The sequence below is a fragment of the Paenibacillus sp. KS-LC4 genome (assembly GCF_036894955.1).
GTDB lineage: Bacteria > Bacillota > Bacilli > Paenibacillales > Paenibacillaceae > Pristimantibacillus.
The window spans coordinates 5,538,358-5,592,500 of sequence record NZ_CP145905.1; the positions used below are offsets into that span (position 1 = coordinate 5,538,358).

Sequence of the window (54,143 nt, forward strand, 5' to 3'; positions counted from 1 at the left end):
GTAAGCTCTTTACTCCCAAACGGAAATATTGTTGCAAATATTGAGCAACTTGTCCGTAGCTGCCAACCAAAACCGGGCTGTAGCAGCCTCCATTTCTGAATCCGCCCATCCAAAACACATCATCATACTGTTCATCTTTTATTGCCAACTCTGCCAAATCCCGCTGCCATTGCGATTCTGACTTCATTTTGAGCACAAGCTGTATATCCCCCTGACGGGTCACCGGATATCTGGCATGCGCAACACACCAGGCTTCTTTAGAAGTAGGTCTCGCAATTAACTCGATCCGGATCGCCAATTCAAGCTTGCCCTTGTTCGCAATTGCCCCGTATTTGTTTTGATAATGATCAATTGGCCCTGGATGCGTGACGGCGATGTCTCCTACCGCGAGAGCCGCTTGCATGCCTTGCTCGGATGATCCAGCAATAAAAATTTTTGGCAGCAATTCCTTAGCCAAAAGTTTAGGGGAAAAATCCACCTTGCTTAAGGAATAATAGTCGCCTTGAAACGAAACGGGATCTGGTGATTCCAGAAGTGCCTTTAATACGACTACATATTCCTGCAATCTGTCGTAGCGCCTTCTGTGATCCGAATTATCGCCAACTTCGTGCAGTTCTTTGGTCACAGCCCCTGTAATCATGTTAATATCTATCCGCCGATTATACAGATAGGACAGGCTATGAATCATCTTGGCCGCTGTATGCGGTGGATACATATAAGGTTGCAGCGCAACCAACGGAACGTGCCGTCTGGTATTTTGCAGCACAACTGAACTAACCGCCCAGGGATCCAGAACAGCATGATTGAAAAACACTAAAGAACCCTCGATTCCGCATTCATCCGCTCGTCTTGAGATTTCAACCAATGCTCGGGTGTAGGAAGGCGAATCCACATAATGGCTAAATCCCGGCATTTGTGTATAAATGCGGATGCTAGTCATTGATCATTCCCCCAAAATTGGATTTACAATTTGATCAGAGAATACTTGGTTTACCAATAAATCCTCCGAATCGCCTCTCCTGCGAATAATGCGGCATTGTCCGCGATGGTTCAGCAGTTCTGCCGGACTAGGATGTCCTAGAAACTGAATCGGACTGTAGCTGAGACCGTAAGCACCCGAATTTAAGACGTATACGATATCCCCTGCCTGCAATACGGGAACATTTATGCCTTTCCCGATACAATCTTCAGGCGTACACAACGGACCTACAATGGAGGCTTTTTCAAGTGTAGCTTCTTCCTGGCTCGCCTCGCCGCTCACCTTGCTTATAAAGCCGAGCGGAAAATTATTACGAATATTTCTTCCTCGAAACGTTGAGGCCGCATGATGATGCATCCCCCCGTCAACAATGATGAATCGTTCTCCCTTGGACAGCTTGCTGTATAGTACGCGGGTTACATAAATAGCCGATTGCGCCAGCAAATATCGTCCACTCTCAATAATAAATACGGTATCTTTAAAATTAGTTTTTCTAGCATCCTGAACAATCGCATTAATGCGAGCCGCCAGCTCAGCAGCATTCAAAGGTACTTCATGAGGAAAATACGGAATACCAAAGCCCCCGCCAAGATTCACCATTCTACATATGTAGCCGTACTGCTCATATATTTTCACAGCCAAACCGACGGTATATCGAACTGACTCGACAATCGCATCATGATTTAAATTTTGGGTCCCCCCATAAACATGGATGCCAGCGAAAATAATTGACTGACTCGCCTGAATGACACACATCGCCTCTTCAAGCATAGATTCGTCTATCCCGAATTGCCTAGGAGCGCCGCCCATCTTAATGGCGGTGTTCGCCATACTTTTGTCCGGATTAATACGAATTGCGACGGAGACTTCCTTATTGGCATACTCCACAATCGTTTTAATGGCCCGCAGCTCGTCTGCCGACTCTGCGATAATGCAGCCAATTCCTACCTGAACTGCATATTCGAGTTCGCTCTTCTTTTTTCCTGGACCAGAGAAGATCATTTGGCCAGTTGTAAAACCCGCCTTATTTGCAAGCACAATTTCACCGACAGAAGCCACTTCAACTCCTGTTCCCCAGCTTTGGAACAAACTGGCCAGGTACACATTATTGTTTGACTTCAATGAGAGATAGAACGATATAGACGGATCAAACATCTCCCTAATCGTGCGGTAATGAGATTCGAGAAAATCACCATCATACAAATAAAACGGTGTCTCGTGCATGTCAGCCAAACGGAAAACCTCATCATGGTTAATATTCATCATACTGACTCTCGCTCAAGCTCTTGGCTTTTGGATAACTCACTCTGCAGCTTGTCTATCGCTTGCATCGTGTTATCGAAGTTCAATTCGTCATTTTCGTTAACCATTAGAAGTATGAATATTTTATATAGATATTTGCGAGTACCCGGCGATTTACAAAAATTATATACGACAATGTCACCGTTATTTTGTTCGGCGATATCTTGTATACGATGCAAAAATTGGTCAAACGACAGATTAAGTGCAGAATTAAATACAAGAATTTTGCTCTGGACGCGATTTCCAATACTCATCCGACTCTGAACAAAGGGAAATATATAGGAAACTTGAGTCAATCTCGCATTAATTTCAATCACGGGATAAATAACACCGTTCTGTCCAATAATGGAATCGACCCCCGCAACGCCAGCATATCCGCACTGCTGCAAAATCCGTCCGACTTGCAGCACCGCTTCGCTATAAGTCGAAGCTTCCTCCTCCGTAAGGAAGGGAGTGAAATTAGTTCCCTTATAGACTCCGTAACTATCAATGACCTGTTCTGTAATCGCTAGCAACTGTACTTCACGCTCGTTAATAAGCAATTGTGCAGTTAAGCTGATTTTATGCGGATGCCATCCTTCCAAAAGAATTTCGAAGTTTTTATGCCTATTGCCGATATATTTCGCCAATTGTTGAAAACTTGTGGAATTATCGACTATCTTGAGCCCTTTACCAGATGAGCCATGGGGAACTTTAAGCACGCATTTCGAATAGCCAATGCTTATAAGTCGGTCGTAGCTGTCGATTAATTCAGCTGTGCTGCTGCAAAAATCTCCTTCTGTGACATTAATTCCGTGCTGTTCCATCAATCTTCTCGTTTCAAACTTGTTATTTATTTTTTTGCATAGCTCATAATCCGGCCCAATTACTTTCAAGCCGGGACATTGATATTGCAGCTGCCGAATCTCATCCGTCATAACAAACGGCACCAGCGTATAGCTGGCTAGATTAGGTACTTGTGATACTGATTCGCAAGATATAATGGAAGGAAGACTGCCGAGAATAGCTCTGCAATATTCCAAAAACGACGAATCTGGTTTTCTACGAAAAAATACAGTATCGCGCGAATCAGCTAAAAAAATGAGCTGATGCTCTTGCTGTGTTACTATAGCTCGCGCCTGTATATCCTGGACATTGGGAAAATAATCGCTTGTGTTCCAACGCTGCTCATCTTCGATGTTCATGTACCAAAGCATACGTTCCCCCTGAGAGTAGTAGAACTTCAAAGGGTGCACCACAATCATCTCCCTCCTTTTTTCTCAGCGATGATGGCGTCGATTTGGGTGATGGTTGAAAAGTAATCGACAACCAAATCATCATTCTCGAAGATGATGTCAAACTCGTTCTCCAATGCCACAATTAAATTGACGGTAGTAATTGAATCCAATCCTAGCATGCTGAGATCCGTATCATATCCAGGCTCTTCATTAAGCTCCAACACTTGTTTGACACATGACAAAATTGTCGAATAGCGTTCTTCCTGCTGCATTGACATTGACATAGCTCTTCCTCCTATACATGTAGCAGTCTACAAATAATGCTGCTTCAACTTGAGAATTGTGTCTTGTTCCAACCAAGCTAGCCTGTTAAGTTTACGCTTAAAATCATCCCAGTCCATTCTGCCGACAAGCACGAAGCGTCGGATGATCGTTACGATTTGCTTGGCTAGGAGGTGACACTCCACAATTCGGTCGATTTCATCTTCGCGATACTTGGTGTATGAAAGAAACTGGCCAAATACATACCGGGAAGCTCCTATTAATCCGAAGCATTGGTCTACAGCCTCCCATTGTCGCTTGCTATAAGCCGTTCCGTCGTTCAGTACGGATTCATATAAAATTCCATTGTCCTCAAACCGCTTTAACCATTCTACGAACAAACGCAGCGTCTCCGTATCCTCAGCGCAATGCTCTGCATTGAAGTCAAGCTCTAGCACAGTCCTCATCGAATGAGGCAAACTGTCAAATGCGTCTTGAATATGCTTCGCCTCGAGATATCCATAGAGGCCATCCCAGTCCTGAACATAGAACGAAGAGAATCGCTCGTCATACTGCGTACACATCAGGGAATGAGTGGAGTGGATGTTTTGGAAGGCTTTCTGGCGGTAAGGGAGATAGAACTCGTCGCCCCAAAGGAAGACGGGTTCACCCTTTCCCCGCTGCAGCCGATTGCTTAAGTACATGGCAGCTTCGGTAAAGCAGTTGAACTGTCGGCGCCGGGGAATAACCCCTAGTCGAATCAAATCCTTATCGGACAATGATGGTTCGATATATTTCCATCTACTCTTGCCTTCGATGATAATCTGCTTGAAAACCTCTTCCGTGCTTTGATATGAGTTATAGAATAAAGGTACAATTCTGACCTGATGACAGTGTAGATAAGCAAGAATTTGAGATTTTCTGCAGTCGTAAAACTTCTCATCGGAACGTGTAATGTGCAAGTTTCGTTGTTCCATTATTAGGTTCTCCTCATTAGGAAAACCGTTCTCTGCGTTCATTGTATTGCATCCAATCAGAAAATCTTGGATGGAAATAATCCTCGCAGTTATAGATATAGGTCCATGCGCTCATTGTAGCTTGTTCCGTACGAACATCCACCTCAACACGGTTATACAGATTTGTGCTAACATCCGGCCCGAAGTACTCCTCGAGTTTATCAATTCTAGCGAGCGTTTCTTCAGAAACGTCATATAACTCTCCAAAAACCATCCCATCTTCCAGCAGCATACCTGGAAAACCTTTTCCACTGTCCACGAGAGTTCCTTTGACTACTGTATGAAGTGAGAGAAGCAACGCTCCATTCATATAATGGTGATTGTTCCCCCCTTTGCGTAATGTTCCGTACACAAACAATCTTGGCATCCTGCTCCCCCTCTAGTACTTCATCTTCATGCCTGAAATGTCGACAAAATTATCATCAAAATCAGCTTCGTCCAGCGATTGTATAAGATTGAATAATTGGTTAGAAGCCTCTAGCGGGTGTAAAGGTGCTTCTTCACCTCCCATATCCGTTCTCATCCACCCCGGATGAATAGCAAGCACTTTGAAGTTACGTGGCTTAAGCTCTCTTGCAAGCAATCTGCTGAACATATTGAGCGCTGCTTTTGACATGCAATATCCGTAATACTTTAACGGAATGTCCGATAGGCTTCCGGCTTCCGAGCTAATATTAATAATTATTTTATAGGCGCTGTCTTCCATAAGAGGCACTATTCCCTGTACGACTGACACTGGGCCAAGCAGATTCGTTTTGATCGTTGTTTCCAAATCATGGATGTCAACGTCCTGTATTTTCTTGCAGCGCATTCCTTCCCGGGCCGCATTATTAATTAAGATATCAATGAATGGCAGCGTCTCCTTAATTAAGCGGCAAGCCTCTTTTACCGACAACGGATCGCTCGCATCCATTTGTACAATGATTAACGAATCATTAAAGTCTGCTTTGAGCTTGCGTAATTCATCGGATTGCGATAAACCGCGTACACTTGCGACAACACAATGTCCCTTCTGCAAAAAAAATATTGTTAGGCTAAGCCCAAAGCCACGATTGGCGCCTGTGACAAATACATTCATGACAGCCTCGGCCTCCTGATCATCCGTAAGTTAATAGAACCTGTAGAATATTTTCAGAATTACGGTCGATCATTTCATAAGCGGAAGGGGCATCCTCGAACGGAATCCGATGCGTTATCAGGTTATGCAGTTTCAGCTCTGAGAGCAATTGCTTCCCTATCTCACTTTTTCTTTTATCGTCGTACATATGTCGAATTGAAGGGTCCGTGCCGAGCGTCTGTGAAGCACGAATCGCAATTCTGTTCTGATGGAACTCTTCACCTAGATTGAGGATGCTGTTCCCACCCTGATACCAGCCTACGGCAGTAACCGTAGTATCTGGCGCCGCCATTCGGATTGCTTCGTTTAAAGCGGCAGGGTTTCCTGAAACCTCAATTACAGCATCGGCCCCTCGGTTATTCGTAAGCCTTCTGATTTCCCCCGCAGCGTTGGATATCGAGCGAGGATTAATACATACGTCAATTCCATTCTCCTTGGCGATACGCAACCTGTGATCGTGCAAATCGATCCCGATAACAAGCGAGGCACCCGAGCGCTTCACAAGCTGTGAGATGAGTTGGCCCACAACGCCCAAACCGGATACTACAACTGTATCGCCGACCTTAATTCTAGTATCAAGAATCGCATTATATGCCGTAACCAAGTTGGTGTAAAATACGCAATGTTCAGGCGGTATGTTATCCGGCACTTTAAATATCTTTTTGTAATTTTTGTTGACAATCGACTGATGAGGGCCATGTGAAAAAACAAGATCGCCGACTTTAAAACCTTCCACTTTTGAGCCTAAATCAATAATAGTACCAACATTGGAATACCCCATAAACCAAGCTTCGTCATCGCAGCTTCGAATGGGGTATCGAAGGCGATTACGCTCTTCGATATCGTAAAATAATCGGGTTTCAGGGTCTAAATCTCTCGTAAAGTACGGTGCCGTCCCACGGTACGCCCCCATTTCGGTCCCGTGGCTGATTCCGGAATATAAGCTTTGAATACGACACTGATAATCTTTCAGAGCAATGCTCTCAATTGACTCTACTTTTAACGATCGTGGTCCATAATAGGTTAGTACTTTCATAATTAAATGCTCCTTCCCAATTACAACGAATGAAATAAACGAATTAGTTCGGTATCCGTTTTTCTTACCCAAAAAACCTCAATTCCGTCGTTCAACATACTGTTTTGAATTTCATCCGTTTCATTCACGTTAAACAATCCCAATAATTGAGACCTATACTCCATAATAGCCATAGCCTTTAGCTGAGCCAGTTCCTTCACGTGAATATTGATCCGAATCCAATCGCGCTCCGAAAATGGTTGATCCTCTTTCCAATAAGGAACCTCAGCATAAAATAGAACACAATACCCAGCAGCCGCTAACTGCTTCCCCACCTTAATCAGTATGCGATGATCGACATGATTCGAGATTGCCGGAAACACCCATCTATAAGCATAATTCTGGTCGGTGGTTTGAACATATTTTAAAAATTCAGCACACACATTGGCTTCATCCTCAACATGCGGCGCCCCAAAAAGCTCGTCCTCTGTTGCGTAAAAGCAAGAGCCTTCACTTTCGCGGTATATCGCATCCGGAATATCCATTGTCTTAACGCAGCTTATTCCAATCCTCTCCATAGCACGTGCGTCTTCCGCCCTGCGTATAGAAAGTAGCTCCAAACAATGTCCTATGGATACCGACTCGCATGTCAGTCCCAAATCCTCAACAACATAATCAATTGCGACCTGACTAGGAACATAGCTATCCGCAGGTCCCCCACCATAAACGGTATTCACTGTGCATGCATACTTTCTATCTAGCAGCTTCATAATAGTTGCTGCACAAGACAGTACCACATCATCATAATGAGGAGAAACAAATATGAACTTATCGGCGTTCAACCAGCTCATAACCGATTCCCTCACACAAAACTTCGTATATCAACGATTGATTAACAGCCGTGATCAGAGAATCGTTTTTCATCCATGGAACACCAGCACCTTTCAGCAGCACCATTCCCAGTTGATCTCGGCCCATACTCAGGTATCCTCGTTTGTTGTCATTCAACTGGTAGTGCAGGATCGCATCAGCGTTAACCGCTGGTTCAATGTCCTGCAGCACGCCAATTTTTTGCAGCAATTCGTAATGCAGCTCTACGTCTCGCTGAGAGAGCAACTCCATTCGGTTCGCAATTTTGGCCGCATAGATCATCCCTGCAGCAATTGCTTCCCCATGCAGCAGTCTCCCCTTTTCTGCCAGTTCCAGTGCATGACCGATCGTATGACCATACTCAAAAATGAGCCCGCGTTTCTTTTCGAAGACATCCTCGCACAAGAGTGTCATTTTCGCTTCGATGCAATATTCAATAAAACGTTCGATTTCTTCAGGAGTATACTTGTTGTCTGGTCGCAAGAGCTGAACAATTTCATTCATACCGCCAACCAACAAATTTTTTATTAATTCACACATTCCAGCCCTGATGTGACGCTGTGGGGCCCGAGACAAAACAGCCGTATCTGCCAAAACTAAACGAGGCGTATAATAAAACCCTACTAGATTTTTTCCACCTTTCAGGTTAACGGCTTGTTTGATGGAAAGCACCGAATCTGAGGCCGCAAGAAAGGTCGTCGGATAATGAATTAATGCAATACCGCGAAATAAGAGGCCTGCCAACACACCTGCTATATTGCCAGTAAGCCCGCCCCCTACCGCAACAATCGCGCTTCTGCGGTCAGCTCCCAGGCCAATGATTTCCTCTGCCGCCTGATTAACGGCATCTAACGACTTATGCTGCTCTCCATCTGCCACTCGGATAGTATGCGTCGGCGCAATCACCCCAAATGCATCAACCGCTCTAGCAATGATATCGTTAGGTACACCTTTATCCGCTATAATGAAGAAATTCCCGTACTCGCTCTTATCGATATATTGACTAAGAGAGAGCAATATGTTTTCGCCGAATATATAGTCAAACTGCCTTTCTCCAAATCTAATTTTTTTATTTATCATTTCATTCACCTGTTATCTTAGTAAGTATCTTTAGTTGTTCTGCATACGGTAAAATATCCGATGCGCCGTCAATCATATTCCATGCCGCTTGAAACGTTTGCTCTGCGGACACTTTTACATGCTGTAAGTGGGAATGCTTGTCCGTTAGACGATCGATCACATTGGCGAATCGTCCCGCAATTATCTGCTGAACATGCTCGTCCATACTTAAAGAAATTGATTGATTATCTCCTTCGAACAGTAGAATGCCTTGCTCAACGGATTCCCGATAAAAATCCTGCTCCAGCTTTTCATCCCCGAACACAAACTGGAATAAGGGTCCACCGTTTACCTCAATCGGGAGCAAGGACTGTCCGATCAGCTCACGTAAAATACCAATCAGGCTTTGGCTGTAGACATTTAATTTCTCGTAACCTGATTTTAGCTCCATCTGCTCCAGTGTCGCGAGGGAGGAAACAATCGGCAACATTTGGTAGTAAGCAGTGTATGTGTACTCCTTCGTTTGCTCCATGATGCCATCAGGCCCGACTATGCACGATAGCCGCTGACCGTTAGACAAGCCTTTAGAAAAAATATAAAGATCAGCCTTTTGATCCGTAACAAGCTCTAGCGAAGCGCCTTGGCGATGTCTGTATCCTTGCTTCACATCATCGCAACATATGAGTACTTGATGCATCCTGCAAATCTCGATCAGCTTTGTTATCGTTGCAGCAGATAAGTAGGTATAATCAGGCGAGAAAATAACCAGGGCAACCTGTCCCTTATATTTCGTCAGCACTTCATCAAGCAGTTGGGGAACAAAATAGAACTCCACGACACCTTCATCGTTGGCTGTCAGCCATTCTCCACTCGACCGCCACATGGGATCCCAACCGTGATAACCTGCGCTCACAATGATTTTTTTACCCGTCGCTGCTCGTGCTGCGCATACTGCCGCCCTGCAAGCCGCAGTACCCGTTGTAAAAAATGATACCTTTGAATCTGGTAAAGCAAGATCGGTCTTTATTCTTTTCGCCAACTCGATAATCGGCAACGAAGGTCCCGTCACGATTTCGCCATTCTGCTCTAGAAACGTATGAATGGCCGAGGTAACAGCTTGATCGTTATGACCAAGAACGATGGAGCCTTTGCCATTGACCAAATCAATATAATCTTTCCCGTTATAATCATATAAAAATGAACCCTTGCCCTTGGCAAACAGAAGTCTGGACTCCTGTTTATGATCTACCGGTGAGTCGATATACGTACCGATCACTCCCAGAAGCACCTCGGCGTTCATCTCAACTTTACTATCAGCATTCATGAGACAGAACCTCCAGTTCAATATTTTAAGTTGTCACCCTTTTAAAGGGAAATCGCTATATAGAACTTCCATCAAAATATTGTATCGAAGCTTATGCTGCGCCATGTTGGCAATAATCCGTTCCTCTTGTTCCTGCCCTCTGCCATAAGGAATATATTGAACATCATCCAAAATAACCTTTAATAACTCCTGCTGAATGCGATGGGCATGGGCATGCAGTAAGTACTGTTTAGCCCTCTTAAATTTTTTGCCTTCCTTCACTAATCGTTCAGCCAGTACCTCGACCGATTCGGTCCGATCTATATAAACATGCGGACAGTAATGAAGCATTTTATCGACCAAAATCTTCTTGACGCTGTCTTTCAGCCCTTTATGAATTTCATAAACCTGTATAGACACATCCTTGCGTCTAAATAAGTTTTTACATAGCAGATCCAATACATTTGGCTTATCGATCACGAGCTGCAAATGGTCCGTCGTCGCTTTCGGCCAAACAGCCGAAAGCAGCAATGAAATAAATGTTGCTTTCTCGTATTGCGAAAACCACTCTGAATAGCACTCTAAGCTTGAGAGATGTGGCTCAATATTTGAGAGTTCGCTCATGCACACTTGGAATCCCCCACGATACAGCCGAAGCAGATCATCTCGCAAAGTCGGAGAAATACAAATATTCGTTAAGATAGAAGACAACGCGAACAGATGCACATTAACGAATTGTTTGGAATCATCATATTGCACTCGGTACTCCGCCAGCTTATTGAATATATCGCCCCATTCGGAATCGTTAAAACGGCTCTCAAGACCGTCAACCATTTCATTCGACGTGTGTGAAAAATCATAGGAGCTATCTAGCATGAATCTCATAATCTCAAAAATCCGTTTAAAATCAGCCTGGGACATTTTCCCTTTATCCTGCTTCTCAATAGAGATATAGCAGGTCCAGGTGCCGACGACTTTCTCATATCGGGCCGCAAATTTATACTTTTCGAACCATGTGTTAAACTTCTCTATGAATTTGGTGAATGCGATCAAGCGGCCCACTTCCTCATCCTCTACGGAAGGTGGCTCGCTGAATTCCACGAGGACAAGATTGGAATAGAACGTAAAACCTGCTTTATGTGTACACATCGATAGCTCTATTTCAAAAAAGTCCTTTTGAGATCTTAAAAGGCGGTTTTCCTGTTCAGAGAACGTATTCGCAAAACCGACCATTTCCTTCAAAAATGCTGGTTGTAGTTTTCCAGTTGATGCAGGTGCGAGTGATAGTGACCATTGATGCAGCACGTTATGCAACTGATGCGGGTTTTTAATCGAAATTTGCCTCATGTCGTCAACATCCATCGCATCCTGCAGCCTCGTTTTCCAGTGAATTTCCTCCAAAAAGAAATCTTGATGCTCATGCTGCCGATTTTGTTGATCCTTCAGCCAGGCGTAGAACGTTTGAAGCACCTTGCTTTGGTTATCAAACTCTTTAATAAACGACAACCATAACATGAGCAGCTTCAGGTATCCCTGGTAAAGCGCAGCAGTATGACTTTCACAAAGCTGCAGCAACAATTGCTTCGCCGTGTGATCGAAAAGCTCAACAGCAATTTGAAATAACGAACTATTCAGATCGGCAAGGGAATCATATTTATTGATTTCACTGCACAGCTCTTGAAAGACTTTTGTAAACGCCTCAAATTTATAAAGATTGTCCAGATTATAATAGGATAAGAACAACTCCGCATTCAGTACGGAATATTCGTTGTACAACTCCAGTAATAGCCTGTTAGTGAACGACTCGTTCATAAATCTGCACAGCTGTCCAGCATTCAAGTAAATATCCTTGCACAATCTATTGAGCACAGGCAGGTCGGTCGCTTCTATTTCCGCAACAATACGATAAAATTGATTGAGCAGCCAGCTTATCTCCTCACCGTTATAGATGGGGAGGGACTGTACGTGCTGATAATAGTCATACAGACGATCTAGACGCTGCGCACCTGCATACGGCTGGCACGATGAAATATCGGTTTGAAGGCGATTTATCAGTAACGGAAGGCTGCTGCTGTTGCGATAGTCTGTAAGCAGCCCTTTCATGCGAAGCAGCTTCCAGTATATATAAGCCTCTGCACCTTTCTTGCTTTCCGCACCGAATTTTAACGGATAGGTTTCAAGGAATGGATCCTTTTGCAAGCCTGACGAATGCATCTGTGCTTTCAAATAATCATTCGCTTCTTGAGGAGCGAGATGCTTCAGAAGATAACCTGCGTTCAGCATTCTTCCGTAAATGGTTGGCGAATACCACTCTGTAGTCCCGTACATAAAGAACCGATGGGAAGGATAGATGCTATTTTGCACCAACCGCTCACGCGTCTGTTCGTCAATATAAGAGCGATCTAGTATATCCTTAAAACCGTCATGAACAGCATTAATGTTCCCAGATTCGAAATCCTGATTATCTTCCATTGATTGAATAACGAGGCATTGATCAGGAAGTGTGATCAGTTCCCGTTCCGTAAACACTAGCTTCTCAACAATACGACCGTTGTAAAACCAGCATTGCCTGGTAAACGGATCAACAATCACGTATTCGAATGATTCGGGAATCGCAGAGGGCGCAAGCCTAAACACCGGGATTCCTATTTGACTAAACATGATTCCAGCATGCTCGGTTCGAGAGCCGATCTCAACAAAAACTGCAGTGAACTCCTGCTTATTTTCATTTGTGGAATAGGTAATATATATATTCCAAGCATCATTTAGCGTAACAGCTTTAATATATTTTCCGGGAGACGGAAGCTTACCATGGACGATAACCTCATTGGCAGTCAAAAGAACCGCTGCTGCACCATGCTTCAATTGATCTCGTGATTCGTTAGTTAAGGAGTAGACGCTTTGCAGCATTCTATAGTTGGCTGCGGGTCGTGCCTGCACCAAATATAATCGGGAGATATTGATCTCCTGAAATGTGCTGCCTTGCCACAGATTGAGCTCTTGATCCGGCAAAATATAATGAACACTATTAAAGGTTTGCACGTGCTGGGTTGAAAACAATTGGAAACCGCATGCGAGCTGACCAGAAATTCGATTCCCATTTCGTTCTGTCAAGCTAGTCATGGATACGATTCCACATTCGGTGTCTGCTACCCACTCGCAATCTAGCGGCACTCCATCTATCTCAGAATGGATTTTTTCCATGATACTCAACACCTTCTGCACATCGGAACGGCTTAAATAAGGCGTTGCGAGATGTTCAGGTTGTTCGCAGCTGTCGGACTGAATCAACGGCTGAATGAATATAGGAATCGGAGAAGCGGCTACTTCCATCGTTCTTTCAAACAATGCGCTTTGACTGAGAGCCCGCTCCGTACGTCCACTTAACATGACCTGCGAGAGCACCTCGAAAAAGTGGTTTGGGTCATCGCAGACCAAGCTTAAATATGCGCCTGCATTCGTATAATCCAGCTTGTCTTCGTCCCCTGAGCTTCTGACTATCCAAGGCATCGGTCCGCAAACCTCCGTTACTTCGTCAAGCATAGAAGGACGAATCCAGCGAATATAGGCCGCCAAATTCATTTCAGCGGTATTGTTATCTCCTTCATAAACTTCCTGCCATCTTTGTGCTAGTACTACATCAATTGGATAAGTCGCAGGAATTAGGTCGGAGATTGACGAGTTTTCCTTGAATTTTAACAATCTATCGCACTTCTCACCAAATCGGCTCATGCTGTGCCTCCCACTAAAATTTACGGCAACCATTTAGTCGCTCAATAGTAACAGTTTGATGCGATTCATCCATTGAAGTTGAATCATAAGATCTGAACTGATTTCGTCCGAAACAGGAGGGACTAAAATTTTTTTCTGTTTAAGTAAGGTCCGAATATGGAGCATATACGCCATCGGTAGTGCATGAATAACCGATTCGGTCGTTATCCCGGCGAATTTAGAAGCAACAATATCCAGAAGTTTACGTATCCAATTCACATCTAGCCTATTAGATAAAATGAAAGAAGCGATTTCCAGCTCAATGCTTGACATTCCGCCCCAAGTGGAATCAATATGAAAGCGATACACTTTCGAACGTTCGCCTGGTTGCTGAGCTTTCATATATTTCCAATGCCAGTGCGGATGAGAATAAGGCAGTGAGGAATAGACTGGATTGGAGTGACCCGCTCTCTCCTCTAGGCTTCGTTGGAACCAACTTCGATCAACTGGAAGTCTACTCTTTAATCCTTGCTCAGCCGTATCAATATCCGCCCATAGCGTATCTGCTACGCCTCCAATGTCCGTTCGCGACGAAACGGAAAAATGGTTATGCAGCATTTCCCAATACCCACAGACCTGGGCGGCGATATCCAATTTCGCACTTATCGATCCCTCAGATACGTAGTCCCTTATATCCAACAGCCCGTCCACAAAGCCGGTCAATAAATACCCGTCCTTGTAAGATGTTCTTCTTGGCATCCAGTTACTAAAGTGACGTAACTGCTCAAACTGAAATTCCCCGAAGAGATCTTTTCCGATAAATTTGCCGAACATCATGATTCGCCTATCCCTTTTGCATCGGATGGTAAACGGCGTTTTTTTGGGGTTAATTCGGAGCGGCGAGGAGTCCTTCAGTGATGGATGGCTCCAATACTTTAAATTTGTATGTGGCTCGACTTGCATATCTTCGAACGACAGCTCAGAAAATTCAGAGACTTCGTTGATTTTCGGAATAATGGCCTCAGGATCTTCCAGAAGCTCCCATATCCTCGAGGACTTATTTACAAGCGGAAGTCTCTCACTTAACTTTTCCAAACATAGACCATTTACTCTAAACAACCTTCCTGGGGATGCCACCCAGATGCTAACAGATTCTCCGTACCGACCCTTTAAGCTCTTCGCCAACCCGATGACGGTCTCACCTGTATGCGGTTGATCATCAATGATAACGATCTTTACTTCATCTGCTACTAGATTCGGCAACAATGCCAGCTCCGCATCCGAGAAATGGATGGATTGACGTTTCCGCATTGCGCGAACCGTATAGTAAGGCACATCCTTGCTCCATCTTTGCTGGCAGGCCAGTGACCAGAAAGGTGCGTAGTACCCCCCACCCGTTCTTATTCCAATCAAAAGGGGTGGATATTGCAAATCCCACATTGCGAGCAGCCAGTTCCTCGCATCGTAATAACATACCTCCACATCGCACAAATCATATCCGGAACATTCGGGCGTTCTAATCTCACCTAGCAGATCGAACAGATCATTCTCTTCGCTTTCAGGCTGCAAGCTCCATCGGTCCGAGAAGCTTTTCCACTCCTCCAACAAATGCAGCTCATTCCATGAGGGTTTTTCCCTCGCCATCAGTTTCGATGCCAACTGGACAATATGTTTTCTCAAAACAGCAAGCGCACCGTCATCATCCGCCCCGACCGCGCTTAATTCACTTCGGTCTGACAGGTATGAATCAGAAAGCCTTTGCTCCATTAAGCATGCGTACATATAGAAGTGTTGAATTTGATTTGAGGACAGAACATATTGACGCATCTGTTCTGTGATTGTCGGATGTAGCTCTCGCATCCTCTCTACCCTCATTTCTGATTGTATTTCCCATATAGTTCCACATAATTCGCATAGACGCGATCTGGAAGAAATCGAGGGACCACCTCACGACTCGCATTGCGCAGCAGTTCATTTCCAGCCATAGGATCGCTCAAAATTCGGTACGCTTCTTCGGCCATGCCGGCAATGTCCTTTGGATCTTTTAAAATGCCAGTTTTTCCATTAACAAAAATATCGGCAGGTCCTCCGTTGCAAGTTGCAATAATGGGTACGCCAGCAACTGTTGCCTCCAACAGGCTGCCGCCAAACTCTTCATGCTGAGACGGTAACACCATTACATGAGCTTGCTGCAAGTAACAGGAAACCGTTTTATTGGAAATAAATCCAGTAATTCGAAATTGATGCTGTAATCCGCATTTAGCGATTTCCTCCTCCATTTGCTTCCGTTGAGGCCCATCGCCGCAAACTATAAATCGAAGGTTATCAAGCCTGCTGGCCAACTCCTTGGCAACATTTAGAAACGCATGCCAGCCTTTTTCGTGGGCAATTCTTCCGAGAAAAACGACGTTTCGATAACTGCCCAGCCCTTCTCTAAGTAGCCTGCAATTCGGGCAATCAATTGGATGCTGTAAATGATGCGGAGCGATACAATCGCCAACTTCCAATAAATTCGAGTTGTTTTGTAGAACCTTTTCATAGCTATCCATGCGTTTTTTCGTTAGAAGAATAACTTTATCGCTCTGTTGCATTGCTTTTAGCTCGTATGACTTAACTCGACTATGAATCCATTTATCCCAGCTGTTCATCGGATGATAAGTAAAATTCCGACTGCAATGGATCGATAAAAACAGCGGCTTATTCAAATATTTTTGAGCAAAAGATGCAGCCAATAATGGCCACACAACTCCGCTTGCATGAACATGTATCGCATCATACTTCCTATTCCTGCCATTTTTAATGATCCATTTAAGTGCACCTAGAAACCAGCTTTGATCAAGAAACAGCGTACCTGTATACTTCGACTTCACAGGCAAAGTCATCGTCCGGACAGAATGAACAGTTAGATTCTCCAGTGAATTTACTATTCGGGGCACACCAGGCATCCCTGTAGTTAACACATCTTGTTCAATACCTTTCTTGGCCAGCCATTCCGATAAATTCGTTATTTGAACCTGCATGCCGCCCATTGGATCGAATCGGCTGGGCCAATTATGAGCCTCGAAATAGTAGTGCGGGGTTATTCGCAAGATTTTCACGATAAGCTCCTTTTCAAGCTACAGCACATAATCGTACTCCGCTGTTGATTGCACACTTATATTATTGCAACTTTTGCAAATTTCTGATTTATTTCGCTGGCCTTCTTTAAGCATTTTTCTAAAGGCTGCAAACTCACCACCATACCATATATCGCGAATATGGCGATCATTAATGTTCCCCATTGTATATTTCTGATGGAAGTCCTCAAAGCAAGGCAGCACATTCCCTTGAACCGTTACAACAGCTAGAGTCGAAGGCACCATGCAAATATGTTGTTTATTTTCCAACTCAGGAATTCTCGAGAGAATCCCACCTCTGTTCGATAAAACCAAATCCGAATGATGGAGATAGACGATCGCTTGCTGCTGCTCCTCCGGCAGTTGCTCATAAACCTCCTTAAATTTATGCTTTGCTCCAACATGCTGAGTGACAATAAATTTTTGCAATCCCAGACTTAGCAAAGTCTCCACCCGATTTCTGTCCAATAAATCACCGTTCGTATACATAATTGGCTTTGCTTTGGGTATATAAGTTTTTGTAAGCCCAACAAAAAGATCAATATTGCTGCAGAGCAAGGGCTCACCGTAGAAATGAAAAGAGAGTCGCCCAGAAAAATCAATGGATTGAAGTTGCCTCATTAATTTCTCATAGAGCACGGGATCCATTTCGCCATTTTCTTTTCGGGTTGTTACACTGTTCGGACAATACCAGCATGTTCGATTGCATTGCGAGTTTACTTCAATTTCAATCATTGAGAATAATGGATCCAATTTATATTTCCCTCCCCATTTATTATTTCGTAAAATTGCCCATTCAAATATTAAAGGCAAATCTATTTAACAGTTATACATTCAACTGACCTGACCGGCTAAAAAAAGCTTATTGTAATCCTTACCCTTCTGTATTAGTTCATCGTGTGTGCCCGACTCAGCAATATCTCCTTGATGAAGTACATATATAATGGAGGAGTTTTGAATTGTCGATAGACGATGAGCGATAATAACAGTAGTACGATTTGTTCTAAGTGAATCTATATTACTTTGAACTATACGTTCCGTTTCAACATCCAAGGATGAAGTAGCCTCATCCAAAATTAGGAGTTCCGGATTACCCAATAGAGCTCTTGCAATAGCCAATCTTTGTCTTTGACCTCCGGATAAAGTAATACCTCTCTCTCCAATTACAGTATCATAACGATTTTCAAGATTATTAATGTATTCATGAATAGCACTCGCTTTACAAGCTCTTATCATTTCTTCATCAGTTATTTTATTTCTTCCTAAAAGGAGATTATTTCTAATTGTATCCGGGAAAAAATAGGTATCTTGAAAGACAACTGCAACCTTCCCATACCAGTCACTTGAATCAATTTCATTAAGCGGGATACCATTAATTAAGATAGAGCCCTTTGTTGGGGAGTAGTTTTGAACTAGAAGATTAACTAAGGTTGATTTGCCACACCCACTTGCACCAACAAAAGCAACTTTTTCTCCTTTAGGTATGCTGAAACTAAGATTCCTAATCAACAGCTCGTTATTCGAATCATAGCTAAAACAAACATTACAAAACTCAATTTTAGTAATTTCTTCATTGAACCCTCTTCCAGTATCTTTATCCAATTCAATGAGAGCCCTTTCAATTCTTTTTGCACTTGTATAGTTGCGTATCATCTCCATAAAAGTATTGAATAGAGCTTGGATACTGTCCATTATTATCGAGGAAAACTGAAATAGAACGACAAAAAGCCCAAGTGACATTTGATTCGAAATAACTAAAGTACAGCCGTAAGCAAAGTAACTGGAAATAGCCATCCATTTTACTACATCACTAGCAATTAGACCATTGTTATTAACCTTCCATTCTTTGAGTATTGCTTTATAAAGCTTCTCAAACAAATGAAAAAATTTATTCTTCTCCCAATTAAAACGATGATAAGCTATGACTTCACGTGATCCACTTATACAATCTTCTAAATGAACCAATAAATTAGATCTTCTAGTTTGAACTTCTTCATACTTGCTAATGCTCTTTCGAGCGTAATGATTCCCGATTAGGATTTGGAGTATAGAGACAGCAACAAGCATGATTAGGATAGCAAGATTAGCACTATAGTATAGATAGGTAATTATCCCAAGGCTTATTATTAGTTGAATGAAGCGTGGTATAATTGTTGATACTAAATAAGCTACATTGGGAATATCATTCGAAAAAATATAAGAGTATTTCACAAAACGTTCTTGGTTAAACTTTTGAAGAGGGATTTTGTATACTGCACTCATCGTTGAAGTAGCCATTACTTTTTCAATAAAAGTTTGATTAATATGACTTATATACGGACCCGCTGCGAAAAAAAGGATTTGTAAAAGCAATGCTGCCCCAATAAGAAGCATAATATTGACGAAAGAACTAAAGTCCCCTTTATTAATAAATATTTCTATTAAATCCTTTTGGAGGTAAATGCCAAGGACCTGGGTAAGTGATTCTAATATATATAAGATGATTGCAGAAATTAATAGAAGCTTAACTTTTTTCTCAACTAAAACTTTAACAATTACATTCATATCTACCTTCCTCATCTGTGAAATTCGTGAGCTTCATAGGTACGAGGATTCTAGGTCGTGAATGGCTATCCATTTAATCGCAACCCGAGTTTGATTTCTATTTACGCCTTTCTATCACCCCCTATTTAAATTATTGATGTCACAGGTATCATTTCACTCGGAGATCCTTTTCTTGCTATTTTTCCATCTTCAACACAATATACAACATCAAAATCTTTAATGGTCGATAATCGATGTGCTACCGTAATTACTGTTCTTCCTTGGATCAATTTTTCTAAAGCCTGTTGTATTTCACTTTCGCTAATATTATCCAATGAGGATGTTGGTTCATCCATAATAATGATTACTGGGTCTTTTAAAAACATTCTTGCTATAGCTATTCTTTGTCGTTGACCACCCGATAAGAGAACACCTTTTTCACCTACATGGGTATCATAACCATCCGGCAAATGAATGATGAAATCATGCATGTTTACTAATTTTGCCACTCGATAAATTTCTTCATCACTTGCTTCAGGCTTACCAAACCTAATATTCTCCATAACAGAAAATCCAAATAAGTAGGTTTCCTGGAACACATAACCAATAGCATTTCGCAACTGTTTTAAATGCAAGTCTTTAATTCGCTTCCCATCAATCAGGATATCCCCGCTTTGTGGATCATAGAATCTTCCCAGCAACTTCAGAATAGTAGACTTACCATTACCGCTTCGGCCAATAAATGCTACTCGTTCACCTGCATTTATTTTGAAATCAATACCTCGCAAAATAGGATGCTGTGCATCATATCCAAAGTGTACCTTCTTAAATTCAAGTTGGCCTGTTACTGCTGGCAGTATAATCGGACTATTAATTTCTTTCACTTCCGGCTCGCTCTTAACAAAATCATAAAGTTGTTCCGTTTGATAGATAACCAGACGCAGCTCTGTGATACCAGTAATTAAATAGGTAATTTCGAGCATTGAAAAATTAAAATACAGGATTAGAGCAGTGATATCACCTATTGTTTTTTGACCATTATTAATTGCCCAGTATCCATAACAGAAGATACATAAACCACCAACGGCAACAATAACTCTTCTTATTGAACCTCGAAGATATCCATACCATACATTTTTTAACAACCACTTGTGGTAAAGCACTTGTTTAGTATTAATCCTTCCAAGCTCCCAATTGATCGCATTATTAATTTTGACTTCCTTAACAGCCGATACACTCTCATATATTTTTTGATGTAAGCTAACTCTACTGTCAGAAAAGTCCCTTGCAGCTAAAGCAGCTTTCTCTTCATATTTAGGACCAATAAAAAAGTAAATGATGATTAACACAGTAACAAGAATAAGGATTTTAATATCAATAGTAATCATCATTGCTATTGCTATAGAGCAGAAAACAAGTGAGTTTAATACATTAGGTAGTAAGTCCTTGAATAATTCCTGCACAATGGATACTTCCGTGTTCATTAGAGCCAAGCTGTGTCCAACAGGTCTGCGTTCGAAATAGGCAATCCCCAAATTTCTGAGATGCTCTAGAATGGTTAGCTGTACATTACTTGCCGCCTTCTCACTAAACTGTCTTTGCTTTAAGCTAGCGAGGCTTCTTGAAAATAGCATCAATATGATTAATGAGACCAATATAAATACCAATAAAACGAGCTGATCTAATTTCCCCTTTGGCAAAATCTCATCTATGAAATACTGAATGATTTTAGGGATTGTTAATTCAATACCATTTGTAATGGTGCTCAATAAAATAAGAAATATAAAGGTCCATTTATAAGGCAATAGATACGTTAGTAACCATTTCATTATAAAAAACTGCTTTTCTCTAGAAATTTTTTTTTTGGACATATAATTCCTTTATGTTTTATTTTAAGTTTTATCCAATAGGATCTTATCTACCGAATACATCCGCTACCGTATCAACTATCATATTTAACTGGTGTGGTTCTGCAAGTAATATAGCATGATGCAATACAATAGAATTAGCAAAGGCACTTTCGGCAACCGGGAAATTTTGTTCCCTCCAATATTCTTCATTCATTCTTATGTTTTTAGGATAACGGTTTTTAGTCCAAGGACAGAAAAGGGGATTTTTATGTATTGGCAAGTATGGTGGATATAAATAAAAAGTCCCCATATTGAGTCTCTGTCTGAGAATCTCGGCTAAACGCTGAGCATCCATATGTTCGGAATGATTAAACTTAAAGACATATCCGTAATAGGTTTGCCTATCTATCTGAGAAAACTTCTTCATCGTAACAATTCCAGGAATTTTGCTTAACTCTCTATTTAAGAAATCTGCATTTTTCTCACGTATGGAGTTCAAGAAATCAAGCCTTTCCAGTTGGGCTAACAAAATAGCTGCCTGAAATTCAGAGATGCAGTGATTGCTTCCTTGAAAGTCACCTTTCATAACTAATTGCATATCACCATGTCTCAATGGCGTTTCAGTCATAACTCTTGAGTCAGCACGCAGTTGTTCCAGCTTTTGATATATATATTGATCGTTAGTTATAATTATCCCTCCTTCTCCGGAGGTCAGCACCTTTCCTTGCTGACAACTGAACGCACCAATATGCCCTAGTGTACCTGCATATTTACCATTCCACTTCGAGCCGTGACTTTGGGCAACATCTTCTATAACATACAACCCATGTTCGTTAGCAATTTCCATTATCATGTCCATATTAGCCATACAACCGAATAGATGTACGGGAATAATCGCTTTCGTCCGATCTGTTATTGCTTCTCTTATTTTTTCCGGATTCATGCAATAGGTTTCTTCTTCAACATCAACCAATACTGGAAGCGCATTCACATTTAATACAGCTGTAGCTGTTGCGATCCATGTCAAAGCTGGTACAATAACCTCATCTCCTTCACCAATGTCCAGTGCTTCCAGTGCCAGCATTAATGCCATAGATCCACTAGTAGTAGGAACACAGTAAGAAACATCACAGTATTCAGCAAATTTTTTAGAGAACTTCTGGACCATTGGTTGATCACCAGTCCAATATCCACTAAGAGCCCAACGATTTGATTTAAACACTTCAAGCAAATTGTTATTAGCACTCTCTGTGTACTGAGGCCATTCAGGCCATTTAATTTTTGTAGTCTCCATTATTTTCCTCACTTGTTATTGAATTTTTGTTTCTTTTCCTCATCTCTCCCAAATAAACATGCAGCCCACTTATTCTATTAATTAACGGATCATCTGATAGCTTACTATCAGTAAAAAAATTAATACTTTTGAATAAACACTTTATCAGCTGTAACATTTTTTTACCGCTTTCGATTAATCTCATCTTCCCCTACTCAAGGCTCAGGGATATTGGATTTTTACTTGAAATATAATATATAGTTATAAATGAACTACAGTAATTTAGTACTCACAATACGTATTGGATGCACCCAAGAACTTACTGTTGAATCTCTCCATCTATCTGTAATACAAAGAATAGAAAAATCACTTTGAGTGGCTTTAGTTATAATAATATCCAAAATGTAGCAATCACTATCACAAGAGTGTTTTACCTCCACTGCACCACTATCATCTTCAAGCTTTATTACTCCCTCCTCTTTTGTTGAAACGACTTCACAAAATTGTCCCGAAGGTCCAAGATTTAATGTGATCACTTGGTAAATAAATTCATTTTCCTCAAAGCGAAAAGATATTGTTAGTATATCTTCGGAATAATTTATATTTATTTCCCCTAAGTTTTCTTCAAAAATGGCTACAGACTCTTTAGCTACGGGGATTATATTTAAGTCATCCACTATTGTGTCTATATTAGGAATTAATAGATTTTGCAATGATGTTGGAGCATACCATACACCATTCCAACTCAGCCTTGAAGGATACTTTTTGTAAACTCGAGCACCTAATAGCGATGTTCCCCAAAATTCAACTAGCAGTGAACGAACGAAGTCTATAGAATCGTACGCGTTAAATTCAGCAATAAGACAGGTAAGCTCGTCGAGGCTGTACTTATCATTATTGCAAAGATCGACAATTTCCAATAAGTCATTTAAACAAATACATCCAATATCCTGAGTTAAAAAATTGGTAGTGTAATCCTTTAGTAAATTACAACATTTAATTAATATACACATGTGTATATTAGGTATAAGAATTCCATGCTTCGATCTTATAGAATATTTATAAATATCTTGATACTTCAAATGACTAACTGAGTAAATATTATTATTCAAAATAAACAGGTTAGCGCTTTCATTTGTCTCAGGTCTCAAGCTCACATTATATGAATTGATCGGAAAATACCTATGCAGATCAAAAGAAACATCATTGTAAACTATTTTTCCATATTCATGGTCAATACTGCTTTCCTCATAGCCATCAAAAGTATTTAAGACATTTATATCCTCAACTAGAATATCTACATCATTTGCCTCTCTAATACTATTCTCATCTTCTGTCAATAGGTAAGAAACAAAACCTTTTAATACAATAAGGTCATTAACTGCGGCCTTCTGTATCAATTCAATCGTATTCGAGATTTGATCATTAAAAACTTTTGTATTGATTTCATGCAGAAATGTTATTTCTTTTACCCATTCATCGCTAATCCATCTAGGTCGGTGCTGGCAGCTATTGATTTTTTTTAGTAACCGACACGTAAGTTTATGATTTTGAAGTATTTCAAGAAATTGCTCTTTATCTAAATCCTCTATTTCTGGTTCTTTTAGAGTAATACCAGCTATCCACTTAACTAAAGCCAAACTCTCTTTGGAAGTAATAACACCACCGCCCTTAAATACAATTTGACATTTTATCCCCTCAACAATTTCCTATATATGTTCAATTTATGCAACATAAAACAATTCTAGTCTGTTTATTTTAGTTTGGCAACCTGTCAATTTATTGATTATTCGTAATTACTCGATCCTCTAAATTGAGTCTCTTACAAATTAGGTGTTAATCTTCTGTGATAATATCATCCAGAAGGAAGTAGACGGGTTTATTCATCATGGCCTCAAACAACAACTCCCGGGAAATGACGGTTGCTTCCTGCAATGAACAAGGTAATATCGTCTACTTTAGAAGTTTTAATGGGGCTCGCTATATTAAACGCTATTCGCGGCAATTAGCGCCCCTTTAGCATCCTCGCTTCCTTGTGTAGGGTTAAAATAGTAATGAAGTTAAAGTCAGCGTGCCTACTTGATACTTATCTATGTCGCCGCAAGAATAGTCATTGTGACAGACCGGGGGAATAATAAAAAGGTATTGCAATTTGTTTTAGATGAAAAGTGAAAAGTAAGTGTTTAGCTGAAGTGAAGAACGGATGACGCTGTCCAATCCTCTCGCCTGACGAGACGCACTGAGAAACAAAGTGCGCGGGTCGAAGGATTTAGGAGTAACTGATGTAAAAAGAAAAATTAAGCTGTAGACTAGGAGGGATGATACTACGCGGTTTACAGTTGAGAAAATCGTCAGACCCCGAAAATAATTGGTAGACTGGCGGAGCTACTCGATTCAAAGAAAGAGGATAGAAAGGACCATTAATCTTACAGTAGCGACTGTTACAAGCCTTTATGACTACTTATACCGAAAAGACGAGTTACCTGATGCTATGTCCGAGAAGTTGATGCAACAAGTATTTACAGGAGGAAGAAGAACTGTGACCCATAAGAAGGACACATTGAAAAAAGTGTCCCTCGATGAATTCAGTGGCCCTTCTTAAGCGTTTAAGGGAGAAACCATGATATTTTTGTGCAAGGATTGCAAGGTTCCATTTCCCACCATCGCTTATAATTAAACTTGAAAGAAGGATTTGAATGGATTGGCTAGACCGCATGAATAACGCAATGGAATATGTCGAAGCACACCTGTCTGAAGCAATAGATTACGATCAAGTGGCTAGAATAGCCAGTTGTTCAACTTACAATTTTCAGCGGATGTTTTCGTTCATCACAAATGTACCGCTGGCAGAGTATATTCGGCGCAGGCGGCTCACCCTAGCCGCATTTGAACTGCAAAACAGTGGTATAAAAGTCATCGATGTGGCATTCAAGTACGGTTATGAATCGCCTGAGGCATTTTCCAGGGCGTTCAAAAAAATGCACGGTGTGATGCCGATGTCAGCGCGCGACAAAGGTGTTTCACTCAAGGCCTATCCTCGGTTATCCTTTCATATTTCGATTCGAGGAGATGTGGAGATCAATTACAAAATTGAGGAAAGACAAGGTTTTAGTATGTTCGGTGTTTCAACCCTGATTCATGCCGCTGGCGAGAATCCGTTTATTGAAATACCAAATTTTTGGGAGAAGTGTATTTCCAACGGAACAGTAAATCGAATCCGTGCCGCTGCAGGTTTGGGGGAACATGGCCAGATCCATGCGGTTTTATACAACAATAAAAGTGAGAGCTTCTCCTACATGATCGGTTATTTCTTGCCTGAGCATGAATTGCCGCAAGGGTTTGAAAGGCTTCAAATCCCCCCGCAAACGTATGCTATTTTTTCAACTGGTGTAAACCCCGACGGAGAAAGCGACATTCATGATTTGTGGAGACGTATATGGGGGGAATGGTTTCCGACCTGTGATTATCATTTTGCAAATGGCCCTGAGTTTGAAATGACCTATGATAGAGGCAACGGCATGTACGAAATGGAAGTTTGGATTCCTGTCGTTAAAAAAGGCGAGTCGTAGGCATAGTACCCTATCATTACCTTAGTATTAGGGGCGATTTCCCATGGAAAGGGAGAACAGAATGGATAATGCAATCATTGTGCAGCATGCGCTTGCGCAGTACGATATAAACGTTGTATCCATATCGTCAGTAGCTCAAAGTGGCGCGGCGGTTTTCAAAATTGAAGATAATTGTGGATTATTATACAGCCTGCGTGTTCACAAACCTAAAATCAGTACGCTTGAAAAGATGTGGACGCGCCCAGATGTGCTAGATTCAGAGTTGGAATGGCTGGATGCGCTTAATCGCGATACTAGTCTCACCCTCCCTGTGCCAAAACGCAATCAGCAAGGGGCATATGTTACACAAGTAGACGATATAAATTGCACGATGCTCAGTTGGGTGGAAGGCGAGCTAAAACAATACTTTACCAGCGAGCAACAATTGAAGTCCACCGCTGAAATGACGGCAGCTTTGCACCAGCATGCCAGTAAGTGGCAGCCCCCTTCATCTTTTATCCGTCCAACAGTTAATCGTGAACGCATACAGAATGCTCTGGACTTGCTCAAGCAGCAGGTGCGGGAAGGGTTTTTAGATGCACATGATGTTCAGATCCTTGAAGCCGCTGGGGAAAAAGCGATGGCCCTGCTCGACACTCTTCCTAAAAATAAGTTGACTTGGGGCGTATTGCACGGTGATATCGTTCCTCCCAATATCGTGTTTGTAGATGGGGTTGCAAATCCCATTGACTTTGGCGCGTGTGGATTCGGTCCTTTTCTCACTGACTTGGCCATCACATTTACCTTTATTCATCCCAATGCCAGACAGCAATACATTGATTGGTATGGAAAGCACTTTCCGCTGCCATATAATTATGTGTCACAAATAGAAGCGTTATTTATTTCGCTAGTGCTAATCGGGATGAGGAACGCTCTTGGAATGCCTGAATCGAACAATTGGCTGCCGACGCATGTGAAAAATTGTGTATCTCGTGAATTTGGCAGGTATGCAAATGTGGAAGGGTTTTTATTTACAGGCATGCCATTTTGGGAATAACCTTACCTTCTAGAGGTAGAGGTACCTGTCCGATTTGCCTCTCGACTAGAATAAAGCTGCTATATTCAGCTGCTAACTCGTACGGAAAGCTAGTGACAGTCTGCAAGAAATGCAGCTCAGTAAACGCGAAAACCGCTGATAAAGCTGTTTCGACTGTGATTTTAGGATTTCGAGGAAAGCTGCGAAGAGAGTTGAATCGACAAAAGCAAACGGAATAGAATGTGTTTTTAAAATAAGGTTTGATAAACGCTGAACTTAACGACGAAGGGCTGCCACCAGGCAGCCCTTTTGTTATTCAACAATCGTACCCAGTAAGTTCAATTGGTTGGGGGCCTACATTAGATGACTGAACTTATATGCTCTGAACTTGCTTTTCCAGAAAGCCAATACGTTTTTAAGCTCCTGAATCTCTTATAAAATTTTTTTAAAATGATGTGCTTTTTACCTCCCTTCGGTGTCTAATGAATTGTAAGCTCAGGAGGAGGTATTACTGGTGTCACGAGCTCAAGACAAAAAGAAAATCCCTGCTCTTCCGGAGGAGCAGGAGCAAATCCAGCATTTCGAAGCCATTTATAATCAATATCGAGATAGAATTCGAATTTATATTGCAGTAAAGAAAAATTCGGCAACTGCCGATGATTTAACGCAACAAGCTTTTTTAAAAGCAATGGAAAACTTTCACTTGTTTAAGTGTAACTCCAGAATATTTACTTGGCTATTCAAAATTGCGCAAAATATTGTGAACCCTGGCCCTGAACATACGTATCAATCGGTACTGCGGCACACTATAAGCTTGTTTACGATGTGGTTAGTGAAGGATATTAATCCGTTGGCACCGAAATGGCTTACACACGGTCTCGGCGGGCATGAAGCCAAACAAATGTCACAAGAATATATCCAGTATAGCACCTCCGAAGCGATTCAAAATAACGCTGTCCCTAGCTTTCAAGCATTAACTAATGATACTTGGGATTTCGAGAAGATAGGGGGATATGGATTCTCACACTTGCTCGTAGAATATCTCATCCATTCATACAGTTTAGATGTGCTCAACAAATTCATACGCGATGCCACTGATTTTCAAGGCGCATTTCAAATATCCGAAGCTGAGCTGCGCAGGATGTGGGTGCAATATTTAAAATCTGCTATGTTAAATTTTGATACTAGTATTTGACCATAACAAAACCACCTTCGAAAAGGTGGTTTTGTTATGGTCTCTCATAGCTCAACCGTACACTATACAGCGTTCCATCTAGTACAGGCTTATAGCCCCAATCATTAAACTATTCTGCCCGTTCGTTTAATGAATCACCGTCAATCTACAACTTTATTTTCTTTTAACAGCAGGGCAGGAACTAACAATCAACATTCTCTACTCCACCGTAACACTTTTCGCTAAATTTCTCGGTTTATCAACATCATGCCCAAGCGCTAGCGACGCGTAGTAGGAGATCAATTGCAGCGGCACAACGGACAGTGCTGGCGTCAGAACCGGCAATGTGCGTGGGATTGAGAACAATGTATCCACCGATTTGCTCACTTCTTCTTCGTAGCCAACATTGCCAATTCCGAGCACATTTGCGCCACGCGCTTTCACTTCTTTAATGTTGCTCAATGTTTTCTCGTATAGCTCTTCCTGCGTAACCAAAGCGATAACCGGAACGCCTTCTTCAATCAGCGCCAGCGTACCGTGCTTCAGCTCGCCAGCCGGGTAAGCCTCCGAGTGAATATAAGAAATTTCCTTCAGCTTCAGCGAGCCTTCCAGCGCTACTGGATAGTCAATGCCGCGGCCAATAAAGAACAGGCTCGGATGCGAGGAGATTGATTCAGCAATATCGCGCAATACCGGCGCTTGCTCCAAAATGCTTTCCACTTGCTCAGGAAGCTCCTGCATAGCAGCAAGAATCTCGCTCACCTCAGCTGTATTTTTTGTTCCCAATGTATCCGCAAAGTACAAGCTCAGCAGGTAGAATACGACGAGCTGCGACGTGTAAGCCTTCGTCGAAGCAACCGCAATTTCCGGTCCTGCCAACGTTACCAATACATCATCCGCTTCGCGGGCAATCGAGCTGCCTACTACGTTCGTAATTGCCAGTACGCGAGCCCCATTGCGCTTCGCTTCACGAAGCGCAGCAAGCGTATCCGCTGTCTCACCGGATTGGCTGACTACGATAACGAGTGTATCTGGCGTAATGATTGGCGAGCGGTAACGATATTCCGAAGCGACATCCGTTTCAACCGGAATGCGGGCAATCGACTCAATAACCGTTTTACCAACAAGACCAGCATGGTAAGCTGTTCCGCAAGCAACGATATGCACTTTACGAATCGTTTTAATATAATCCTTCGTCATCGTCAGCTCAGACAGCTGCACCGATTTGCCGTCGTCTGAAACGCGGCCAAGCATCGTGTCGCGGTATGCTTTCGGCTGCTCATAAATTTCTTTCAGCATAAAATGATCAAATCCGGCTTTTTCTGCGGTTACCAGATCCCAATCGACATGGAATATTTCCTTGGAAATAGCCGCGCCTTCTGTCGTCATCAATTCGACACCATCACGTGTCAAAATAGCCATTTCGCCGTCGTCCAAAATGTAAACGTCACGCGTATGCTCCAAAATCGCCGGAATATCCGAGCCAATAAAGTTTTCGCCTTTGCCTACGCCGATTACGAGCGGGCTTGCAAAACGAACCGCCACCAGCTTCTCCGGTTCAAACTCCGTCAATACGCCAAGCGCGAACGCTCCGCGCATACGTTTAACCGCACGCTGCACCGCTTCAATGATGTTGCCGTCATACTCATCAGCTACGAGATGCGAAATGACTTCTGTATCCGTCTCCGATACGAATACATGACCTTTCGCAGACAGCTCATCCTTCAAGTCCAAGTAGTTCTCAATGATACCATTGTGAACGACCGAAAATTTAGCCGAATTGTCCGTATGCGGATGCGAGTTCACATCAGATGGCTTGCCATGTGTCGCCCAGCGTGTATGCCCAATGCCGACCGATCCGTGCAAAGGCTCGCCTTGCAGCTTGCCTTCAAGATTCGCGAGGCGTCCTTTTGCCTTGGAAACTTCAAGACCGTTGTCCGTGAAAACAGCAATACCTGCCGAGTCATAGCCGCGGTATTCCAGCTTCTTCAGCCCTTCGATCAAAATCGCCTGCGAGTCACGTTTACCAATATATCCTACAATTCCACACATAATTTAATAGACCTCCGTTATAGGTATAATGCCCTTATGACGGATGCCTGCCAATATGCGGCACAGGCGCTATTCGGTTGTCACAAATTCAGCTTTTGCTTTTGTCCAAAGAAGTTGTGTAACCCTCTGCCCGTACCAGCCCCACAGGCGGCACCATAGACATACGGGAATAAAAGTTCAATTATTTCGTCTGTTGATGCCTGCTGAACGTTTGTATGAATGGTCGCCCAAACATTTTGCGTCTCAGCTTTCGGTTGGCATGCTATAACCGGGAGGCCCCCGCCGAACATTTCGAACACCTCCACCTCGTCAGCTTCCCGTATGATTGCCCCGCCTGCTTCTCCATAACCGTTGCCAACTGTCCGCACATCCATTATACAGTCCATTGATCGGTTACATAGAGCATCGAAACAAATCATCACGCAAGCTCTGGCGCTTATGTTGCCGTATAACCTCGACCCTCACTTTCCTTCTGGAATGAAATCATAATCTCTATTGTATTCACTTTCAGGCAATTATGCAACAAGATCGGGCTCATATCCATTCAATTGCAGCTATACCCACCGATTGCCTCCACTGCCTGCTTCATTCTATGTCTCAAAAAGTGTATCGGTGCCTAGCCGCCGGCATTCCGCCAATCCTCTCAGCCTGTGCTGAAGCTTTAGCGCACAAGCAGAGATTCAATGGCCGAATACAAGCGGCATTAATCATTTAGAACACCAATCTTTTATATCGCTTAACATTACCGACGTTTATTATTGCTGCCGCTAAATACTCAGCCCATTAATGCTTAACCGAGTTCTTTTTTCACCACATCAACAATTTTTGCAACATATGCTTCAACCTGAGCCTTGTCCGGGCCTTCTGCCATAACGCGAATTAGCGATTCCGTACCGGATGGACGAACCAGCACACGGCCGTTATCGCCAAGCTCACGGGATACTTCTTCCGCTGCTGCTTCAATCGCCTGGTTGCCCAAGTATTTGCTCTTGTCCTCTACGCGCACATTAACGAGCACTTGCGGGAACTTGCGCATAATGGTTTTCAGCTCGCTGAGCTTGCGACCGGAAGCCTTAATCGTATCGACCAGTTGCAAAGCGGTCAGAATGCCGTCACCCGTCGTAATATAATCTAGAAAAATAACATGGCCGGACTGCTCGCCGCCCAGATTGAAGCCGCCGCGACGCATTTCTTCCATCACGTAGCGGTCGCCAACAGCGGTTTGTGCGGTTTGCAGGCCTAGCTGCCCCGCAGCCTTGAAGAAGCCGATGTTCGCCATAACCGTCGTAACGACCGTGTCATGCTTCAGCTTTCCAGCCTGCTTCATCGCATCGCCAATGATGCACAAAATATAATCGCCATCGACCTCTTCGCCTTGATCATCAATGGCGATCAGGCGATCGGCATCGCCGTCAAAGGATAATCCCAGATCCGCTTTATGCGCCAGCACCTGCTCACGCAAATATTCCGGATGCGTAGATCCGACGCCCGCATTAATATTGCGGCCATCCGGCTCTGCCCCCACCGTAATGATTTCCGCGCCAAGCTCGCGGAATACAGCAGGCGCCAGCTCATAGGCGGAGCCGTTAGCGCAGTCGAGCACGATTTTAAGGCCGCTGAAGCCGCCTGTAATCGTCGTTTTCAAAAAGTCCAGATAACGCTTCTTCGCCAAGTCATCATCGGTTACAGTGCCAATGTCGCCGCCTACAGGGCGCGGCAGTTCATCCTGCTCCGCATCAATTAACTGCTCAATGCGAATTTCCGTCTCATCCGACAGCTTGAAGCCGTCGCCCGCGAAAAACTTAATGCCATTGTCCTCCACCGGATTATGTGAAGCGGAAATCATTACACCCGCATCCGCCTTGAGCTCACGCGTAATATAGGCTACTGCTGGCGTAGATACAACGCCTAGACGAACGACGCTCGCGCCGATGGACAGCAAACCAGCAATGAGCGCCGATTCCAGCATAGGGCCGGAAATACGCGTATCCCGTCCAATAACGACGACTGGCTTATCTGCCTCTCCCGTCAATACAAACCCGCCGCAGCGACCAATTTTATAAGCAAGCTCTGGCGTCAGTTCCTGATTCGCAACACCGCGCACGCCATCTGTACCAAAATATTTCCCCATTATCGTTCTAGCCCCTTTTATGATGTCGATATTGGCTGAGCCAGCCAAATATTTGTTGCTGCTCCTTACATTACATTAGCCATTTGCATTTGTGGCGCTGCCATTGCTCGGGTCGCCGCCGCCAGCATTCGTAGCTTCAGCTCCATCATTGCCGCCATCGTTTCCCGCTCCAGTGCTAGGTGTACTCTCCCCGCTATCCGGCGTCGCCGATGGCTCTGGCGTCGGACTCGGCTCTGGCTCGGTCGTGCCACCGCTAGCATCCGGGTCTACCGTTACCGGATCAGACTTCTCGCCAATAACTACTGTAGCGCTAAATGCCGCTTCTTCATTTGTTACGGTCACAAAACGCGGCACCGTTGTCTTCAGCTTGATCGTGTGCGTGCCTGCCTTTAGCCCCTGCACATCAGCTGTCAGCTGCAAATCCTTATCGCTTATCGCCGATAGCACATCTGGCGCACCATGAATATTCAGGCTCGCCTCGCCGCTCTGCGGCTTGCTGATTTCGGCGAACAGACCCTCGCCAACGTTCGTTATTTGAATCGCTCTCGTCAAAGTGAGCGACTCCCATGCGACGACATTAACCTCAACATTAATTTCAGCGGGCTCAACGAGCACGATGCCATCCAGCTTCGTTACCTTTGCCTTCACTGTTCCCGACTGCTCCACAGCTCCAAGATCAATAGTCACCCCATTATATACTTCGAGGGCATCAAGCGTTTTCTGATCCGCATAAACGGCAACCTTGTCGATTTCCGGTTTAATCGAAGCAATGCTTAAACCTTCCGGCAAGCTGCCCGTATAGCTGATTTGGAGCGGAACCATCTTGATTGGCGGCGTGATGGGAACCTCCACATCAACGCTCTTCGGATTGGTAATGGCATGCTCCATCACCTTGCCTTCCGTATCATAGACCACAACACTCGCCTTTTTATCCTCAACTGTCGATTTGGCGCCTTCCACACTAACGGTCGCGCTAACCGAACCGACATATTCCATTTCATCCTTCGGAAGGGTCACTTTAACGGATGCGTCTGTCTCTTTGCCCACCAATGTTGGTGTGCCGACAATATAGCCGCTTGAAGGCGTGCCTGAAGTTTTCAGCCCGAGATCAAAGGACCTCGTCTGAATTTCCTCAATATCTACCTTCACAGTGCGCTGTGAAATTTCCAGCAAGGTGACGCCGCTCGGCATCGTATACGTTAACGGCACAACATGCTCGCCTACTCCGAGTTCGGATAAATCGACAGAAATAATATAATCCTCGTCTTTGGCGGTCAGCAGCTTGGAACGGCGGCCCTCCACCATAATTCTTACGACGGTCGGCTCCATCTGCACGAGCGAATATTTGGACTCATCCAGCCCGGTTGGAATAATTTGCGCGGCCTCAATAATTTTTTTGTCCGTATTGGAGGTCACCGCAGCAGGAGTCGATTCCGGATCGAAATGCACGACGGCCCACAGCAGCAGCGCAATGACGATGGAAATAATTTTGATCGCTGTCGGATGACTAAGCCATTTATCCATCCTGGCCTCCTTTCCGCTTCCAGAACGCGAACGCAGAGCGTTCCTTCGTGCGTCCATTCGTCTTTGGAGTCAGCTCCTCGAACAGCTTCGAAATTAACGATTCTTCTTTAATATCACGTACAATCATGCCATTGAGCGCCAAGGAAACTTGTCCTGTTTCTTCCGACACCACAACCGATATCGCATCGCTAACCTCGCTGACGCCGATTGCCGCACGATGGCGAGTACCTAGCTCCTTGCTAATAAAAGGATTTTCAGACAGCGGCAAATAGCAGCCGGCCGCCATAATTTGATTACCCCGAATAATAACCGCTCCATCATGCAGCGGCGTATTTGGCGTAAAAATATTGTTCAGCAGCTCGGAGGTTATTCGCGACTCCATCTGCACACCTGATTCAATCAGTTCATTAACGCCGGTCGTCCGTTCAAAAACGATAAGCGCGCCGATTTTGCGGTTCGCCATAAACTGAACAGCCTTCATCACTTCATCAATTTGCTCATTGACCACATCTTTATCCATATAGGACGAGCTGACGAACAGCTTCCCGCGTCCCAACTGCTCCAGCACCCGCCTAAGCTCAGGCTGAAAAATGATGAGCACCGAAACGACGCCAAAGGTGAACATTTGGTTCATAACCCATTTGAGCGTATATAAATTGAACCACGTGCTAATTGCCCATACAGCAATAAGCACAAGGATTCCTTTCAAGAGCTGAACCGCCCTAGTCCCTTGTACAAGCAAAATGATTTTGTAAATAATATAGCTGACGATCCCGATGTCAATGACATCCTTGATGCCGTTCTGCCAAGTCAAATCTGCAAAGTAACTCATGTATGAACCCCCAAACAACCGAGCACGTATCGCATGTATTTTGAATTACAACTTTATTATTTTCTATATTGGGTGTGGAAACTCCTCTATTCAAGGTGAAAAAAAACTGCCTTCCCGTCAGGAAGGCAGCCACCTAAGAGGCCAATCCGCTGATAGTCGTCGTCACCTTATACCAGAACCAATCCAGTGCCTGATCAATGGTCCGGCTTTGTCCGGCAATATAACCGGTCGAGGCAAGATTCAAGGAACCGTCAATAACCGTTACATTGCCATCAATTTCGCCTCTTACATCAGCCATGCCATTTTCAACGATCAAATTTCCTTTAATATGCACACCTTCTGGAATTGTAACCGTGTTGCCGTCAATAACGACCTGATGCAGATCCTCGCCCGATACTACCAGCTTCGTATCATGTCCCCACATCGAGACGAAGCTGCCCAGCATAACCAATACAAAAATCGCTGCGACCGTTACGCCCGGGTACTTGTAAAGCAAACGCAAATACAGCGGACGTGTCTTCGCCTGCGGCTTCGGTATTTGGTCCAGAATAAGCTGCGTAAGCTTCTCGGAAGACTGTATATCGTAATGCGGGACCACTGCGGCATGCTCCAAGGCGGAAAAGGTCATCGCTTCCGTCTTCTCCAGCTGTTCGAACCGAGCGAGGCAAGCGGGACAAGTACTCATATGCCCCTTTAAATCCATCATACCTTGTTTGGTCAGATCACCGTCAAAATAGTCGTGCATCATTCCGATGGCGACTTTGCATTCCATAGCAGCCAGTCCTTTCTTTCTTTTGCTCACGTTAACGCTCTACTACATCTATAGGATACGTAATAAATTCGAAAGTGTTTCAAAATTTCGCGACGAGCCTTCAGCTCTTTTTTATAGCTTGTGCTCCAGCTTCTTCCGCAGAAATTCCCGTCCCCTATGTACCCTCGTTTTAATTGTCGTTACAGGGATGTCCATGACCTCGCTAATTTCTTGAAGCGATAAATCCTCAATGTAACGCAGCATCATCACCGTCTTGTATTTCGGTGGAAGCGAATCAATCGCCTGATGGATAATGCGCTGTGTCTCTGACAGCAGTGTCTCCGATTCAGGCGTTCGATTGTCGCTAGGAATCATTGAATAACCATCGAGACCCTCGTGATCCGTCGATTCCGCATCGAGTGAATACACAGGCTTGCGCTTGCGCAGCTTGTCGATACAAAGATTCGTCGCAATCCGATAAATCCAGGTGGAAAATTTCAAGGTTTCATCGTAACGCTCTAAATTTCTATACACTCGCATGAACGCTTCCTGCACGACATCCTCCGCCTCTTGACGGTTGCTCAGCATGCGGTACGCCATGTGAAAAAGCTTGTCCTGATAGAGCCCTACGAGCTCAGCAAATGCCCGCTGGTCGCCTTTTAACGATAATTTTGCAAGGCGGGCTTCCAATACATTCACTTCTACTCCTCCAAACTTTCCGTTTGAACGGATTGTTGCCGCGAGTGCTATTATGAATCAGCAATACCTACTAAAACAAATATAACTCCTGCCGCGTCCTCTGCCTTTAATCTCTATAGAAAAGCGTAATCCACATTAGCTTAAAAAGCAAGATAATTACGCAAGGTGAACCGGCTATCGCCATCCTTTGGCGGCGCAGCGCGTTTCAGTCCGAACAACACCGCAGCCTTATTTGAATTATTATATACGTTTTCCACTATCTATGGCAAAAAAGCAGCTCTCAAGCTTTTCGCTTGATGCTGCTCCTGCCGGGCTCGCTGCAAATGCGAATTTTACCGCACAAGCGTTTCCTGCCCTTTTATATGAAAAATATTATAAGGAATTTGTCATCAGCTTTTGAAGCACGCTTTGAATTTCACTAGATGGAATAGCAAAACCAATACCTTGCGCCTCCGCGCTTACCGCCGTATTAATGCCAATGACCTGTCCGCTCGTATTCAGCAACGGGCCTCCTGAGTTGCCTGGGTTAATGGACGCATCGGTCTGAAGCAAATGTTTATATTCCTTCGTGCCTCCAGCTTCATCTTGTACAGAAATTGGGCGTTCTTTCGCGCTTAGCACACCAACCGTCATCGTGTGGTCGAAGCCATATGGATTGCCGATGGCGATAACCCAGTCGCCGATGGCTGTGCTATCGGAGTCTCCCAGCGACAGCGTCGGGAATGCAGTCGTTCCGGTAATTTTCAGAACAGCCAAATCCAAATCAGCGCTGGAGCCCACAACCTTGGCTACAAACGGTTCATCATAGCCTTCTACAGTTACCTTCACTTGCGAAGCCCCGCTAATGACATGCTCATTGGTTAAAATGTAGCCATCGGACTGGAATATAAATCCCGTTCCAGAGCCGGTAAGCTGCAAATTGGAATCATCTGTACTGTTTTGGTCATCCGAGCCTGCATTTGGCTGCTGCTGGCCGCTTTGCGGGGCCAACTGGCCAAAAAACTGCCAGTAGTCCGAGCCTCGTCCGCTTGAGCGCGTTGCCTGACCGTAGTTTTCAATTTTGACGACCGCTGGAGATGCCGCAGCATAAATGCTGGATATTTGGCTGTCCACCGAGTTGGCGGCTGTTTTCAAGCCTGCGCTGTTCTCGCTGCCATTGCTCACAACGCTGCCGTTTGTCGCGTTCACTGTAGCTACGCCGCCTGTAAACAAATTGCTGCGATCTGCCGTATACATAAAACCGCCGATGACGACAGCCCCTGCCAGAAACGCGGCGAAAATAGACTTCAACGGCGAACGCCTCGCCAGCTTGGAGGAAGCCTCGTCCCCGCTCCTGCCTGCGCTGCTTTGCCCTTTATCCGTCATCGTCTGCAGCTCACCCAGCTGCTTCTCATACGAATGGCGCAAACTCGAAGGGGATCGCTCCGCCTCATAGATATAGGAAGCAACAAGCGGGGTCGTCTGTTTTGCAGCCTCTTGGCCTGCAGCTGTTTCCTGCTGCGATACCGATGCTGCCAATTCTGACAATGGATCAGGTTGCTGCTGCGTTGTCCGGCTGCTGTTTGCCTCCACAACCGCATTCGCTGACGCCTCTTGCCCTGGCGCAGCAGCATCCTCATAACCATAAACCGTTTTGAAAACCTGCTCGCTCCCGTACTTGCCGGCTGCATTCGCCTGTCCGTCTTTGCTATCGCTCAATCCGGCCGTGTTCATGTCCGCTTGTTCATTTCCTTGTCCTTTGCCATTTACTTGATCCTCCATACGATCATCTCCCTGTCCATTCAAGCTGTTATTTGTTCCTCTATATTGGTTGTCCTCGCTCATCTTGATTGCCTCCTTCAAGTTTTACCGAGTAAAATGCATCACTTAGGCTAAGTATTAGGAAAATTACGATTCGATCCTGTGCGCTCGATTGCTTCGGTCATTTCGTTTGCCTTCTATGTATATATCATGCAGGATGCACCTTAAATCAAACTTAAGTGAAATTTAAAGCAACATAAAACCTTTGAAACCCGACCATATATCGTGCTACAAAGCTTTACAAGTGCATATTAAGGGCCACTGCCGCCGCTTGCCCCGCCTTTTGCAACGCAAAAAAGCCAAGCGAGGCAATAGCTGCCCTGCTTGGCTTTCCTATTCACGCCACAATCTGGCGTGCATTTACTTATTTATTATTAAGCTCCGGATTCGTATTAGCCCGTGTTTCTCAGACCAGCAGCAATTCCGTTAATTGTAAGCAACACTTCACGAAGCAGCTCTGGATCATCCTCGTCCTTCGCCCGCAGCTCGCGGAGCTCAGTCAGAAGCTGAACCTGCATGTAGCTCAGCGGATCGACGTATGGATTACGGAGGCGAATCGACTCTTGGATAACAGGTACATTATCCAAAATTTCCGTTTGGCCTGTAATACTCAAAATCATTTGCGAAGTCAGCGTATACTCCGACTCAATTTGCTGGAAAATACGATCGCGAATAGCCTCATCGGAAATCATGCCCGCATATTCCTTCGCAATAATAAGATCGGCTTTCGCCAGTGCCATCTGCAAGTTGTCGATCAAAGAGCGGAAGAATGGGAAATGCTCATACATCGTTTTTAGCGTTTGCAGACGCTCTTCGCTTCCATCTACATATTGCTGGAGCGCTGTGCCGGCTGCATACCAGGCTGGCAGCAGATAACGGCTTTGCGTCCATGCGAATACCCATGGAATCGCACGCAGGTCTTCAAAGCGGTCGCTGTTTTTCCGTTTGGACGGACGGGAGCCGATGTTCAGCTCGCCAACCTCCGGCAGCGGTGTCGATTCCTTAAAGTACGTAAGGAAATCCGGATCGCGGAAAATCAAATCCTGATATTTCTCCAGCGCTGTCTCAGAAATCGAACAGGCGATTTCTTCCCACTCCGGCTCGGCCACCTGACCCTGCTCCGGATATTTAGCCAAACGCGCTGCTGTAATAAGCGCCCAAGTCGCCTGCTCCAAGCTGCGGTAAGCGATGCCCTGCATCGAATAACGCGAGGAAAGCACTTCGCCTTGCTCGGTAATTTTGATGCCGCCGCCAACCGTATGCGGCGGCTGTGCCAAAATACTGCGGTTCAGCGGCATTCCACCGCGACCAAGTGCTCCTCCGCGTCCGTGGAAGAACTTCAGCTTAATGTCATATTCGTTCGCCGCTGCTGTAATTTCCTTAAGAGCTACACGCAGCTCCCAGTTCGCTGTAACTGCTCCGCCATCTTTATTGCTGTCGGAGTAACCTAGCATAATTTCATGCAGATCGCCGCGAGCCGCAACGGCTTGACGGTAAATCGGCAGCTCGAACAACTGCTTCATAATAGCTGGAGCCGCATGAAGGTCGTCGATTGTCTCGAACAGCGGCACCGATTGAACAGAGCAGTGAACCGTGCCGTCGCGATCTTGACGGAACAAGCCAACCTCCTTCGAGAAGACCATAACCTCCAGCATATCGCTGGCGCCCTGCGTCATACTGATCAGATAGCTGGAAATGCAGTTGGGGCCAAACTCTTGCTTCGCACGGTAAGCCGTATGGTACACATCGAGGCATTCACGCGTTGCATCCGTATAATCCAAGTGGCTCGACGTGAGCGGACGAGGATCATTCAGCAGGCGATGCAGCAGCTCAACCTTTTCATCCTCATTCAAACCTGCATAATCTGGTGTAATGTTCATTTTCGCCAAAATTTCAGCCATTGCATTTTCATGCTCTTTGCTGTGCTGGCGAATATCCAGCGTCATCAGATGGAAGCCGAACAGCTCAACCTGACGAACCAGCTTGCCAATATGCGTGTCTGCTACATAATCCGCGAAGTGATTACGCAAGCTGCGGTCAATAATTTTCAAATCCTCCAGCAGCTCTTGAGGGCTGTTATAGCGCATAGCCGAGCCTTTGAGCGCCTCATTGCGCGTATTGGCGAGCTTCTCCAGCATAAAACCAAGCTTGATCCGGTAAGGCTCCTTCGTGTTGCGCCACAGCTCTACGCATTTCAGCTCAACCTGCTCGCGGTCGCGGCGAATTGATTCAATCAATTCATCCGACACTTCCACAATATTCGTACTAAAGCTGAGATGGCCCATTAGCTCATTCAGCGTTTCTTCATACTTGCGAATGGCTAGCAGGCGGTGCATCGTCAGCGCTTCCCAAGTCACCTTAGCGGTTACGGAAGGGTTGCCGTCACGGTCGCCGCCAATCCACGAGCCAAAACGGAGAAAATCTGGCGCATGCCATTTTTCACCCGGATAATATTTCTCAAGGCAGCGCTCAAGCTCTTCGTAAACAGCAGGCAGCACCTCAAACAGCGTTTCATCAAAATAATACAAACCGTTGCGAACTTCGTCGATAACCGTAGGCTTACGGTCGCGAAGCTCATCGCTTTGCCACAAAATAAGCACTTCATTCAGCAGCTTCTCGCGAAGCTTCTCACGCTCACGGTAGGTCAGCGTTGGATTATCAAGCTCCATCACATCTTCGGCAATACGCTTGTGAATATCAAGCACCGCTCTGCGTGTCGCTTCCGTTGGATGTGCGGTCATAACAAGCTCCAGCGAAATGCCATTCAGCATTTGCTGTACATCTTCAACTGCGATTTGACGTTCCTTAAGTTCCGCTACAGCACTCTCAATGGAGCCGCGTTGAACGCCTTCCCCAGTGGAACGCTCATAATCGCGCTTGCGGCGAATGCGGTGATTTTGTTCAGCAATGTTAACCAGTTGAAAATAAATCGCAAAGGCACGAATAACCTGGTGCCTAATTTCCGGGCTCAATGACGACACGGTCGTCTTGAATTGCGCGAATAGCTCCGGAATATATTCCGCTCGCAACGATTTGCTTGTTTCACGGATTTGCTCCACAATTTCAAGCAATTCCTTACCGCCCTGGTGGACGAGCACTTCGCCGAGTATGTTGCCTAGAAACCGAACATCCCTGCGCAGCAAATTGTTCGCTTGCTGGCGGCTTGCCGATAAATTCGTTGCAGCTTGTTCCGACATACTGAAATCCTCCTGTAGCGTGCCCGTTAACGGACTCATTTTAACTATCTTACACTATACTACAAAATCCTTCATGGTTGAAGCCCCGACTATTATCCAGTCATGCTCGAACCTCAAACCTAAAAACCAAGGCGTTTTCATAGAGACTTTCAAACATCAACAACTCAAATAAAAGATTTTTTTACATTATCAGTACTATTTCTATTTTATTCACCATTGACTAATTTGTTTATTTGTGACAAAATTTGTATTAGATGGTCGATCAATAGTCCACCATAATAATCAGAAAGAGGTATGTGAATGAAAAATATTTTATCAGCCCTACTTTGTTTATCGTTACTACTATCACTTGTTACCCCTGTAAGTGCAAATCCTAACAATGTATCATCTACAAGCTCTGAGCAAACTGAAAGCGAAGCTATCAAACAAATCTCCGAAATAACTGGTCAAAGCGAAGAACAAGTAAAAGAAGGTTTAAAAACAGCTTCTTTATTACAAGATTTTTTCTCGATAACTGAAGAAGGATATGTAGTGTTTGATAAAGTGGGTGCCTTGAATGCAAGCGTTGTTAATGAGGATATTATTTTGGGAATAGATAACGATTTTAAAAATATTAAAGAATACCAATCAAATCAGTCTCTACAAAGAGCCACTAGTTCCTGTAACGGCGAAAATGATTGGGGACAAGGAATTTTATCAGAAGAAGTTAAAATAGATAGCTGCGGCACGAATCAGATTCTTGGGGCACTTGCAGTTACAGCTAGCGTAGCAACTATTGCTGGTATCATCGCAACTGTCGTATTTCCTCCTGTAGCGCTTGGATTTGCTGTTGCCGCTGCCTTAACCGGATTTGCAGCCGGTGTTGTCACAATAGCGAGCGCATATGGGTGTGGTGTAAAAGTAAAACGTTGGTATGGATTTCCTTGGTCTATTACTTCTCAATGCTAAATTAAGAGGGAGGAAGCAATGGTCGGATTATTTTTCACCTTCATCATGCTAGTGGTTGTTATTTCCTTTACAGTCGTCTTTATTGTAAGAAGAAAGGGAAGCTATACAAAACTGAGTTCTACTCAAATAGCAATAATAGCATTGAGTCTTTGTTTAATTTTCATTCAAAATCTTATCCCCTTCGAAACAAACAAATTTATGAAGGCGGCGGTTGTTTTATATTTTCCATCTGTAATCCTTGCGGTATTAGCCATTTTCTTGACTTACTTTAAAAATAATAAGTACGCTTACATCCTTCTGGTAACGTCCAGTCTTTTTAGTGCACTTTCAATCACTTTAAAGCTTCTTTAGCTTTTCTCACGGGGATTAAACAGGTACTAGGCTTACATAAAGCTAAGGAGCTCTGCTGATGCTTACAGAGCTCCTCCTTGTTATCAAACGCCACTCCATCAAATCTTCGCTCATTTCAAACCTGAATTACCTTCCCATTATATATCATCATATATATTGTTATCTCCGATAAGCACGAATATACTGGCGGGGAATCGCTGTCCTTTTGCCCAATGCTTCTGAAGCGCCTATTGTCCAATATGGATTTTTCAGCATGCCACGGCCAACTGCAACTAGATCAGCCTCTTCATTGGCAACAACTTCATTAGCCAGAACGGGTTCATCCAGCCTACCTACAGCAATAACTGGAATATGTAATTGTTGCTTGATTTCTCTCGCCAAACGCACCTGATAGCCCTCATGCTCGCCCAGTCGCCCTACAGAGGGAAATCCGCCTTCTCCACCAGAGCTGATGTGCAAAATATCTACGCCAGCCGCTTGATACGCAGCGCTAAACGCCAAGCTTTGCTCCAAGCCATACCCGCCTTGAACATATTCAATTGCGGATATACGCATGATGAGCGGCATATCTGCCGGCATTTCGCTTTTGGCCGCTTGAATGACTTCAACTCCGAACCTCGTCAAATGCTCCCCATATTTATCCATTCGTTTATTCGTCAGCGGCGAATGGAATTGATGAATGAGATAACCATGTGCACCATGCAGCTCAATCGTGTCGAAGCCCGCTTCTACCGCTCTTCGCACCGCATGCCCGAACTTCTCCACAATCTCCTTCACTTCAGGAGTAGAGAGCTCGCGAGGGATCTTAAAGCTCGTATCAAAGGCTATCGGTGATGGGGCTACAGGCACCGCCGCATCCTTCGCTTTTCGCCCAGCATGCGCAAGTTGCACACCGATTTTAGCACCATGAGCATGACATTCATCAATAATGCGCTTCAACGCCGGAATTTGCTCATCAGACCATAAGCCTAAATCATAATCTGTAATACGCCCGTCCGGATCTACATCTGTCATTTCCAAAATGATCAATCCCGTACCACCTACTGCCCGGCTCACATAATGGTTATAATGCCATTCATTTGCTATGCCATCCTTGTTCGTTACGGAATATTGGCACATAGGCGGCATTACGACACGATTTTTAAGCTGCAAGCCTTTCAAGGTATAGGGGCTGAATAAATCTACCATCATCCTACCTCCTTTGCCGTCTTATTTCTTCTCTGCTGAAACTAACAGAAACATCGGACGGCGCATTTCCTCCTGCCAAGCCGAATGGCTGCCGAGCAGCTCATCGGTCGGCTTCAGCTCTGAAAGCTGCTTAAGCTCAAACCCCGACTCAATAAGAGCATTAATATAAGTCGAAATCGTACGATGGTATTTGACGACATCATGCTCCAAAAATCTAGACTGCCGAAGGTCCTCCCGATGATAATTATCGAGCGGCCAGTGCAGCTTTTCCCCCTCAGCGCCATAGTGCCAGTCCTGCCCAGCAAGTGCGGTGAATACCGGATGCTCCACTGAAAAGACAAAAGCGCCGCCTGGTGTCAAACAATGATGAACTTTACGGAAGAGGTCCCCCAATGACTCTACATAATGCAGGGCAAGCGAGCTTATGACAATATCGAACTCACTGGCGGAAAAATGGATATCCTCTATCGCCTGCTGGCGGTATTCAATCTGCTCATCATCCGTCATTTCCCTTGCCCGAGCCAGCATGTTGCTTGAAAGATCGACACCTATAACCGAACGGGCCTGCTGCTCCCGCACATATCTGCAATGCCATCCGAAACCGCAGCCGAGGTCAAGCACGCTAGCACCCTCTAGCTTTGGCAGCATTTTGCGAAAGAACGACCATTCACCAGCCTCATCTAGTCCTCCAGTAGACCGAGCCATCTGGCTATAATTCGCAAAAAAAGAGGACTCATCATACTTGTTCTGCTTCATTCCTCCCAAGCCTCCTTTGTCCTTCACTCCATTATCCTTTAAAAATGTATACAAAAAAAGCCTTGCAGGCTGCAAGGCTTTTTTTGTATACTTCGTACAGATTAAGCGGGTGATGGGAATCGAACCCACGCTATTAGCTTGGAAGGCTAAAGTTCTACCATTGAACTACACCCGCAAACATGGTCGGGACGACACGATTTGAACATGCGACCCCCTGGTCCCAAACCAGGTGCTCTACCAAGCTGAGCTACGTCCCGACAGTTAATTGTGTTGTAAAGAAATGGCGTGCCCTAAGAGATTCGAACTCCTGACCTTTTGATTCGTAGTCAAACGCTCTATCCAGCTGAGCTAAGGGCACACAATATGGAGCGGACGACGAGATTCGAACTCGCGACCCTCGCCTTGGCAAGGCGATGCTCTACCACTGAGCTACGTCCGCATTATATTTCCGCCTGCACTTCTTAAACATTTCATCGTGGCGACAAGTAATAATATATCATGTTGAAAAGGGAAATGCAACTGTTATTTAATCTTTTTCTAAAAAAACTTTTTTCGGGTTTATGGCCTTCCCTTTGCTTGTCGCCGTCACATACAAATCAAACCGTGCTCCTGCAAGCACGGTTTGATGACTGACTATACAACTCCAGCTAATGCCGGCTTCTTACTAGGCATAACTTTGGATGCAGCCGACTCACCAGCGAGCGCATAAGGCATGCACAGCGGAACACCGGTACGCGGATCAGGCATAATATCAGCCTCAATGTTAAACACCTCGCGCAAAATTTCCGGTGTCATAACCTTTTGCGGCGAGCCTTCACCAACGACACTGCCTTTTTTGATAGCAATCATATGGTGCGCATAACGCGAAGCGTGGTTCAAGTCATGGACAACCATAACAACCGTGCGCTTATTAACCTCGTTAAGCTTCTCAAGCAGATGCAATACTTCAAGCTGATGCGCCATATCAAGGAAAGTGGTTGGCTCATCCAAAAATAAAATATCCGTTTCCTGTGCCAATGACATCGCAATCCAAGCACGCTGGCGTTGACCGCCTGACAGCTGATCGACTGGACGGTCTGCAAAATCTACCATTCCCGTCGCTTCAATGGCCCATTGAATAATTTTACGGTCATCCTTACTTACAGAGCCAAAGCCCTTCTGATACGGAAAACGCCCATATGATACAAGCTCAAACACGGTCAGTCCGTCTGGAGCAGTCGGATTTTGCGGCAAAATAGCCAGCTGCTTCGCCACTTCTTTCGTCGCTTGCTTATGAATCGACTTCCCATCGAGCAATACGCTGCCTGCCGATGGATTCATCAGACGAGCCATTGTTTTCAAAATCGTCGATTTACCCGAACCGTTAGACCCCACCAACGCAGTAATTTTTCCTTGTGGGATAGCGATATTCAGATCTTGAACGATTAACCGTTCATCATAACCAATGTCGAGATTCGATGTTGTTAGGCGAATCATGTGACATGCACGCTCCTTCCGATGCCCGCTTATACGGATTTTTGCTTATTTTTTTATACAAGCGTAAACGGCTGTCGCTGTCCTCTGGCGGCAAAGCTACCGTTTCGCGTTGAAATATAAGCCCATTATAAGTGTGAAACTTAAATTTTAAAAACTTACGACATATCATTTATCAAACTTGATAACTATTATCAGTATCATTCAATATTTAATGATAATCGTTCTCACGTATAATGTCAATGAAAATAAAGCAATTGTTGCGGCTACGCATATTGTTTGGCCTCTGTACAGCCAAAAAAGGCTTCTTATTTTTGCAAGAAGCCTTTGCTGCGGAGAAAATCGCCCATATGCAGACGGGGGTGATTGATTTTGGCCGCCATGGATTCTGACCAGCTCGTATTCAGCTTGCCTTCCGAGCGCTCCAGCATATACGCCCTAATCGTCTCGTCGTACTGCCGGATACCGCTTTCCACCGCATCCTGATCATAGCTATTTTCATGCAAAATCGCCTGCTGTGGCAGTCTTGGACGCGTTAGCGGCGCTTGATCCGGCTCTCCCATGCACATCCCGAATACGGGGTACACATGCTCTGGCAATTCTAAAAGCTCCGAAACCTCCTGTGGATGGTTGCGGATACCGCCAATATATACAATCCCATAGCCAAGCGATTCCGCTGCGATTGCTGCATTTTGAGCAGCCAGCGCAGTATCGACCGTTGCTACAATAAAATTTTCAACCGTGCTCGTAAGCTCGCCCTCATAATGCTGCTTAGCTGCCTGCTCATAACGGTACAAATCGGCGCACCAGACGAGAAATACGGGGCACTCCTCAACATAGGCCTGATTGCCGGAAAGCTCAGCCAGCTTTTTTCGCTTAGCCGGGTCACTTACGTTGATTACGGTGAAGCACTGCATGCTGCTGGAGGTTGAGGCCTGCTGCCCCGCCTCTATTATTTTTGCCAGTGTCGGCTGTGGAATCGGGTTCGATTTGAATTTCCGTATAGAGCGGTGATTAAGCAGTACGTCTATCGTTTCAGGCCACATTGCGATCAGCTCTTTTCTTATATAGTTTCACTTATTAACTTACATCTTCCTTTTGCAAAAAAGCAACCGCTTCATCAAGCTGACCATCAATCGCAAGCGGCGAATACACCCACCATTTGTTGAAAGGAACAATATGCATTCTGCCACCGCGTACTGCCGCAAGATTTCGCCATCGTTCGGACATTTTCAGCTGGTTAAACGCTTCTGGAGCCCCTTGCTCCTTCGGATTAATCATTAATATGAGCCGATCCGCGTCGTATTTTGACAGATCATCATACGGTTTAGGCTCGGAAAAAATAAACGGCGCTCCCGCCTCCATATGCTGCTTCACAAGTGGATGGGGATTGAGGCCTAGCAAGCGAAAAAAAACATGCCCCATATTGCGGCTGCCCACTACTCTGAACGTATTACGCTCCATGACGAGCACGGCGCATGTCTCCGTGCCGCCAAGCTGACGCTCGATACGCAGCCTCGCTTGATCCGCTTTAGCCAAATGCCGCTCCATCCATTCTCGCTCCTGTCTCTGCTTGCCTACAACTGCTGAAATTTGTCGCAGCTGCCCATAAACATCCTGGTTATGCCAATCAATAGCAATCACCTCGGCCAACTCGCTGAGCTGCTCCTGCTCCTCAGAGCGCATATGCTCATAGCCCAATATCAAATCAGGCTTCATCGCGCGAACAGCCTCCATATCACAGGGCTCCCATTTGAAAGGCGTCATGGCTCTTACATGCTCACGCACATAATAATTTTCGAACAGATGGTAATCGGGCGCACCTACAGGCACATGACCAAGCGCCAGCAAATGCGACGTATAAAGCAGGCCAATAACCCGTGGTTCTCTCGTTTGCACATATACCCGAGGAGATATCCCTACATGCTGCTTAAACTTTCGGCTAAAATAAAATTCATCCTTAAAGCCAACATGACTGGCTACTGTGACCATATCATTCGAAGGCGCCAGCAGCAGCTTCTTGGCCCGTTCTATACGCAGCTTGCCCAAATAATCCATCGGGCTTGTTCCCGTCAACTGCCTAAACATATGAGTATACTGACGTATGCCGATACCCGCAAAATCTGCGAGCTCCTGCAAGGTCATTTTAGCTTTATAGTTTTCCTTCATATACAAAATCGTTTGCGTTACGACATGCTCCCCTTCCTTCAAGTGCTTAGAGTCTGCCGCGGCCGCGGCAACTAAATAAATGGCCTCCTGCAGCAAAATATTGCGCTTAAATCGTGCCATCCCGCATACAGCCGCTCGTAAATCAAACAGTGAATCCAATACGTCCATTAATGGTGCAAATGGCTTAATGAAGCAGGGGCGACCAGCGGCGAAGGAGAGCAGCTCTCTCCCATCTTCTGCATCGCCGGCAGATGCTGCTTCAAATTCAAGTGAATAATACTGAAGCCGTCCATCTCCTGCTTTATCGACCTCTATTGTTGTTTCGGGCTCGAACAGCATACATATGCCTGGCTGAAGCTTAATAGGCTGCCCATGAAGCATCACCGTTGCCGTTCCTTGCATGATGGTCCATAACGTGTGTACCTTAGCGTTCTGAGACAACGCTGGCGTTCCTCCAGTCAAAAAACCTTTGCTAATCTGAACCCAGCGGAGCTGCAAATCATCTATGTGTTCACCCTTATCCGCCATCTCCCCTTGCTCCCCTCCATTATGATAACCATTCTCAGAAAAGCTATCATTTTATTGTAGCGGAAAAAAGTCCGAGCGTAAACGGCTGACACCTTCCTCTGGCGGTATAGCTTCCGTTTCGCGTAGAAATATAGCGAAAGGATGAATACACCTTATCCTGTCCTATATTTATAAAAAAAGCTATTTATAACAAAAGCTTTCCTGTCGAATCAGGAAAGCCTTCTTGTCCGCACTTCATTTATTTTTTGAATAGCTGCATCGTTTCATCCAGTAGAGCATCTGTTGAGAACAAAGTATAGGACCACCATTTTTCATGCGGCACGATATAAACTTTGCCATTTTTCACAGCGGAAAGACTTTTCCATATTGCCGATTGCTGCATTTCCTCGAAAAATTGCTCGGAACCCGGCTGTGTAATGTCTACTTTGACGATCAGTCGGTCAGCATCATACTCCGGCAGTTTTTCAAGGGATAGCGAATCGGTATAAACGAAATAGTCTTCGCTTTCATCCATTTGCTTCTGAATCGACGGCAGCGGTTTAAGCCCCAGCAAATCATAAAGGACATGCCCCATATTACGATTTCCAGCTACCTGAAAGGAGTCTTTAAAAATTTGAATAGCAGCAACCGTCTCCCCCGGCTCAACATACTGTTTAATTTCCTCCTTGTATTTAGCCGCTTTCTCTTCATGCTGCTTAATCCATTGCTCGGCCACTGCCTCTTTTCCTACAATGCCGGCTATAAATTTTAGCTGCTCATACAAATTTACTTCCCATGGATAAATGACTGTAGGTGCAATCTTGCTCAGTTGATCAACTACGTCTGCTTCGACAAAGGAAGATGCAATTATAAGATCCGGCTTTAATTCCAAAACCGACTCATAATTAATCGGATAATCTCCAGCAATGGTGATTTGATCTTTATAGCTATTCAAATAGTAATCCGGTGTAATTTCATAATTCAAGCCGCCAATCGGCGTAATGCCTAGTGCCAGCAATGGCGTAGTAGCACTCACTGAAAAAATACGCTGGGGATTAGCCGGAATTTCTTTCTCACCATATGAATCAGTGACTACGCGGGTATTAGAATTGCCAGTCTGCTCTTGCTCAGCCGTTGCAGTCGTTTGTTGTACTGGAGATGCTGTTGATTCCGAACTTGAATTTGCCGCCGCTCCACAGCCTGCGAGAACGATCAGACACCCTATAAGCAGCGCAGCCAACCTAATCGTGTATTTCTTTGTTTCATTTACCACTGAACCCACCCTTTTCTGTTTCTTCATTGATAGTAATTCTCATTGCTATGCCATTATACACAATCCTACTAATCTGCAACATGGAAAATCAGGCGGGTTTTACTGGACTAATTGGCGGAGGGGTTTTAATAAATTGGACATCAAAAAACTCCTCTTATCATTTTCAGATAAAAGGAGTTGAGTTTAATTAAGTGGTGCGCGTGGAGGGACTTGAACCCCCACGTCGTGAAACGCCAGATCCTAAGTCTGGTGCGTCTGCCAATTCCGCCACACGCGCATGGGTAAAGCTATAAGAAAAATGGTGAGTCATGTAGGATTCGAACCTACGACACCCTGATTAAAAGTCAGGTGCTCTACCAGCTGAGCTAATGACTCATGAATGGCTGGGGATTCAGGGATCGAACCTGAGAATGACGGAGTCAAAGTCCGTTGCCTTACCGCTTGGCTAATCCCCAATAGATGGTGACCCGTAGGGGATTCGAACCCCTGTTACCTCCGTGAAAGGGAGGTGTCTTAACCCCTTGACCAACGGGCCTCACGTATAAAGCTGGAGCTCTCAACCGGGATCGAACCGGTGACCTCATCCTTACCATGGATGCACTCTACCTACTGAGCTATGAGAGCATATGGCTCCCCGAACAGGACTCGAACCTGTGACAACTCGATTAACAGTCGAGTGCTCTACCAACTGAGCTATCAGGGAATATTCAGCAGTTGAAAGACCTTCGAAAAGATCCATCGGTAAAGACGCTACGATTGAGTTGCGCCTTGAAAACTGGATGCGAAAGACAAGCTCTGAAACTTTAGCGTATTTGTTAGGATAAGCCCTCGACCGATTAGTATTCGTCAGCTGCACGCATTGCTGCGCTTCCACCCCGAACCTATCAACCTCGTCGTCTTCAAGGGGTCTTACTAAATTGGGAAATCTCATCTTGAGGGGGGCTTCGCGCTTAGATGCTTTCAGCGCTTATCCCGTCCGTACTTGGCTACCCAGCGGTGCTCCTGGCGGAACAACTGGTACACCAGCGGTACGTCCATCCCGGTCCTCTCGTACTAAGGACAGCTCCTCTCAAATTTCCTGCGCCCGCGACAGATAGGGACCGAACTGTCTCACGACGTTCTGAACCCAGCTCGCGTACCGCTTTAATGGGCGAACAGCCCAACCCTTGGGACCTACTTCAGCCCCAGGATGCGATGAGCCGACATCGAGGTGCCAAACCTCCCCGTCGATGTGGACTCTTGGGGGAGATAAGCCTGTTATCCCCAGGGTAGCTTTTATCCGTTGAGCGATGGCCCTTCCATTCGGTACCACCGGATCACTAAGCCCGACTTTCGTCCCTGCTCGACTTGTTGGTCTCGCAGTCAAGCTCCCTTATGCCTTTGCACTCTCCGAATGATTTCCAACCATTCTGAGGGAACCTTTGGGCGCCTCCGTTACATTTTAGGAGGCGACCGCCCCAGTCAAACTGTCCACCTGACACGGTCCCCGAACCAGTTTCATGGTCCTAGGTTAGAACTCCGATACGATCAGGGTGGTATCCCAACGTCGCCTCCACACAAGCTGGCGCTCATGCTTCAATGGCTCCCACCTATCCTGTACAGATCGTACCAAAGTTCAATATCAAGTTACAGTAAAGCTCCATGGGGTCTTTCCGTCTTGTCGCGGGTAACCTGCATCTTCACAGGTATTAAAATTTCACCGGATCTCTCGTTGAGACAGCGCCCAAGTCGTTACGCCATTCGTGCGGGTCAGAATTTACCTGACAAGGAATTTCGCTACCTTAGGACCGTTATAGTTACGGCCGCCGTTTACTGGGGCTTCGGTTCACAGCTTCGGGTTACCCCTAACCGCTCCCCTTAACCTTCCAGCACCGGGCAGGCGTCAGCCCGTATACTTCGCCTTACGGCTTCGCACAGACCTGTGTTTTTGCTAAACAGTCGCTTGGGCCTTTTCACTGCGACCCCCTCGGGCTATTCACCCTACCGAGGTACCCCTTCTCCCGAAGTTACGGGGTCATTTTGCCGAGTTCCTTAACGAGAGTTCTTCCGCGCGCCTTAGCATGCTCTGCTCGCCTACCTGTGTCGGTTTGCGGTACGGGCACCTTCACCTGGCTAGAGACTTTTCTCGGCAGCCGGAGTGCATGACCTTCGCTACTGTAATTTTCGCTCCCCATCACAGCCCAGCCTTACGATGAGCGGATTTGCCTACTCATCAGCCTCACTGCTTGGACGGACTATTCCATCAGTCCGCGTCACTGCCCTTCTGCGTCATCCCATTGCTCATAACGGTTTACGGTGGTACAGGAATTTGAACCTGTTGTCCTTCCACTACGCCTTTCGGCCTCGCGTTAGGTCCCGACTTACCCTGAGTGGACGAGCCTTCCTCAGGAACCCTTAGGCTTTCGGCGGACAAGATTCTCACTTGTCTTTTCGTTACTCATACCGGCATTCTCACTTGAATACAGTCCAGCACTCCTTACGGTATACCTTCAACCTATATTCAACGCTCCCCTACCCAAGTACCATTCGGTACATGTCATAGCTTCGGTGGTGTGTTTAGCCCCGTTACATTTTCGGCGCAGAGTCACTCGACCAGTGAGCTATTACGCACTCTTTAAATGGTGGCTGCTTCTAAGCCAACATCCTGGTTGTCTTTGCAACTCCACATCCTTTCCCACTTAACACACACTTGGGGACCTTAGCTGATGATCTGGGCTGTTTCCCTCTTGACAATGGATCTTAGCACTCACTGTCTGACTCCCGAGAAGCACGTCTATGGCATTCGGAGTTTGACTAGACTTGGTAACCCTTGGCGGGCCCCGCACCCAATCAGTGCTCTACCTCCACGACGTTCATACCTCGAGGCTAGCCCTAAAGCTATTTCGGGGAGAACCAGCTATCTCCGAGTTCGATTGGAATTTCTCCGCTACCCCCACCTCATCCCCGCACTTTTCAACGTGCGTGGGTTCGGGCCTCCAGTGCGTGTTACCGCACCTTCACCCTGGACAGGGGTAGATCACACGGTTTCGGGTCTACGACCACGTACTTATTCGCCCTATTCAGACTCGCTTTCGCTGCGGCTCCGTCTTCCCGACTTAACCTTGCACGTGAACGTAACTCGCCGGTTCATTCTACAAAAGGCACGCCATCACCCATAGATCGGGCTCTGACTTTTTGTAAGCGCACGGTTTCAGGTTCTTTTTCACTCCGCTTCCGCGGTGCTTTTCACCTTTCCCTCACGGTACTGCTTCACTATCGGTCACTAGGGAGTATTTAGCCTTGGCAGATGGTCCTGCCGGATTCCGACGGGGTTTCACGTGTCCCGCCGTACTCAGGATCCGTCTCGGAGAGCGTGTACTTTTGGCTACAGGGCTTTTACCTCTTCTAGCGGGCCTTTCCAGACCTCTTCGCCTAATACACACCTTTGTAACTCCATGTGAGACGTCCTACAACCCCAAGGAGCAAGCTCCTTGGTTTGGGCTAATCCGCTTTCGCTCGCCGCTACTGACGGAATCACTTTTGTTTTCTCTTCCTCAGGGTACTTAGATGTTTCAGTTCCCCTGGTATGCCTCAACCTGATCTATGTATTCAATCAGGAGTAACTGTCCATTACGACAGCTGGGTTTCCCCATTCGGAAATCCCCGGATCAAAGCCTGCTTACGGCTCCCCGAGGCAGTATCGTTGTTCGCCACGTCCTTCTTCGGCTCCTAGTGCCTAGGCATCCTCCGTGCGCTCTTATTAGCTTAACCAGATGCTACAGTATACTCGATTAGCCGGCCGTTGTCCGTTCCTACTCTCCTCATACAGTTGCCTGTCCGATATCGAGAAGAACTACCAAAAGTCCATCTAATTCGACCATACTTTCGCTTGCAGCAAGTGTAAAACAAGATCAAGACCTCATTCCAACTTCCTGCGATATTTCTCGCTAAAGGATGTTTCATTCTTTGCTTTCGCTATCCAGTTTTCAAGGTGCAAGTTTGTTGAACTCTTCTAAAGACAAGCTTCAGAATAGACACAACGATTTTCTTTTTTGGTGGAGCCAAGCGGGATCGAACCGCTGACCTCCTGCTTGCAAGGCAGGCGCTCTCCCAGCTGAGCTATGGCCCCATAAATGGGTACCG

The 54,143-nt window shown here is 45.0% G+C and carries 38 protein-coding genes, 11 tRNA genes and 1 rRNA gene (1 of these 50 running past the window's edge); 4 read left to right on the forward strand and 46 right to left on the reverse strand.

What is annotated here, in order from left to right; translation table 11 throughout:
- The 19 genes from V5J77_RS23375 to V5J77_RS23465 all read right to left on the reverse strand — a co-directional run.
- On the reverse strand, window positions 1–940 hold the 5' portion of the coding sequence (locus V5J77_RS23375) for an LLM class flavin-dependent oxidoreductase (RefSeq protein WP_338553233.1). Its footprint begins 101 nt before the window's first position; 940 of the gene's 1,041 nt are visible here — the first part of the coding sequence; the start codon lies at window positions 938–940; its stop codon lies off the left edge, out of view.
- A 3-nt stretch (window positions 941–943) separates the two neighbouring features.
- Entirely contained in the window at window positions 944–2,245 is a 1,302-nt protein-coding gene (locus tag V5J77_RS23380; protein ID WP_338553234.1) for a type III PLP-dependent enzyme, read from the reverse strand.
- Entirely contained in the window at window positions 2,242–3,525 is a 1,284-nt protein-coding gene (locus V5J77_RS23385; protein WP_338553235.1) for an ATP-grasp domain-containing protein, read from the reverse strand. Before V5J77_RS23385 ends, V5J77_RS23380 begins: the two co-directional genes overlap by 4 nt.
- Window positions 3,522–3,782, reverse strand: a complete 261-nt coding sequence (locus V5J77_RS23390; protein ID WP_338553236.1) for an acyl carrier protein — start codon at window positions 3,780–3,782, stop codon at window positions 3,522–3,524. The genes V5J77_RS23385 and V5J77_RS23390 overlap by 4 nt, the downstream gene beginning before the upstream one ends.
- Before the next feature lie 27 nt (window positions 3,783–3,809).
- Complete coding sequence (locus tag V5J77_RS23395) at window positions 3,810–4,736, reverse strand: BtrH N-terminal domain-containing protein (protein ID WP_338553237.1); 927 nt, start codon at window positions 4,734–4,736, stop codon at window positions 3,810–3,812.
- Between the two features lie 16 nt (window positions 4,737–4,752).
- Window positions 4,753–5,142: a gamma-glutamylcyclotransferase gene (locus V5J77_RS23400; protein ID WP_338553238.1), complete on the reverse strand. Its 390-nt coding sequence runs from the start codon at window positions 5,140–5,142 to the stop codon at window positions 4,753–4,755.
- Between the two features lie 12 nt (window positions 5,143–5,154).
- Complete coding sequence (locus V5J77_RS23405) at window positions 5,155–5,853, reverse strand: SDR family oxidoreductase (RefSeq protein WP_338553239.1); 699 nt, start codon at window positions 5,851–5,853, stop codon at window positions 5,155–5,157.
- A 19-nt stretch (window positions 5,854–5,872) separates the two neighbouring features.
- Window positions 5,873–6,928 carry a zinc-binding alcohol dehydrogenase gene (locus V5J77_RS23410; RefSeq protein WP_338553240.1) on the reverse strand — a complete coding sequence of 352 codons (1,056 nt, stop codon included), beginning with the start codon at window positions 6,926–6,928 and terminating at the stop codon, window positions 5,873–5,875.
- A gap of 20 nt (window positions 6,929–6,948) precedes the next feature.
- The gene (locus V5J77_RS23415; RefSeq protein ID WP_338553241.1) at window positions 6,949–7,758 is read right to left on the reverse strand and encodes a PIG-L family deacetylase; all 810 of its coding nucleotides are present in this window, start codon (window positions 7,756–7,758) and stop codon (window positions 6,949–6,951) included.
- Window positions 7,736–8,857, reverse strand: a complete 1,122-nt coding sequence (locus V5J77_RS23420) for a 2-deoxy-scyllo-inosose synthase (protein WP_338553242.1) — start codon at window positions 8,855–8,857, stop codon at window positions 7,736–7,738. Before V5J77_RS23420 ends, V5J77_RS23415 begins: the two co-directional genes overlap by 23 nt.
- A gap of 1 nt (window position 8,858) precedes the next feature.
- Window positions 8,859–10,160, reverse strand: coding sequence for an aminotransferase class III-fold pyridoxal phosphate-dependent enzyme (locus tag V5J77_RS23425; RefSeq protein ID WP_338553243.1), 1,302 nt, complete (start codon window positions 10,158–10,160; stop codon window positions 8,859–8,861).
- A gap of 33 nt (window positions 10,161–10,193) precedes the next feature.
- Window positions 10,194–13,871 (reverse strand): hypothetical protein, encoded by a 3,678-nt coding sequence (locus V5J77_RS23430; RefSeq protein WP_338553244.1) that lies wholly within the window; start codon window positions 13,869–13,871, stop codon window positions 10,194–10,196.
- Between the two features lie 33 nt (window positions 13,872–13,904).
- Window positions 13,905–15,710 carry a hypothetical protein gene (locus V5J77_RS23435; RefSeq protein WP_338553245.1) on the reverse strand — a complete coding sequence of 602 codons (1,806 nt, stop codon included), beginning with the start codon at window positions 15,708–15,710 and terminating at the stop codon, window positions 13,905–13,907.
- Between the two features lie 11 nt (window positions 15,711–15,721).
- On the reverse strand, window positions 15,722–16,948 hold the full coding sequence (locus tag V5J77_RS23440) for a glycosyltransferase family 4 protein (protein WP_338553246.1): 1,227 nt from the start codon (window positions 16,946–16,948) through the stop codon (window positions 15,722–15,724).
- An 18-nt stretch (window positions 16,949–16,966) separates the two neighbouring features.
- Complete coding sequence (locus V5J77_RS23445) at window positions 16,967–17,719, reverse strand: radical SAM/SPASM domain-containing protein (protein ID WP_338553247.1); 753 nt, start codon at window positions 17,717–17,719, stop codon at window positions 16,967–16,969.
- An 81-nt stretch (window positions 17,720–17,800) separates the two neighbouring features.
- Entirely contained in the window at window positions 17,801–19,510 is a 1,710-nt protein-coding gene (locus V5J77_RS23450; protein WP_338553248.1) for an ABC transporter ATP-binding protein, read from the reverse strand.
- A 125-nt stretch (window positions 19,511–19,635) separates the two neighbouring features.
- Window positions 19,636–21,318, reverse strand: coding sequence for an ABC transporter ATP-binding protein (locus V5J77_RS23455; protein WP_338553249.1), 1,683 nt, complete (start codon window positions 21,316–21,318; stop codon window positions 19,636–19,638).
- A gap of 85 nt (window positions 21,319–21,403) precedes the next feature.
- On the reverse strand, window positions 21,404–22,633 hold the full coding sequence (locus tag V5J77_RS23460; protein WP_338553250.1) for a DegT/DnrJ/EryC1/StrS family aminotransferase: 1,230 nt from the start codon (window positions 22,631–22,633) through the stop codon (window positions 21,404–21,406).
- Window positions 22,634–22,884: 251 nt separating this feature from the next.
- Window positions 22,885–24,252, reverse strand: a complete 1,368-nt coding sequence (locus V5J77_RS23465) for a hypothetical protein (protein ID WP_338553251.1) — start codon at window positions 24,250–24,252, stop codon at window positions 22,885–22,887.
- A 1,056-nt stretch (window positions 24,253–25,308) separates the two neighbouring features.
- Here V5J77_RS23465 and V5J77_RS23470 point away from each other — a divergent pair.
- The 3 genes from V5J77_RS23470 (at window position 25,309) to V5J77_RS23480 (ending at window position 28,391) form a co-directional block, all read left to right on the forward strand.
- Window positions 25,309–26,181: an AraC family transcriptional regulator gene (locus tag V5J77_RS23470; protein WP_338553252.1), complete on the forward strand. Its 873-nt coding sequence runs from the start codon at window positions 25,309–25,311 to the stop codon at window positions 26,179–26,181.
- Window positions 26,182–26,242: 61 nt separating this feature from the next.
- The gene (locus V5J77_RS23475; protein ID WP_338553253.1) at window positions 26,243–27,217 is read left to right on the forward strand and encodes a phosphotransferase; all 975 of its coding nucleotides are present in this window, start codon (window positions 26,243–26,245) and stop codon (window positions 27,215–27,217) included.
- Window positions 27,218–27,710: 493 nt separating this feature from the next.
- The gene (locus V5J77_RS23480) at window positions 27,711–28,391 is read left to right on the forward strand and encodes a sigma factor (RefSeq protein ID WP_338553254.1); all 681 of its coding nucleotides are present in this window, start codon (window positions 27,711–27,713) and stop codon (window positions 28,389–28,391) included.
- A gap of 198 nt (window positions 28,392–28,589) precedes the next feature.
- Here the strand turns inward: V5J77_RS23480 and glmS are convergent, their stop codons facing one another.
- The 9 genes from glmS to ppc all read right to left on the reverse strand — a co-directional run bounded on the left by glmS (window position 28,590) and on the right by ppc (window position 41,356).
- Window positions 28,590–30,422, reverse strand: a complete 1,833-nt coding sequence (gene glmS, locus V5J77_RS23485; protein WP_338553255.1) for a glutamine--fructose-6-phosphate transaminase (isomerizing) — start codon at window positions 30,420–30,422, stop codon at window positions 28,590–28,592.
- Between the two features lie 80 nt (window positions 30,423–30,502).
- Window positions 30,503–30,796 (reverse strand): hypothetical protein, encoded by a 294-nt coding sequence (locus V5J77_RS23490; RefSeq protein ID WP_338553256.1) that lies wholly within the window; start codon window positions 30,794–30,796, stop codon window positions 30,503–30,505.
- Between the two features lie 416 nt (window positions 30,797–31,212).
- A complete protein-coding gene (gene glmM, locus V5J77_RS23495; protein ID WP_338553257.1) occupies window positions 31,213–32,553 on the reverse strand; it encodes a phosphoglucosamine mutase in 1,341 nt (446 codons plus the stop codon).
- 75 nt (window positions 32,554–32,628) lie between these two features.
- On the reverse strand, window positions 32,629–34,077 hold the full coding sequence (locus V5J77_RS23500; protein ID WP_338553258.1) for a CdaR family protein: 1,449 nt from the start codon (window positions 34,075–34,077) through the stop codon (window positions 32,629–32,631).
- Entirely contained in the window at window positions 34,070–34,909 is an 840-nt protein-coding gene (gene cdaA / locus V5J77_RS23505; RefSeq protein ID WP_338553259.1) for a diadenylate cyclase CdaA, read from the reverse strand. Before cdaA ends, V5J77_RS23500 begins: the two co-directional genes overlap by 8 nt.
- Before the next feature lie 133 nt (window positions 34,910–35,042).
- Entirely contained in the window at window positions 35,043–35,711 is a 669-nt protein-coding gene (locus V5J77_RS23510) for a zf-HC2 domain-containing protein (RefSeq protein WP_338553260.1), read from the reverse strand.
- Between the two features lie 81 nt (window positions 35,712–35,792).
- Entirely contained in the window at window positions 35,793–36,359 is a 567-nt protein-coding gene (gene sigW / locus V5J77_RS23515; protein ID WP_338553261.1) for an RNA polymerase sigma factor SigW, read from the reverse strand.
- 372 nt (window positions 36,360–36,731) lie between these two features.
- Entirely contained in the window at window positions 36,732–38,183 is a 1,452-nt protein-coding gene (locus V5J77_RS23520; RefSeq protein ID WP_338553262.1) for a trypsin-like peptidase domain-containing protein, read from the reverse strand.
- A gap of 368 nt (window positions 38,184–38,551) precedes the next feature.
- The gene (ppc, locus tag V5J77_RS23525; protein ID WP_338553263.1) at window positions 38,552–41,356 is read right to left on the reverse strand and encodes a phosphoenolpyruvate carboxylase; all 2,805 of its coding nucleotides are present in this window, start codon (window positions 41,354–41,356) and stop codon (window positions 38,552–38,554) included.
- A gap of 300 nt (window positions 41,357–41,656) precedes the next feature.
- Here ppc and V5J77_RS23530 point away from each other — a divergent pair, with 300 nt between their 5' ends.
- The gene (locus V5J77_RS23530; RefSeq protein WP_338553264.1) at window positions 41,657–42,304 is read left to right on the forward strand and encodes a hypothetical protein; all 648 of its coding nucleotides are present in this window, start codon (window positions 41,657–41,659) and stop codon (window positions 42,302–42,304) included.
- A 510-nt stretch (window positions 42,305–42,814) separates the two neighbouring features.
- Here V5J77_RS23530 and V5J77_RS23535 read toward each other — a convergent pair.
- The 18 genes from V5J77_RS23535 to V5J77_RS23620 all read right to left on the reverse strand — a co-directional run bounded on the left by V5J77_RS23535 (window position 42,815) and on the right by V5J77_RS23620 (window position 54,129).
- Window positions 42,815–43,843, reverse strand: coding sequence for an NADH:flavin oxidoreductase/NADH oxidase (locus tag V5J77_RS23535; RefSeq protein ID WP_338557027.1), 1,029 nt, complete (start codon window positions 43,841–43,843; stop codon window positions 42,815–42,817).
- 21 nt (window positions 43,844–43,864) lie between these two features.
- Window positions 43,865–44,599 (reverse strand): methyltransferase domain-containing protein, encoded by a 735-nt coding sequence (locus V5J77_RS23540; protein WP_338553265.1) that lies wholly within the window; start codon window positions 44,597–44,599, stop codon window positions 43,865–43,867.
- A 104-nt stretch (window positions 44,600–44,703) separates the two neighbouring features.
- Window positions 44,704–44,774 (reverse strand) — tRNA-Gly (locus V5J77_RS23545).
- Window positions 44,775–44,779: 5 nt separating this feature from the next.
- Window positions 44,780–44,856: transfer RNA gene (locus V5J77_RS23550), tRNA-Pro, on the reverse strand.
- Window positions 44,857–44,880: 24 nt separating this feature from the next.
- Window positions 44,881–44,957, reverse strand: a tRNA-Arg gene (locus V5J77_RS23555).
- 6 nt (window positions 44,958–44,963) lie between these two features.
- Window positions 44,964–45,038, reverse strand: a tRNA-Gly gene (locus V5J77_RS23560).
- Between the two features lie 194 nt (window positions 45,039–45,232).
- Entirely contained in the window at window positions 45,233–46,075 is an 843-nt protein-coding gene (locus V5J77_RS23565; RefSeq protein WP_338553266.1) for an ABC transporter ATP-binding protein, read from the reverse strand.
- A 305-nt stretch (window positions 46,076–46,380) separates the two neighbouring features.
- Window positions 46,381–47,118 carry an oxygen-insensitive NADPH nitroreductase gene (gene nfsA / locus V5J77_RS23570; protein WP_338553267.1) on the reverse strand — a complete coding sequence of 246 codons (738 nt, stop codon included), beginning with the start codon at window positions 47,116–47,118 and terminating at the stop codon, window positions 46,381–46,383.
- Window positions 47,119–47,152: 34 nt separating this feature from the next.
- Window positions 47,153–48,769 carry a helix-turn-helix domain-containing protein gene (locus V5J77_RS23575; protein WP_338553268.1) on the reverse strand — a complete coding sequence of 539 codons (1,617 nt, stop codon included), beginning with the start codon at window positions 48,767–48,769 and terminating at the stop codon, window positions 47,153–47,155.
- A gap of 238 nt (window positions 48,770–49,007) precedes the next feature.
- Window positions 49,008–50,021, reverse strand: coding sequence for an ABC transporter substrate-binding protein (locus V5J77_RS23580; protein WP_338553269.1), 1,014 nt, complete (start codon window positions 50,019–50,021; stop codon window positions 49,008–49,010).
- A gap of 192 nt (window positions 50,022–50,213) precedes the next feature.
- Window positions 50,214–50,298 (reverse strand) — tRNA-Leu (locus V5J77_RS23585).
- A 22-nt stretch (window positions 50,299–50,320) separates the two neighbouring features.
- Window positions 50,321–50,396: transfer RNA gene (locus V5J77_RS23590), tRNA-Lys, on the reverse strand.
- Window positions 50,397–50,401: 5 nt separating this feature from the next.
- Window positions 50,402–50,476, reverse strand: a tRNA-Gln gene (locus V5J77_RS23595).
- Window positions 50,477–50,481: 5 nt separating this feature from the next.
- A tRNA-Glu gene (locus V5J77_RS23600) sits at window positions 50,482–50,556 on the reverse strand.
- Window positions 50,557–50,569: 13 nt separating this feature from the next.
- Window positions 50,570–50,645, reverse strand: a tRNA-Thr gene (locus V5J77_RS23605).
- Between the two features lie 3 nt (window positions 50,646–50,648).
- Window positions 50,649–50,724: transfer RNA gene (locus V5J77_RS23610), tRNA-Asn, on the reverse strand.
- A 113-nt stretch (window positions 50,725–50,837) separates the two neighbouring features.
- Window positions 50,838–53,771 (reverse strand): 23S ribosomal RNA (locus V5J77_RS23615).
- 282 nt (window positions 53,772–54,053) lie between these two features.
- Window positions 54,054–54,129 (reverse strand) — tRNA-Ala (locus V5J77_RS23620).
- Between the last annotated feature and the right edge of the window lie 14 nt (window positions 54,130–54,143).

What these genes read in the sequence shown, in the direction of transcription:
- V5J77_RS23380 (WP_338553234.1), bottom strand. Translation starts at nt 2,245, where the DNA reads ATGATGAATATTAACCATGATGAGGTTTTCCGTTTGGCTGACATGCAC.
- V5J77_RS23385 (WP_338553235.1), bottom strand. Translation starts at nt 3,525, where the DNA reads ATGATTGTGGTGCACCCTTTGAAGTTCTACTACTCTCAGGGGGAACGT.
- V5J77_RS23390 (WP_338553236.1), bottom strand. Translation starts at nt 3,782, where the DNA reads ATGTCAATGTCAATGCAGCAGGAAGAACGCTATTCGACAATTTTGTCA.
- V5J77_RS23395 (WP_338553237.1), bottom strand. Translation starts at nt 4,736, where the DNA reads ATGGAACAACGAAACTTGCACATTACACGTTCCGATGAGAAGTTTTAC.
- V5J77_RS23400 (WP_338553238.1), bottom strand. Translation starts at nt 5,142, where the DNA reads ATGCCAAGATTGTTTGTGTACGGAACATTACGCAAAGGGGGGAACAAT.
- V5J77_RS23405 (WP_338553239.1), bottom strand. Translation starts at nt 5,853, where the DNA reads ATGAATGTATTTGTCACAGGCGCCAATCGTGGCTTTGGGCTTAGCCTA.
- V5J77_RS23410 (WP_338553240.1), bottom strand. Translation starts at nt 6,928, where the DNA reads ATGAAAGTACTAACCTATTATGGACCACGATCGTTAAAAGTAGAGTCA.
- V5J77_RS23415 (WP_338553241.1), bottom strand. Translation starts at nt 7,758, where the DNA reads ATGAGCTGGTTGAACGCCGATAAGTTCATATTTGTTTCTCCTCATTAT.
- V5J77_RS23420 (WP_338553242.1), bottom strand. Translation starts at nt 8,857, where the DNA reads ATGATAAATAAAAAAATTAGATTTGGAGAAAGGCAGTTTGACTATATA.
- V5J77_RS23425 (WP_338553243.1), bottom strand. Translation starts at nt 10,160, where the DNA reads ATGAATGCTGATAGTAAAGTTGAGATGAACGCCGAGGTGCTTCTGGGA.
- V5J77_RS23430 (WP_338553244.1), bottom strand. Translation starts at nt 13,871, where the DNA reads ATGAGCCGATTTGGTGAGAAGTGCGATAGATTGTTAAAATTCAAGGAA.
- V5J77_RS23435 (WP_338553245.1), bottom strand. Translation starts at nt 15,710, where the DNA reads ATGCGAGAGCTACATCCGACAATCACAGAACAGATGCGTCAATATGTT.
- V5J77_RS23450 (WP_338553248.1), bottom strand. Translation starts at nt 19,510, where the DNA reads ATGAATGTAATTGTTAAAGTTTTAGTTGAGAAAAAAGTTAAGCTTCTA.
- V5J77_RS23455 (WP_338553249.1), bottom strand. Translation starts at nt 21,318, where the DNA reads ATGAAATGGTTACTAACGTATCTATTGCCTTATAAATGGACCTTTATA.
- V5J77_RS23460 (WP_338553250.1), bottom strand. Translation starts at nt 22,633, where the DNA reads ATGGAGACTACAAAAATTAAATGGCCTGAATGGCCTCAGTACACAGAG.
- V5J77_RS23470 (WP_338553252.1), top strand. Translation starts at nt 25,309, where the DNA reads ATGGATTGGCTAGACCGCATGAATAACGCAATGGAATATGTCGAAGCA.
- V5J77_RS23475 (WP_338553253.1), top strand. Translation starts at nt 26,243, where the DNA reads ATGGATAATGCAATCATTGTGCAGCATGCGCTTGCGCAGTACGATATA.
- glmS (WP_338553255.1), bottom strand. Translation starts at nt 30,422, where the DNA reads ATGTGTGGAATTGTAGGATATATTGGTAAACGTGACTCGCAGGCGATT.
- V5J77_RS23490 (WP_338553256.1), bottom strand. Translation starts at nt 30,796, where the DNA reads ATGGATGTGCGGACAGTTGGCAACGGTTATGGAGAAGCAGGCGGGGCA.
- glmM (WP_338553257.1), bottom strand. Translation starts at nt 32,553, where the DNA reads ATGGGGAAATATTTTGGTACAGATGGCGTGCGCGGTGTTGCGAATCAG.
- V5J77_RS23500 (WP_338553258.1), bottom strand. Translation starts at nt 34,077, where the DNA reads ATGGATAAATGGCTTAGTCATCCGACAGCGATCAAAATTATTTCCATC.
- cdaA (WP_338553259.1), bottom strand. Translation starts at nt 34,909, where the DNA reads ATGAGTTACTTTGCAGATTTGACTTGGCAGAACGGCATCAAGGATGTC.
- V5J77_RS23520 (WP_338553262.1), bottom strand. Translation starts at nt 38,183, where the DNA reads ATGAGCGAGGACAACCAATATAGAGGAACAAATAACAGCTTGAATGGA.
- ppc (WP_338553263.1), bottom strand. Translation starts at nt 41,356, where the DNA reads ATGTCGGAACAAGCTGCAACGAATTTATCGGCAAGCCGCCAGCAAGCG.
- V5J77_RS23530 (WP_338553264.1), top strand. Translation starts at nt 41,657, where the DNA reads ATGAAAAATATTTTATCAGCCCTACTTTGTTTATCGTTACTACTATCA.
- V5J77_RS23535 (WP_338557027.1), bottom strand. Translation starts at nt 43,843, where the DNA reads ATGGTAGATTTATTCAGCCCCTATACCTTGAAAGGCTTGCAGCTTAAA.
- V5J77_RS23540 (WP_338553265.1), bottom strand. Translation starts at nt 44,599, where the DNA reads ATGAAGCAGAACAAGTATGATGAGTCCTCTTTTTTTGCGAATTATAGC.
- V5J77_RS23565 (WP_338553266.1), bottom strand. Translation starts at nt 46,075, where the DNA reads ATGATTCGCCTAACAACATCGAATCTCGACATTGGTTATGATGAACGG.
- nfsA (WP_338553267.1), bottom strand. Translation starts at nt 47,118, where the DNA reads ATGTGGCCTGAAACGATAGACGTACTGCTTAATCACCGCTCTATACGG.
- V5J77_RS23575 (WP_338553268.1), bottom strand. Translation starts at nt 48,769, where the DNA reads ATGGCGGATAAGGGTGAACACATAGATGATTTGCAGCTCCGCTGGGTT.